Here is a 55,480-nt window from a genome sequence, read left to right on the forward strand (position 1 = left end):
CCGGCGATGGCAAAGGCGCCGGGCTCGATGCCCAGCTCCGGGAAGGCCGCATGGAACAGATGGCCGAACACCACCCCGAACAGGGTGCCCAGCGCCAGAGTCGGGGCAAACACCCCGCCCGGCGCGCCTGAGCAGAAACAGACCAGGGTGGCCATCAGCCGGATGGAGAAGATGAGGAACAGGGTGGCCATCGCATACTCCCCGCCCATCAGATGGGGGATGAGCTCGGTACCGCCGCCGGTCACCGCCGGGGCAACCAGCGACAGCACGCCGAAGGTCCCCGCCACCAGCGTCCCGATGGCCACGAAGCGGTGGCGCTTGTTTTGATGCAGTGCCAGATAACCATCCTGACAGGCCAGCACCAGCTTGTTGAAGACGAAACCCAGCACGCCGAAAGCGGCCCCCATGAAGAGGAACAGCCAGAGCGCCCTGAGGGCCGGCGCATCGTAGTGAGGCAAGCTGATCACCGCCCCCTGCCCCTTCATGTTCTGCAGCATCAGGGTCGCCATGATGGCGGAGATGCCCACCGCCTTGATGGCCAGGAAGGAGTAGCGAAACTGCGGGCGCATCTCCTCCATCACGAACAGGATCCCTGCCAACGGCGCATTGAAGGCCGCGGCCAGACCACCGGCCGCCCCGGCTGCCAGCAGGGCGTGCCCATGCTCTTTGGGCAGCCGGAAGATATCCGCCACCATCTTGCCGAGGTTGCCGCCGATCTGTACCGACGGTCCTTCCCGCCCCAGCACCATGCCGGAGCTCAGGGTGCAGATACCGCCGAAGAACTTGACCGGCAACACCCGCCACCAGCGTACCGGGCGCAGCTCGTCCATGGCCCCCTCAATCTCGGGAATGCCGGAGCCACCCGCCTCCGGCGCAAAGGTATGGGTCAGGAAATAGCCAATGCAACCCAGCAAGGCACTGAAGCCAAAGCCGAGCAGACCGAGCTGCCACCAGGGGCGATCGGCCAGCAGGTCGACACGCTGCTGTGCCAGCCAGTGCACGCCGGACTCGAACAGTCCGCAGACCAACCCGGCCAGGGTGCCGACCAGCGCTGCCAACAGCAGCACCAGCAGGGGCATCTTGTCTTGATGAATGATCCGCCGCAGAACGGGGCCGTGGGGAGGCGAGAGCGGTTCGGAGGAGGAGAGAGCTTGTTGCGACATGAAAAAACCACATTCGTTTGCTGACGGAGGTGACGATCATCCGGCCTGCTGTCCGGCTGCCCAGCACCGGGCCTTTCTGCTATAGTCGGCCCGTTTCATTTAACACGGGGCAGTCCTTGGCCGGGGTCAAGAGCGCAAGCATACTCCAGCGCCCCCTGACTGCCGAGCCGCAATCGGCCACCTGCGCCTGTGTGACGACCAAAATCCCATTAAGGATGATCCATGTCAAAATCAGATCAGCTGTTTGAACAGGCCCGCCAGACCATTCCGGGCGGCGTCAACTCACCGGTCCGCGCCTTCAATGGGGTCGGCGGCACACCCCGCTTCATCGATCACGCCGATGGCGCCTACCTCTATGACGTGGATGGCCAGGCCTATGTGGATTACATCGGTTCCTGGGGCCCCATGCTGCTGGGTCACAACCACCCGGCCATCAAGGCCGCCGTCATCAAGGCGGTGGAGAAAGGGCTGAGCTACGGCGCCCCGACCGAGATCGAAGTGCTGATGGCCGAGAAGGTGCGCCAGATCGTCCCCTCCATGGAGCAGGTCCGGATGGTCAACTCCGGCACCGAGGCGACCATGAGCGCCATCCGGCTGGCCCGCGGTTATACCGGTCGCGACAAGATCGTCAAATTCGAAGGCTGCTACCACGGCCACGCCGACTCCCTGCTGGTCAAGGCCGGCTCCGGCGCGCTGACCCTGGGTCAGCCCAACAGCCCGGGCGTACCCGCCGATTTCGCCAAGCACACCCTGACCTGCGTGTTCAACGATCTGGACTCGGTACGCGAAGCCTTCAGCCAGTACGGTAGCGAGATCGCCTGCATCATCGTCGAGCCGGTGGCCGGCAACATGAACTGCATCCCGCCGGTACCCGGCTTCCTGGAGGGGCTGCGCACCATCTGTGACGAGTTCGGCGCCCTGCTGATCCTGGATGAGGTGATGACCGGCTTCCGCGTCTCCCTGCGCGGCGCCCAGGGCCACTACAACATCGACCCGGATCTCACCACCCTCGGCAAGATCATCGGTGCCGGCATGCCGGTCGGCGCCTTCGGCGGCAAGAAGAAAGTGATGCAGCACATCGCCCCGACCGGCCCGGTCTATCAGGCCGGCACCCTCTCCGGCAACCCGGTGGCCATGGCTGCCGGTCTGACCATGCTGGATCTGCTGCTGGAGCCGGGCCTCTATGAGCAGCTGAGCGCCAAGACCGCCCGGGTTGCCGAAGGGCTGAAAGCCGCCGCCGCCAAGCATGGCATCCCGCTCGCCATCAACTACGTGGGCGGCATGTTCGGCGTCTTCTTCACCGATGAGCCCGAGATCACCCGCTACGAGCAGGTCACTCGCTGCGACATGGAACGCTTCAAGCGCTTCTATCACCTGATGCTGGAAGAGGGCGTCTATCTGGCACCGAGCGCCTACGAGGCCGGGTTCCTGTCGCTGGCCCACGGCGACAAGGAGATTGAACACACTCTGGCCGCCGCCGAGCGCAGCTTCGCCAAGCTGGCCGGCTAAGCCGCCGCTTGTCGCAAAAGGGCCCTTCACGGGCCCTTTTTCATTGCCGCTTCGGCGCCTTTCGGCCTCCCCCGGTACGCCCGATGTTGGTGCAGCATTTGTGCAAGCGGTACGGCTCTGTCACCAAACGGTGCATATCCCGCCCCTCTATCCGTCATAAAACGGGCCCACAATTTGCACCCTGCAAGTTGAATGCAAGCCCGTTTGAGCGAGGTGTATATGGCGGAAATGAGCCCCATCGATGTGCTGCGGCGCTATCAGGAGTACGAAGCCGAACTGGCCCCCCTGCTGCTGGGACTGCTCACGGCATCACCCGATTCACTCAGCAGTTATCCCTTCATCCTGAACCAGGCACCCAGCCGGGAACCGCTCGGGATCCTGCCACCAGTGCCGGCGCCGCAAGCCCGCTTGCATCTAATCGTAAGAGGCCAGGGCCGTGAGCTGACCCTCTGCCTGAACCAGCTCATCGCCTGGCTGATGGGGGACAGGGAACGACGCCGGGCCATGCCCTGGTTCAAGGGGGTTTATATGGTGCTGAGTCTGGCGCTGTTTCTGATCGTCGCGACGCTCATCTGGCACGGGCTGGAGCAACTCTATCTGCTGCTGTGCGGGGCGCAGCAGAACCGGCTGGGGGCCTTCAGCGCCATCATCTTCCTCACCCTGGCGCTGGCGGTGTTCGACTTGGGCAAGACCATTCTGGAAGAGGAAGTGCTGCTGCATAAGGACATCTTTCGCCACAGCGCCATTCGCCGCACCATTACCCGCTTCATCGCCGCCATCTTGATCGCGGTCTCCATCGAGGGGTTGTTGTTGCTGTTCAAGGGATCATTAGGCCAGAGCGAACTGCTCTGGCCGGCGGTGGGTGTGATGGGGTGCGCCGTGGGGCTGCTGCTGGCCCTCGGACTCTATGTGTTTCTGGGGGCCAGGGCCGAAGCGGCGCTGGTGCAGGCCAGCCTGCGACCTCTGCCAGCCGGAGTTGCAGTGCCCGCCGCGCCGCCCGCCAAGAAGCGGGCATGGTCCAGGAGGTATAGATAACGCTGAAGAGCTGCAATCACGTCAATACCCCACGGCCAGCACTGACACGCGCCGTACTGGCTAACCAGTGACGCCTGCCAGCCGGGGTGGTGGCGCCCGCCGCGCCGCTCGCCAGGAGGCGTACATGGTCCAGGAGGTATAGATGACGATGAAGGCCACCAGCCATTTGAGCATCGCCATGTCCATGGATTTGACCAGCATGGCCGCCAGCACCACGCCGACAGGGCCGAAGATGGCCACCGCCAGCACCGCCTTGGCATCGAAGGCCCCCTTGCGGATGAAGGTGCCCGCCGAGAAAACGCTGAGCACGGCGGTGGAGCCCATCATGATGGGAAACGCCGCCAGCGGATTCATGCCGAGCAGATAGACCAGGGTCATGCAGGGGGCGAACAGGCCGATGCCCACGTTCATCAGCACACCGAAGATGAAGTTGCCGAGCAGCGCGATCCCGAGCTTGTAACCGGTCAGCCCCATGGCATCGCCACCGAGGGGGAACAGTCCCAACAGGCCCGCAAAGATGAGGCCGGCCACCACCAGCAGGGAGACCGCCATCACCAGCCGGATGGTCTGGCGATCGAACGAGGCAACGTGGCGCGCGCCCCAAGCAGCCCCGGCGGCCGCGGCCACCATCATGCCGATGAGGGTGAGCGGATCCACCTGCACGGCGCCGATGAAGATCAGCGACTGGGTGACCGTCGGCAACACGCACTGGCCGTTGAGGGTGCCCGGCAACAGCCGGTCGTCGATCAGCTTGAACTGCTTGTAGCAGGCGGTCTTCACCGCGAAGCTGCCGACCCCCAGGGTATCGAGAAAATTGGCGACAAAACCGATGGCCGCCACCGGCCAGAAGGGGGTCGACTCCAGCTCCCCCTGTTGCCGTTTGTGCCACCAGGCCCGTACCAGCATGAAGATGAACACCAGGGCGCAGATGATGAATATCAGGCGCAAAAGATTAATTAACATACAGAGTTCTCCAGCAACGGGCGGCGATTCTAAGGCAGCAAAAATAAAAAATCTTGGTCAGGATCAAGCATTCAACCCATGCAAACGATTATCTGGAGAAAGTCATGACGAGCACGCCCGAACGAATCTGCTAATACTTGTCTATGAGGGCCAGCAGGCCTGGGGCCACCGGTGGTAGTCATGGTCATTTCGCGACGACCACAGTCACCGGCGGGAAGTAGCCAAAAAGAAGGCCGGTATGCACCGACCTTCTTTTTTTATTGCTGACTCGCCGGCGTTTTGCCCGCCAGCCACTGCCAGCCCGGCAGGCGTGGCAGTCGCTGGGCGATCCAGCCGATCAGCACGTTCGACAGCCCGGTCAACAACAGCAGCGGCAGGCAGAGCAGGGTCAGCGACAGGGCCCCCACATAGACATCCGTCAGCCAGTGGGCACCGGAGAGGATGCGGGGCGCCGAGAACAGTGGCACCATCAGCAACGCGGTCACCCCGGCCCAGCGCGGCAGATGGCGCAGGGCAAAGCCGGCGAAGATCATCAGGAACAGGGCGTGATCGCCGGGGAAGCTGTCGCTGGAGGAGTCCTTGGTCGGGATCCCGCTGAGCTGGGTTACCCGCAGCGCATCCGTCACCGTCAGGGTCGGACTGGGCCGGCTGACCGGCAGCAGATGACCGAACTGGTTGATCACCAGGGCCCCCAGCAGCATGACGATCCCCATGGCCACCAGCCGGCGGCGTCCCTGCTCGTCCGCACGCCAGAAGCAGCGTGAGAGGATCAGCCCCATGCAGGAGAGCACCGCCAGATCGAACAGCCGGTTGTTGGTCACCGCCACCAGATCGGCCCACCACTGGGCCTGGCCCAGCCAGCCATTGACCAGATGGAAGACGGCGAGATCCCACTGATCCCAGGGGCCGTGATCGGGCAGAGCAGCCCAACTGATGGCGATGAGACCACCCAACAGATAACAGGGTATAAATTTGCGCATACGGACTCTCCTCCCCGAAAAATGGGGCCGTATTTTAAAGCATAAAAAGCGTGACGTGAATCACGCAAACGAGGGGGAAGGCGCCATGCCTCCTATCCGGAAAGCCGGCGCGTCCCCTGCCGGCTTGGCCTGTTGCAGCCTTGCGGCTAGTATGGAGTCCCTCTATTTCGCGAGATGACGAGTGCTATGCGCAGCTACCTTCGGATGATGCTGTTTGCCCTGGGCCTGCTGGCCGGCGTGCAGATCCCGGGTCTGATCGACCTCTACTACCAGCGGCTGGATGCTCGCCTGCAGCAGGCCAGCCTCAGCCTGGCCCCTTTTCAGGAGACGGCGGACCAGCATTTCAACGGCGATCTGACGGCCCTGGTCAACCACTATCGCACCAACCCGGATCCGGTATTCGCCAAGGATGCCGCCAGCCTGCAGCTGTTGGTCAGCCAGCGCCAGACCCTGCAGCAGGAGAGCGTCTACAAGCACCATCCCTGGTACCGGCAACTCTCCCATTTGCTGCTGCGCGCCGAGCCCCAGCTCTGGCAGGATACCCTGCAAAACTACAGCTACGTGGTGCCGCTCAAGCAGGCTGCCATCGTCTGCGGCATGGCGGCAGGCCTGCTCGCAGCCCTGCTTGGCGATCTGCTGCTCAGCCTGGTGTTGTTGCCGTTTCGCCGGCAGCAGCCCCGCACACGCTACGCGCCGCGCTGACGAAACCGACGCGGTGGCTCAGGCAGACGGAAACAACAAAGGGGCCAATGGCCCCTTTGTTGTTTCCGTCCAGATTCACAGCTCGTATGGCAGCCGCGACTGGCTCACCAAACGCTGGAGCGCCTGCACCACCTGGGGATCGAACTGACTGCCGGAGCGTGACAGGATATATTCCATGGTCTGCGCCAGCGACCAGGGCTCCTTGTAGGGACGCTTGCTGAGCAGGGCATCGAACACGTCGACCACGGCCACGATGCGAGCCGACAGCGGGATCTGCTGGCCGGCCAGCTGCTCCGGGTAACCCTTGCCATCGAAGTGTTCATGATGGCCGCGAGCAATCTCGGCCCCCAGCGACAGATAGCTGGTACCCTCCACCATCTCCCCCGCCTTGTGCAAGATGCTGGCGCCGATGTCCGCGTGCTGCTCCATGATGAGCCGTTCATCCGGTTCGAACCGGCCCGGCTTGTGCAGGATGTGGTCCGGCGTGCCCACCTTGCCCACGTCGTGCAGTATGCTGGCCATGCCGATCATGTCGACGAAACCCGGTGTCAGTTCGTCGGGATAGGCCCCCGCCTGCTGCAGCTCGGCCACGATGGCATCGGAGAGCTTCTGCACCCGCAGCACGTGATCACCGGTATCCGAATCGCGGAACTCCGCCAGCGCCGCCAGCGCCACCACGGTCGCCTCCTGGGCACGCAGCAACTGGTTATAGAGATAGAGGTTGTCGTACGCCGCCGAAATGCGCTGACAAAACACGTCCAGCAGATCGCACTCGAGCGGATCGAGCGGCTGGGTGGGAGTGAAATTGAGCACGAACTCGCGCCCGTTCTGGGCCGCGATATAGAGCGCATCCTGGGGATGCTCGAAGCGGTTGCAGCGGTTGGCCAGCGCACTCATCACCGAATCGTGCAGGGCCGGGAAGGCACTGAGCGGCACATCGCTCAGCAGGGATTCATAGTCGCCGGTGGCCGCCAGGATCTCCAGCTCCTGCGAGCCGGGGCGGCGTTCGGCGCAGATGGCGCCTTCGGTGCCCACGTCGAGAATGGCGCTGATCTGCTTGAGCACGCCGGAGGCAAATTCCCGCAGCGAGTGCAGATGATAGAGATCCCCCGCCCCCTCCAGTATCTTGCCGAGCCCCTGCCGGCTCTTGTCGATGGCGCAGAGGGTCTCGTAGGAGCGCAGGGAGGCGATGACGGTGGTGTAGAGCTTCTGCACCGTCAGCTCGGTCTTGGTCTTGTAGTCGTTGATGTCGTAATCGAGGATCACCCGCTGCTCCGGGGCCTGCCCCGGCTGGCCGGTGCGCAGCACGATGCGCACCAGGCTGTTGTGCATCTCGTTGCGGATCTGGTGCACCAGCCGCAGGCCGGCATCCTCGGTCTCCATCACCACGTCGAGCAGGATCAGGGCGATGCGCGGATTGGCCAGCAGCATGCGGGCCGCTTCGGCGCCGCTGTAGGCGTTGAGCAGTTCAAGCGGGCGGGATTTGTACTGAATGTTGGAAAGTGCCAGCCGGGTGGCATGATGAATGTCCGGCTCATCATCGACGATCAACACCTGCCAGGGGTTGATCGCCTTGGTCACCACGGCCTCATCGTCATCCAGCTCGATGATGTCGTCATCCAGCCAGAGCTCGTCCTTGTCTTGGGCACTGCTCATATCGTTCACGCCTCCAGGCGCTGCATGAGGGTACTGACAGTATGTACCATCAGGCAGCGATGGATCACAAGCCCCAGCACTTGCTCCCTCGTGCCCGCCCAGCGCCGGCCGGTTTATTCGAACGGTTCGAGATAGGCCTGGATTGCCTTCCTCAGCCACGCCAACACCTTGCCGTGATAGGCATTTTCCGACAGATAGACGCCGTAGTCGCGCCACTGCAGGCTGAACTTGTGCTTCAAGGTCAGCAGCTCCCCTTGTCGCAGCTGGCTCTGGATCAGCGGCGACGGCAGCACGGCCCAGCCGAGGCCGTCGAGCACCGCATCGCGCATCAGCTCGAAGCTCGACAATCCGATGTGGTGGCCGCCGATGGGCAGCAGGCTCTTGACCGAGAATTCGTCCACATAGGAGAGGGTGACCTGGGTATGACCGGTCAGATCCTGCTGCAATACCCGCTTCAGGCTGGCCAGCGGGTGGCTCGGGGCCACCACCATCAGGGTGCGGATCGGGTTGAGCACCTCGATGTTGAGGCCGCTGCGCTCCTGCTCCTCGGTGATGAGACCGAAGGCGGCGTCGACAAACCCCTCCTCCACCAGCGCGGGCAGCTCCGGCGGCGAGGCCAGCACCAGCGAGATGCTGGTGCCGGGAAACTGGTGGCGCAGCGCCCCCAGCATCTCCCGCCACACCGCCTCGGGAATGGCGTCATCCCGCGCCACCCGCAGCGCCACCTCGGCGCCGGAGGCGTAGTGCTCGCACTTGAGCTTGAGGCTGTTGGCGGCCTGCAGCAGCCGCTTGCAGTCGTCCAGCACCTGCTCGCCGATCTCGGTCAAGCGGCTCTGGTTGGCACCTCGTTCAAAAAGTTCGACGCCAAGCTCAACCTCAAGCGCCGCTATCGCCGTGCTGACTGCGCTGCGACTCTTGCCAAGTCGGCGCGCCGTATTGGCGATGGAGCCACTGCTGGCTGATTCCACAAAGAGTTGTATCTGGTAGAGCTTCATGATCTGGGTCGTGAGCAGGGTATCCGATATTCACCTTACCTTGCCCCCTTCTAGCAAGGCAAACCATCAGCGTCTGAATTGTCGACGCTCAGCGATTCTGTCGCCTGAGCAAGCTGCGGCTATCATGGCCCCGTCGCAGCAACAAAAGGACATTTTATGTTATTCAATCGCATGCTCCTGGCCCGCATCTTCCTGACGGGCGCCATTCTGACCGAGGTCGCCGGGACCTCCAGCATGGCCATGATCCCGGAGAACGAGGCCGGCTGGCTCAACTATCTGCCAATGTGGCTGCTCATCTCCTTCTCTTATCTGTTGTTGGCCAAAGCCGCCAAAACAATCTCCATTGGTATTGCCTTCGCGCTCTGGGAGGGGCTGGGGATCGCGCTGATCACCGTCGTCTCCGTGCTGTTCCTCGACTACCACCTGAATGCTCAGGAGTTGATCGGACTAGCGCTGGCCATAGTGGGTATTGTTCTGGTGACAATGGGTGAAACCCATGACGAACCGACCGCGGACACCGGCAGCATCCGCCGCCTTGGCGCAGCCCATGACAAACCGGCCGCAGGCACCGGCAGCACCCGCCGTCTTGGCGCTGCCCATGACAAACCGGCCGCAGGTACTGGCTGTACTCGCTGCCTTGGCGCTGCCAAGGAGGCCGTATGCACCCGTTGATCATCGTACTGGGGGCGGCCCTGCTGGATATCGGTGCCAACATGGCGATCAACCGCTCGGTTGGTTTTCGTCACAAAGGCTGGGGGTTTCTCGGCATCCTGCTGGTGCTGTGTGCCTTCACCCTGCTGTCGGAAGCGGTGAGCACCGGCAAGATCGATCTGGCCGTGGCCTATGCCACCTGGGGTGCCATCGGCATTCTGGGCACCGCCCTCGGTGGCTTGCTGCTGTTTGGCGAGCGGCTCAAGCCCATCGGCTGGGTCGGCATGCTGGTGATGGCCGTTGCGGTAACCCTGCTCACCACCGCCTGATCGCCCCCGTCACGCACCGCACACCATGAAAAGAAGCCGCCCGGCTAACCAGGCGGCTTCTGCTCTTTATGAGGCAATGCAGGCTCGCGACAGGTCTGCCTCAGCGGCCCGCTTCGTAGAGCTCCAGCGGCAGGCCGTCGGGGTCGGCGAAGAAGGTAAAGCGCTTGCTGGTCAGCTCATCCACCCGCACCGGCTCCACCTCGATACCATGCCCCTGCAGATGGGCGATGACCCGGTCGAGCTCAGCGACCCGAAAGGCCAGATGGCGCAAGCCGCACGCCTCCGGCCGGGAGGAGCGCGGCGGCGGCGCCGGGAAGCTGAACAACTCCAGCTGGCTGCCGTCCGGCAGCGCCAGATCCAGCTTCCACGACTGGCGCTCCTCGCGCAGCGTCTCGGCGATGATGGGCAGCCCCAGCACCTGATGGTAGAAGTGGCGCGAGCGCGCATAATCGCTGGCGATGATGGCCACGTGGTGGATGGCATCGAACAGGGGATGTGACATGAGTTCTCCGGGCAAGCGGGCAGCCTGGGCTGCCCGCCGCGGTCAGTTGAAGAAACCGTTGAACCAGTTGTCCAGCGCATTGGCCGGGCTGGACACCGGGCTGGCGCAGCCCATGGGCTCGGCCAGCCCGGCCAGCTTGGCCGGCACCTGCAGACTGCCGGGGCAGTCGCTGGTGACCCGGGTGCCGCTGGCGCGGGAGAAGCTGGCCCAGCTCACCCCTTGCGGCATGTTCATGGCCAGGCTGTTGACCCCGCGCTGGCTCATGTAGCCGCTGAACAGCTGCAGGGCACCGCTGGCACCGGTCAGGCCGGCCGGGGTGTTGTCGTCGCGACCGACCCAGATACTGACCAGCTCGTTGTTGTCGAGCCCGGTGAACCAGGAGTCGCGCAGCTCGTTGGTGGTGCCCGTCTTGGCCGCCATGGTGGCGCCGGGGAACTTGGCACCGAGCGCGCGCGCCGTGCCCTGGCTCACCGTCTTGGTCATGGCGAACAGGGTCAGCCAGCTGGCCTGCTCGTCGGTCACCCGCTTGGCCGCTTCATCATGCTGATAGAGCTTGCTGCCGTCGCTGTTGACCACCGCCCGGATCGCCGACAGCGGCTGGGTCAGCCCCTGGTTGGCGATGGGCAGATACATCTGGTTCACCTCCATCGGCGAGAGCGCCACCGCCCCCAGCACCAGCGAGGGATAGGGCTGGATCTCCTGCTCCACCCCCAGCTTGTGCAGGGTGTCCACCACCTTGTCCAGCCCCACCTGCAGCCCCAGATTGACGGTCGGCACGTTGAGGGAGCTGGCCAGCGCATCCATCAGCGGCACGCTCTGGCGGAACTTGCGGTCGTAGTTTTGCGGGGTCCAGATCTGGCCATCCTTGCCGCGAATGCGGATCGGCTGGTCCTTGAGCGGCGTGCCCAGGGTCAGGCCGTTGGAGAGACCGGTCAGGTAGACTGCCGGCTTGACCAGCGAGCCTATCTGGCGACGGGCATCCAGCGCCCGGTTGAAGCCGGCATAGCGCGGATCCCGGCCGCCCACCATGGCCACCACCTCGCCCTTGTGCCAGTCGGAGACCACCATGGCCGCCTCCAGCTTCTTCTTGCCGCGCAGCTTCTCGATCTGGGCCAGACCCGACTCCACCGCCTGCTCGGCGGCGTGCTGGGCGATGGGATCCAGACTGGTGAAAATCTTGAGGCCGGACTGCTTGAGCAGATCCGGACCGAAGCGGCTCTGGATCTCCCGCTTGAGCAGGCCCATGAAGGCCGGGGTGCGGCCATAGCTCATCTGACCGCGGGTAATGATGCCAAGCGGCTGCTTGCTGGCGAGCTCATACTCGGCCGGTTGCAGGCTGCCGTGATCCATCAGCAGCTTGAGCACCAGATCACGACGCGCCTTGGCACGCTCCGGGAAGCGCCAGGGATCGTAATAGGAGGGCCCCTTCACCATACCCACCAGCAGGGCCACCTGATCGATGTCCAGCTCGTTGACCGGAATGCCGAAGTAAAAATAGGAGGCGAGCCCGAAGCCATAGACCCCCTGGGAGAAGTTCTGCCCCAGATAGACCTCGTTGAGGTAGGCCTCCAGGATCTCGTCCTTGCTGTAGCGATAGTCGATCAGCACCGCCATGTAGGCTTCCTGCGCCTTGCGCCACAGGCTGCGCTCCCGGGTCAGGAAGAAGTTCTTGGCCAGCTGCTGGGTCAGGGTACTGCCCCCCTGCACGGTGCGACCCGCCAGCAGGTTGGCCGCCATGGCCCGCATGATGGCCACCGGCGAGACGCCGCCGTGCTGGTAGAAGTCGCGATCCTCGGTGGTGAGCAATGTGATCAGCAGGCTGTCCGGCACCTCGGCGATGCGCACCAGCAGACGGTCCTCCCGATCCTCGGTGTTGAGGCGATCGAGCAGCACCGGGTCCATCTGGGCGTAGCCGAGCTGACGCTGATTCTCCAGCGACTGGATCCCCTCCAGCCGCGCACCGTTGAAGGTGAGGCGCAGGCCGCGGGCGGCATCGGCCCCGTCATGGAATTCGAACGGCCGGCGAATAAGCTCGATGCGGTTGCCGCTCACCGCATACTCGCCCGGGGTGTGGGGCTGGCGCACCTGCTTGTAGCTCAGCATGTTGAGCTCGCGCAGCATCTGGGCCTGGGAGAGGCGCTGGCTGGGATAGAGTTCCAGCGGCCGGCTGTAGACCATCACCGGCAACTGCCACTTCTCGCCGTCGAAGCGTTCACGCACCTTGGTATCGAGGTAGATGCCAAACACCACCATGAAGGCCGCTCCCACCAGGGAGAGCTTGAAGCCCAGCCAGAACAGCGTGCGCCAGATGGTGCGTTTGGGCGCCGCCTTCTTGGGGGTGCGCTTGCGTCGTTGCGTTGCCATAAATCCTCTTTGCTTTCCTTTCTACTTGTTATGTCGCGTTCGCGAACGTCCGATCAGACTTGGCCAATCGAACCTACAACCCCATCTTCTTCTTGGTGACCCTGGTCGGCATCGCCTCCAGCGGATTGTCCGGCCAGTAGTGGCGGGGGTAACGTCCCTTCATCTCTTTTTTCACCAGCTCGTAGGAGCCGGCCCAGAAGGCGGCCAGATCGGCGGTGATCTGCAGCGGCCGCTGGGCCGGGGAGAGCAGCTCCACCACCAGTGCCACCCGACCATCGGCCACGCACGGGGTCGCGGCCTGGCCGAACATCTCCTGAATGCGCACCGGGATCACCGGCGCCTGACCCGGCTGATAGCGGATCCGCACCCGGCTGCCGGTCGGTGCGGTAAAGTGGCCGGGCAGCGCCTCGTCCAGCCGCTTGGGCAATGGCCAGGGCAGAGACTGGCGCAGGATGTCGCTCATATCGAGCTTTTTCAACTGCTCCAGCCGGGTCATGCCGCTCACCGCCGGCAGCAGCCACTGCTCCAGGTCGGCCAGCAGGCTCGCCTCGTCCATGGCTGGCCACCCTTCGTCGGGCAACCAGTCGCGGGCACAGCGCAATCGGGCCAGCAGCCCCTCGCTGGCGTCATCCCAGGGCAGCACATGCAGCCCCTTGCGCCGGATGCCCTGCAGCAGGCAGCGCCCCTTCTGTTCATCGGAGAGATCGGTCAGCGGCCGCTGGCTCAGCACCAGCTCGCCGAGCACCTGCTGGCGTTCGGCCCGCACCCGCTCCTCGCGCTCGTCCCAGTCGAACCACTGGCGCTCGTTCACCAGCTCGGGCAGCTGGCGCACCAGCTCATCCAGCTCTATCGGTTCAGCGATGAAGATACGGCTGCCGCGCTCGTTCTGGCCCATCTCGATGGCAATGAGCGCCCCCTGCCCCTGACAGGGGTGACCTTCTACCAGATCGCAGCTCACCCCGCCACTGAGCTGATAGCGGCTGCCGCTGCGCAGCTTGCCGATGCGGTCGGGCCAGGCGAGGGCGCACAGCAGCCCCAGCCATTGCCCCTGTGCATTGGCGGGGCGAGCGCCGAGCCGCTCGAACCAGCGGGCTGCACTCTGGCGCAAGGCCCCCTGGCGGCGGTGAAACAGCACGGAGAGCCGCTCCGATCCTCGCAGATCTTCTTCCAGCAGCGCCACCAGGAAAGCCGCATCGGCGACAATCCCTGTCAGACCTTCCGCCTCCAGCGCGCGCGCGCGCAGCAGCATGCGGGCAAGCCGGGGATGGGTACCGAAGGCCGCCATGGCGCGGCCGGCCGGGGTAAGTTGTTGCTCACCCTCCGGCTTCATGGCGCCGAGGCTCACCAGCAGTCGCTGGGCGCTGGCGACGGCGGCTGCCGGCGGCATGTCCAGCAGCGGCAGCTCTTCGACCTTGGCCCCCCACTGGGCGGCGTCCAGCAGCAGGCCGGTCAGCTCCTGGGTGAGGATGTCGGGCGGGCTCTGCTCGGCGAGGCGCTCCTGTACCTCGCTGCTCCAGAGCCGGTAGCAGACACCGGGGCCGAGACGACCGGCACGACCCGCCCGCTGGGTGGCGGAGGCTTTGGCGATGGGGCGGGTCTCCAGCCGGGTGACGCCGCTCTTGATGTCGAAGGAGGCGCGCCGCTCCAGCCCGCTGTCGACCACCACGGAGATCCCCTCGATGGTGAGGGAAGTCTCCGCCACATTGGTGGTGAGCACCAGCTTACGACGCCCCGCAGGTGCCGGCTCGATGGCCGCCTGCTGGGCCGCCATGTCGAGGCGACCGTAGAGGGGGGCGAGGGTCACCTCGTCCGGCAGCCGCCCTTCCAGCCACTGCGCCAGCCGCTCTATCTCTCCCTGGCCCGGCAGGAACACCAGCAGGCTGCCGGCGTGGGCAGCCAGCGCCTCCAGCACCACGGCGCCGACCTGGGGTTCCAGCCACTGCTGGCGATTGGCGGGGCGATAGTGGTGGTCGATGGGAAAACCGCGACCCTCCGAGCGAACCACCGGGGCCTCCGGCAAAAGCCGCTCCAGCGCCATGCCATCCAGGGTGGCGGACATCACCAACAGCTTGAGGTCATCGCGCAGCCCTTGCTGGCTCTCGATGGCGAAGGCCAGCGCGGTATCGGCGTGCAGGCTGCGCTCGTGGAACTCATCGAAGATGACCAAGGAGACGCCGGTGAGCTCAGGATCCTGCTGCAGCATCCGGGTCAGCACCCCTTCGGTGACGATCTCGAGCCGGGTGGCTGCGCTGGTGCGGCTCTCGCCACGCACCCGCAAGCCGATACGCTCGCCCACCTTCTCCCCGAGCTGACGCGCCAGAAAGGCAGCGATGTTGCGCGCCGCGAGACGTCTGGGCTCCAGCATGATGATGCGACCGGGCAGCCGGTGCTGGCGCACCAGCTCCAGCGGCAGCAGGGTCGATTTGCCCGCACCGGGCGGCGCCTGCAGGATCACGCTGGCATGGTTGTCGATGGCGGCAAAGAGTGCGGGCAGCACCGACACTATGGGGAGGGAAGACAAAGGGATCTGCACCTTCTTGTTGCAAGTCGTAAAACGGCGCCTATTCTGCCACAGCCTGCCCGGCCACCGTGAGCGGATGTCGGCTGGCGAGACAGGATGCAGTGGCTGCCCTAGAATGGGCCACCCTGTCTGCATGAAAGAGGCATGCTCACCCGAATGGCCAAACTCTTCTTTGCCCTGCCCGCCGAGGCGCTGGCATCCGATCTCGTCGCCTGGCGCGACCAGCTGCCCTGGCCGGGTCAACCGGTGCCCGCCGCCAATCTCCACCTGACGCTGGCCTTCCTCGGCGAAGCGGATCAGTTCACCACCACCCGCCTGATGGCCGCCGTCGAGCGCCAGCACTGCCCGCCGCTCACCATAGCGCTCAATGAAACCGGCTGGTTCGGCCGCGCCAAGGCCGCCTGGGTCGGCCCGACAGAGTGGCCCAACGAGCTCACCGTGCTGGCCAGGGCGCTGCGTCGCCACGGCGAGAAGCTGGGGCTTGGCAACGGCGAGCAGGGCTATCGCCCCCACGTCACCCTGTCACGCAAGGCGAGCGAACCGCCGGCCGCCTTGCCCGCCCCCGATTTCGTGCTGCAGGCCGACCGCTTCTGCCTCTATCAATCCCTCTCCACCCCGGACGGGGTGCGCTACGAGCCCCTCGCCTGCTGGCCGCTGCGGGCCAGAGAGAAAATGGCATCCTGACCGGCGGCCATGCCCAGACTCATCGATTAAGAGAGCCATACCATGATCTTCGATCCCCCCCTGCAATCCGGGCAGCTGATCTCCCGTTACAAGCGCTTCCTGACCGATGTGCAGCTCGACAACGGCGAGGTGATCACCATCCACTGCGCCAATACCGGCGCCATGACCGGCTGCGCCGAGCCGGGCACCCGGGTCTGGTACTCCACATCAAGCAACCCCAAGCGCAAGCTGCCCCACAGCTGGGAGATCGCCGAGAGCCCGGCCGGGCACTTCATCTGCGTCAACACGGCCCGCGCCAACCAGCTGGCCCGCGAGCTGATCGAGCAGGATGCCCTCGCCCCGCTGCGCGGCTATGCCAGGCTGCGCACCGAGGTGAAATACGGCGAAGAGAACAGTCGCATCGATCTGCTGCTGGAAGATGACCACCGGCCGGCCTGTTATATCGAGGTGAAATCGGTGACCCTGCTCGATGAGCGGGAGCAACCTGGCATGGGCTACTTCCCCGATGCGGTCACCACCCGTGGTGCCAAGCACTTGCGTGAATTAATGGCCATGAAGGCGGCAGGCCACAGAGCCGTGTTGTTATTTATGGTTTTGCACTCCGGAATCGTGAGAATGCGCCCGGCAGCGCATATAGATCCGCACTATAGTCTGCTTATTGAGCAAGCAATTACGGCAGGGGTTGAAATTTTATGCTATCGACCCCATGTTGGGGTGCAGAGCATGGTGGCCCAAGATTTTATCCCGTTTGAATCTTGTCACCTGCTACCCGAGGGCAGCGAATAAATGTTGGAGTGGGTAACATTATTGGTACGGCTTGTTTGCCTCCAAGTTACCCTTCTGCTATAGATGTCGCCCTCAATTTATGGATGGCACGGGTAGCGTGCTGAATTAGGAGACAGGGCATGCCAACAGGCGAAAACAGGAAATCTCTGGGCCCCCTGGCCATTGCGGGTGTGGCGCCTTACCAGGAAAAACCGGGTGAGGAGTACATGAATGACCAACAAAAGGCACATTTTCGCAAGATCCTGGGAGCCTGGCGCAACCAACTGATGCAGGAAGTTGACCGCACCGTTGACCATATGAAGGATGAGGCTGCCAACTTTCCGGATCCCGTGGATCGCGCCGCGCAAGAAGAAGAGTTCGCTCTTGAACTGCGTACCCGCGACCGTGAGCGCAAGCTGATCAAGAAGATCGAGAAAACCTTGCTGCTGCTCGAAGACGATGACTTCGGTTACTGCGAACACTGCGGTATCGAGATCGGTATCCGCCGTCTGGAAGCCAGACCCACCGCCGACCTCTGTGTCGACTGCAAGACCCTGGCTGAAATCAAGGAAAAACAGATGGCCGGTTGATACCGACCTCTGGCATAACAGAAAAAAGGGAGCTCGCGGGCTCCCTTTTTTATTGAGCTTTTGGCCGGGCCGTCCCAGAATGCAGCCTCAATGTCCCGTTTGCCCGAATCCGCATGCCCGTGAATACCATCCCCTCGTCCCAGACCCGCCCTTATATCGGCCGCTTTGCCCCCTCCCCCTCAGGCCCGCTTCACTTCGGCTCCCTGATCGCGGCGCTCGGCAGTTTCCTGCAGGCCAGGGCACGGCAGGGGCGCTGGCTGGTGCGCATCGAAGATATCGATCCGCCGCGGGAGATGGCGGGGGCCGCCCCGCTCATTTTGCAGACCCTGGAGGCCCATGGCCTGCAGTGGGATGGCGAGGTGATGTACCAGAGCCGGCGCCACAGCCACTATGACGAGATCATCGACCAGCTCTACCGGGCCGGCGATCTCTACTGGTGTCGCTGCACCCGGCGCGAAATCATGGCCAGCGGCGGCTTTTACAACGGTCACTGCCGCACCCTTGGGCTGACCGCAGAGGGGTGCGCCGCCCGCCTGCGCCAGCACCACCCGGTGTACGATTTCGAGGATGGGCTGCAGGGCCGCATTGCGGTGCCGGCGGCGCTGGCCGAGGAAGATTTCATCGTGCGCCGGCGCGATGGGCTCTATGCCTACAACCTGGCGGTAGTGGTGGACGACATGGACTGCGGCATCACCGAGATAGTGCGCGGTGCCGATCTGCTGGAGCCGACGGTGCGCCAGATCGCCCTCTACCAGACCCTGGACGCCCCCGTGCCCGCCTGGGTGCATCTGCCGCTGGCGGTGCAGGCCGATGGCAACAAGCTCTCCAAGCAGAATCACGCACCGGCGCTGGCACAGGATGAGGTGCGCCCGGCCCTGTGGCAGGCGCTGCACTTTCTCGGCCAGTGCCCGCCCCCCGAGCTGATGGCGAGCCGGGTGGACGAGATCGTCGACTGGGGCATCGCCCACTGGCAGTTGGCCCGGGTGCCTGCCAGCGAGAAGATCCAGCTGGCTGATTACTGAGCCGCGCAGGCAATTTTGGTTTGATTGAACGTAAATCGCCGCGGTTGGCCGTGATTTTGTCGGGATAATCCGAGTCAAACGAGATCAATTGCCAGCACGGTTTTTCATTTGGTTAAGCGTGAGCGATGGGAATAGACCGCTATTTTTCCCGGCCGCGCCCTCTCAAATGAGATCAATTGCCAGCACGGTTTTTCATTTGGTTAGGCGTGAGCTATGATAGGCCGCTATTTTTTTGGCCTCCCGTCAATTTGAAGTCATAACGAGGTGTACCATTTTTTCCCAGATCGCAAACTTTTGCCGCAAAGTGCTCGGCAAGGAAGACGGCGAGCAGTCGGCGGAGTCCCCCATTCCGGCCCGTGTCGCCGGACAACGTCGTACCTTGAGCCGTGACCAGCACCCGATTTCGCGCAAAGAGATCAGCGAGAATGCACTCAAGGTGCTCTATCGCCTGAACAAGGGCGGCTACGAAGCCTACCTGGTCGGCGGCGGAGTCCGGGATCTGCTGCTCGGGAAGACGCCCAAGGATTTCGACATCGCCACCGATGCGACGCCGGAGCAGATCAAGTCACTGTTCAGCAACTGCCGCCTGATCGGCCGCCGTTTCCGGCTGGCCCACATCGTCTTTGGTCGTGACGTGATCGAAGTGGCCACCTTCCGCGGTCACCACCATCAGGTCAATACCAGCAAACATGTGTCGGCCCAATCCGATGAAGGGATGCTGCTGCGCGACAACGTCTACGGCACCATCGAAGAGGATGCCGAGCGTCGCGACTTTACCGTCAACGCCCTCTACTACAGCGCCAAGGATTTCACCCTGCACGATTTCGAGGGCGGGCTGGAAGACTTGGCCGAGCGCAAGCTGGAGCTCATTGGCGATCCCGAGACCCGCTACCGCGAAGATCCGGTGCGGATGCTGCGCGCCGTGCGCTTCGCCGCCAAGCTGGACATGACCATCAGCCCGCGCACCGCCGCCCCCATCAAGGAACTGGCACCGCTGCTGCAGGATATTCCGGCAGCCCGTCTGTTCGAGGAGACCCTCAAGCTGTTCCTGGCTGGCGATGGCCTGGCCACCTACAAGCTGCTGCGCGAATACGGCCTGTTCCAGCAGCTGTTCCCGCAGGTGGCGGCGCTGTTTACCCCGCACGGCAACTCGCCCTACGAGCAGTTTATCGAGCAGGCATTGATCGATACCGACACCCGGGTCCGGGAAGACAAGCGCGTCACCCCCGCCTTCCTCTACGCCACCCTGCTGTGGGGCTGTGTCGAGGCCCGCGGCCGGGTGCTGGAGAACGAGAGCGGCCTGCCTTGGTATGACGCCTTCATGCTGGCGATCAACGAGGTGCTGGACAACCAGGTGCGGATCATCGCCGTCCCGCGCCGCTTCACCACCGATGTGCGCGACATCTGGGCCCTGCAGCAGCGGCTGACCCGCCGTCAGGGCCGCCACCCCGAGCGGGCCATGGAACATCCCAAGTTCCGCGCGGCGTTTGATTTCCTGTTGCTGCGCAACCGGGTCGAGCGCGGTCTGGGCGAGCTGGCCAGCTGGTGGGAACGCTACGTGGAATCCAATCCGGACGTGCGCCCGCAGCTGCAACGGGAGGCAACCCGCCGCCCGGCCAGCGGTGAGCGCGGTCAGGCCGGTGAGGCGCGCAGCAACGATGGCGAGAAGCGCAGCAGCAACAGCCGCAACCGTCGTCGCCCCCGTCGCCGCAAACCGAAAGCGGCCGAGTGACAACTGACGTGATGACCGAGGTCTTCATCGCCATTGGTTCCAACCTGTCTGACCCGCTCGGTCAGGCTCGTCGCGCCGTCGCCGCTCTGGCAAGGTTGCCGGGATCCGTGCTGGTGCAGGCCTCGTCGTTTTACAGCAGCCGCCCCATGGGCCCTGCTGACCAGCCGGACTACGTCAATGCCGTGGCCCGGCTCAACACCCGGCTGACGCCGCTGGCGCTGCTGGATCAACTACAAAGCATCGAGCTGGAACAAGGACGTGTGCGCAAGGATGAGCGATGGGGGCCAAGAACCCTGGATCTCGATCTGCTGCTGTTTGGCGATCAGATCATCAGGCATGAACGCCTCATCGTTCCCCACTACGGCATGAAGGAGCGGGAGTTCGTGCTGCTGCCCCTGGCCGAGATTGCACCCGCTCTGGTACTGCCTTGCGGCACCCCACTCGCAGAACTGGTTGCCCGCTGCCCGCACAATGATCTTGCCATCATTGCCCCCGGTGCAGACGAACAGGAGCCTCTATGAGCAAGATCACCACCACCAACCTGCTGAAGATGAAGCAGGAAGGCCAACGAATCACCGCCATCACCGCCTATGATGCCACCTTTGCCAAGCTGTTCGACGACGAGGGCGCCCACGTGCTGCTCATCGGCGACTCGCTGGGCATGGTGCTGCAGGGGGGTCAGGATACCCTGGGCGTCAGCATGGATGAGATGGTCTATCACACCCGTTGCGTGGTGCGCGGCACCACCAATGCTCTGGTGGTGACCGACATGCCGTTCATGAGCTATACCACTCCGGAGCAGACCTATCAGAACGCCGCCCGGCTGATGGCGGCCGGTGCCCGCATGGTGAAGATGGAAGGGGGCGACTGGCTGTGCGACTCCATCCGCCACCTGACCCGCAACGGCGTACCGGTGTGCGGCCACCTCGGCCTCACCCCGCAATCCGTGCACGTATTCGGCGGCTTCAAGGTGCAGGGACGCGACGAGTTCCAGGCCCAGGAGATCTACCGTCAGGCCCTCGAACTGCAGGCTGCCGGCATCCAGTTGCTGGTGCTCGAGTGCGTGCCCACTTCGCTGGCCGAGCGCATCAGCAAGGCGCTGCGCATTCCGGTGATCGGCATCGGTGCCGGCCCCGCCACCGATGGCCAGATCCTGGTGATGCACGATGCCTTCGGCATCACCTCCGGCTATGTGCCCAAGTTCACCAAGAACTTCCTGGCCGAGACCGGCGACATGCGTGCCGCCATCCGGCTCTATGTGAAGCAGGTGAGCGAGGGCACCTTCCCGGGCCCGGAACACTGCTTCAACTGATCCGATAGCGTGACGAGAGCGGGGGCCTGCGCCCCCGCTTCGCCCTCTGGTGCTGACTAGCAACTCGTCTCTTGATGATTCATCCCAAGGTGACCTGCCGATGATGCTGCCCGTTGCCACTCCTCTCTTACCCATGCGGGCCCATACCGCCCGCCTCTCTTTGATCTTTTCGAAGGTGAACTGCTGATGTTGGTCGTTAACAATCCCGCCGCTCTGCGTGAACAGATCGGCCAATGGCGCCGTGAAGGGCTCACAATCGCATTCGTGCCCACCATGGGCAACCTGCATCAGGGCCATCTGACCCTGGTGAAAGAGGCGCACCACCACGCCGATAAGGTGGTAACCAGCATCTTCGTCAACCCGATGCAGTTCGACAAGGCCGAGGATCTCGCCAACTACCCGCGCACCCTGGAGCAGGACTGCACCGCGCTGGAAGCGGCCGGGGTGGACATGGTGTTCACGCCGACGCCGGAGATCATGTATCCGCAGGGACTGGCCAGCCACACCTTCGTCGAGGTGCCGGGCCTCTCCGGTCTGCTGGAAGGGGCGCTGCGTCCGGGTCACTTCCGCGGCGTCAGCACCGTGGTCACCAAGCTGTTCAATCTGGTGCAGCCGGATGTGGCCTGCTTCGGCCAGAAGGATTTTCAGCAGCTGGCGCTGATCCGCAAGATGGTGGCCGACATGGCGATGCCCATCCAGATCGTCGGTGTGCCGACCGTGCGGGCAGAGGATGGGCTGGCGCTCTCTTCGCGCAACGGCTACCTGACCGCGGCCGAGCGGGCTCTGGCCCCTGAGCTCGCGCGCACCATGAACTGGATCGCCGAGCAGATTGAAGCGGGTGACCACCACCTGCCCTCCCTGGTGGCCCAGGCCAGCCAGCGCCTCGACAAGGCCGGTTTTCGGACCGACGCCATCGACATCGTCGATGCCGCCACCCTGGAAGCGGCCACCGACGAGAGCGAGCAGCTGGTGATCCTGATGGCGGCGTATCTCGGCAAGGCCCGCCTCATCGACAACCGGGTGGTGACGCTGGCCCGCTCCTGAGCCGCTGCGCCACTGACAACAAAGCCCGCATGTGCGGGCTTTGTTGTTTCTGAGCGCATCCGCCCTACTCGGCGGTGACCGGGTAACCCGCCCCTTTCCAGGCGAAGATGCCGCCCGGCACCCGATAGACCTGCTGATAGCCCTGGGTGACCGCCCAGGCGGCCCCGTTGTGGCTGCGGCCGCACTTGACGAAGCCGCAGTAGAACACCACAGGACGGGTCTTGTCGTCGCCCAGCAGGGCCAGCAGCTGCTCGGGCGTGCCGCTCCCCTCGACGATCTGGCTCCAGTCATCGCCGGACTTGGCCTCCTTCACGAAGGCAAAATTCTTGGCCCCCTGGATGTGCTCCTTCTTGTAGGAGTCCTCGAACGGCATGGTGTCGATGATCACCAGCGCCTCGCCTTTATCCATCCGGGTCTTCAGCTCGGCCACGGTCAACAGCTGATAGCCCCCCTGCTGGGTCTCCTGGGAGAGCTGTACCGCCGCCTGCTCCAGCTTGGTCTCCTGCTCGAACTGGTTGTCGCCACAGCCACCGAGGGCAAAGCTGGCCGCAATCAGCGTGGCCATCAGGGTGCGGGATTGCAATCTCATCATGTCACTGCTCCTTTGGAACGGTAAAAACGGGGCGGGAGTGGCGCAGCAAGGCGCCCGCAAGCGTCAACAGCAGCAGATCCCGCAAGAGGGCCTGTGGCAGCGAGCTGAGATCCGCCCTGCCAAGACAGCCGCAAGAGATGTCGAGCCCGATGGCGATGCCATAGCCCAACACCGGAATAAACAGGGCGAGCAGCCCGATCACCAGCCAGAGTCCCCAGCGCTGGTTGGCGATCACCGCGAGCACGGCGCAGAGCTCCAGCCCGACAAGCCCCCAGACGGCAAGGGGAATGAACGGCGACCAGAGCAGGCCGAAGGCGCCGATCTGCTCGGCAAACAGCTCCGTCGCCGCCAGCTTGAACCCGGCGGAGGCGACGAAGAATCCTCCCAGCGCCAACCTGGCCAGCACCCGAAGATAAACGGCCACGGGATAGCTCTTTATCATCCATGCCCCCCACTGCCAACTCCCCGACCAGGCCTCACCATGCCCTAGCCGGCGGCCGGATAACGGGCCAGTTCGCAATACTCACCGTCTTCGTCACAACGAAAGACGGCGGCGGTTTCGCCGCGTTGGCACCACTGCTGCCACTCCTCGGGGGGGCAGTGCAGACGGATGGCGAGGCCGCAGCCGGCACTGAGCCGGCGCGGTACGTCGCAGACCCGAAAGGCGTGGGGCTGCTGCTCCAGCCGCTTGCGCAGCCTGACCGTGCCGAGGGTGGAGTGGAACAGGTAGAGGAACTCTGCGTTCATGATTTGCCTCCCGAGCGGGCACGCGCACCGAACAGGGCCGCCCCCAGCGCACCGGCAAACTGGGCGTCCGGGTGGGTGGCCACGTCGCAGCCCAATCCTTGCGCCAGATAGTGGCGGAAGGTGGCGCAGTGGCTGACGCCGCCAGTGAAGAGCACTGTGGGTCTGGCACCAAGGCGGCCGATGAAGTTGGCGCTGCGCCGGGCCATGGCGCGGACGATGCCGGCCAGGATCGACTCGGCCGGAATGCCCGCCGAGCGCAGGCTGATCGCCTCCGACTCGGCAAACACGGTGCACATGCTGCTGATGTCGTGGGGATCGGCTCCTTCCAGCAGCTCGTCGAGCTGTTCGACACGCGCCCCCAGGGTGCGGGTGATCACCTCGAGAAAACGGCCGGTACCGGCGGCGCACTTGTCGTTCATCAGAAAGTCGGTGAGGTTGCCCTCGCCATCGAGCTGGATCACCTTGCTGTCCTGGCCGCCGATGTCGATGACGGTGTGTACCGACGGGCAGAGCAGGCGCGCCCCCAGCCCGTGGCAGGAGATCTCGGTGACCCGGCGATCGGCGAACGACGCCAGATCGCGGCCATAGCCGGTCAGGGTCAGGTGGGGGCGCTCTGGCAAATCGGCCGAGAGCTCCTCCCAGCCTTGCTCGATGGCGGCCAGCGGACGAAAGGGGGTCGGCACCAGAAAACGGCGGACGATGCGCCCGCCATCCCGGCTGTCGAACAGGATCCCCTTGGTCGCGGTGGAGCCCGAGTCAATCCCGATGGAGAGTGACACGACGCCTCCTTATAGCATCTCTATAAAGGCGGCCAGCCGGGTGGCCAGCTGTCCCTTGTCGGCACTGGAGTAGTCGGTCTCCACCGCCATGTAGGGGATGCCGTGGCGATCGCGCACGTGGCGCTTGATGGCGAGCGACTCCACCGCATAGGTGTGACAGGCCTGCAGGATCACGTCGATCACCCCGTCCGCCTGATACTCCTCCACCATCTGGCTCAGCAGATTCATGCGCTGGTGGTTGGGGGAGATGCAGGAGCAGCCGATGGCCAGATACTTGTCAGTCAGGGCATCGAACAGGTCGCCCTCCTCGCTGACGCACTGCTCGGTCGCCTTGGCGCCGGTGCAGTTCTCGTAACCCACGACCCAGCCACCATGCTCCTCGATGAGACGCACCACCTTGTCAGCGGCGCCACCGATGGGGCAGCCGGTGATGAGGATGCGCGGGCGGGCATCGAGCCGTTTGCCGTCGGCATAGTCGGCCTTGATGCGGCGGGTCATCTCCTGCAGCTCGCTGATGAGCTGCTCCTTGTCGAAGCGGAAGGTGGCGCCATAGACCACCTTGAGGATGTCGGTGCCGCTCAGGGCCGGCGGATTGAGCTGGCCCAGCCGGTAGAAGTCGGCCAGCGCGCGACGCTCGCGGTTCTTCAGCTCGATGGCGTCGCGCAGCGCCTGCTCGCTGATGGGCTTGCCGAACTGCTGCTCCAGCAGCTCCTTGAAGCGGACGATTTCGCTGCGCCACAGGGTGCGGGAGGCCTCGTCATCGGCGCGGTTGGGCAGCTGCATCACGTGCACCGGTTTGAACTCGGCCATGTACTCGTACATCTTCTTCTTGCCGTCGCAGGTGGTTTCTCCCACCACCAGATCGGAGAAGTAGAAGTAGGGGCACTTGTCGGTCTTGCCGAAACCGTAGCTGCTTTTGATCAGCGGGCAGAGGTTGCGGGGCAGGTCTTTCTCGGCCTCCTCGATGGTCTCGTCGCTGGTGGAGCAGAGCGATACCACCACGGCGCCGGCGGCCATCGCCACCTCTTGCGGCATGAAGGTGCAGTAGGTGCCGACCAGGGGGATCTGTCGCTCCTTGAGTGCCATCACGGCCAGAAAGCCCTGACGGCGGGCATCTGAAAAACTGTCAAAAATGGCTGGCAACTCGGTGATCAGTGACATAGGCGATCCTGCCCTGGTGAGAAAAAGAAGAGACGGAGGGCCTCCATAGGGCAGACCTTCCAACCGCGGAAATTATACCTTTGGGGGTAATCTGAAAATTGCGGTGGATCACAAGGCGCCGGATAAAACCTTGATAAGAGGGTGGTTATTGACCCTGTTCGAGAAGGGGCCAGCGCAGGAGAGGGAAAAGAGGCGACAAAGAAACGGGCACCCCAGGGTGCCCGTTGCATTGCATCAGTGGCGCAGCCCGGTGCCGCGGGAGATGAGCCACCAGGCCAGACCGTAGAGGGCCACGATGAAGCCGATGATGATGAGATAGGCGGTGCCGAGCGGCACGTCGGAGATCCCGAGGAAGCCGTAACGGAACGCGTTCACCATGTAGATGATCGGGTTCACCTGGGAGACCCCCTGCCAGAAAGGCGGCAACAGGCTGATGGAGTAGAACACCCCGCCCAGGTAGGTGAGCGGCGTCAGCACGAAGGTGGGGATGATGCTGATGTCGTCGAAGGTCTTGGCAAACACCGCGTTGATGAGGCCGCCCAACGAGAAGAGGATGGCGGTCAGCAGCACGGTGAAGCAGACACTGAACAGGTGGTGGATCTGCAGCGGCACGAAGAACAGCGACACCAGGGTGACGATCAGGCCGACGCAGAGGCCGCGCGCCACGCCACCGCCCACGTAACCGGCGATGATGACATAGTTGGGTACCGGCGCCACCAGCAGCTCCTCCACGTTGCGCTGGAACTTGGCGCTGAAGAAGGAGGAGGCGACGTTGGAGTAGGAGTTGGTGATCACCGACATCATGATGAGGCCGGGCACGATGAACTCCATGTAGCTGAAGCCCCCCATGTCACCGATGCGGCCGCCGATGAGGTTGCCGAAGATGACGAAGTAGAGGCTCATGGTGATGGCGGGCGGCACCAGGGTCTGGATCCAGATCCGGGTGAAGCGGCTGATCTCCTTGGCCAGAATGCTCTTGAAGGCGATGTAGTAAGTGGTCAGGTTCATGCTTTTCTCCCCTCCTCGACCAGGGTGACGAACAGCTCTTCCAGCCGGTTGGCCTTGTTGCGCATGCTCAATACCTGCACCCGCTGGCTCGACAGCTGCTCGAACAGGCTGTTGAGGGACTGGCTCTTGTCCAGATCCACCTCCAGGGTGCGCTCGTCCTGCATGCGGCCGTTGAACTCGGGCACGTTCGGCACGGCGGAGCCCGGCGCCAGATCCAGCATGAAGGTCTCGCGGCCCAGCTTGCCCAGCAGATTCTTCATGCTGGTGTTCTCGATCAGGCGGCCCTTGTCGATGATGCCGATGTTGCGGCACAGCATCTCGGCCTCTTCCAGATAGTGGGTGGTGAGGATGATGGTGACGCCCTGCTCGTTGAGATCCTTGAGGAAACTCCACATGGAACGGCGGATCTCGATGTCCACCCCGGCGGTCGGTTCGTCGAGGATCAACAGCCTGGGTTCGTGCATCAGGGCGCGGGCGATCATCAGCCGGCGCTTCATGCCACCGGAGAGAGTGCGGGCCGGCATGTCGCGCTTGTCCCACAGGTCGAGCTGACGCAGATACTTCTCGGCACGGATCTTGGCCTCGGCCCGCGGCACGCCATAGAAGCCGGCCTGATGGGTGACTATCTGGATCACCTTCTCGAACTGGCTGAAGTTGAACTCCTGCGGCACCAGCCCGAGCTGGGCCTTGGCCTCTTCCAGGTGAGTGTCGATGTCGTAGCCGAACACCTTCACCTTGCCGGCGCTCTTGTTCACCAGCGAGCTGATGATGCCGATGGTGGTGGACTTGCCCGCCCCGTTGGGGCCGAGCAGCGCAAAGAAATCCCCCTGCTTGACGGTGAGATCGATGCCTTTAAGGGCTTCGACGCCCCCCTGATAGGTCTTTTTCAGGCCGCTGATTTCCAGTGCGTTCATTGCAACCCCTGTGATGGCGCATCCCATCTCGAGACAGAAAAGGCGGCCAAGGCCGCCTGCAGACAGAAAATGGCGCTCTGCCACCTCGCCCGTGATATTCCTGAACCTTGCTTACTCTTGCGGTACTACCTTGCCGATGAACTTCAGATTGCGGTACTTCTGGGCATAGTCGATGCCGCAGCCCACCACGAATTCATCGGGAATGGAGAAACCGATCCAGTCTACCGGCACCTGCACTTCGCGGCGGGACGGCTTGTCCAGCAGGGTGCAGATGGCCAGGGATTTCGGCTCGCGCAGAGAGAGGATCTCGCGCACCTTGTTGAGGGTGTAGCCGGTATCGATGATGTCTTCGACGATCACCACGTCCTTCCCTTTGATGTCGTCATCCAGATCTTTGAGGATGCGCACGTCACGGGTGCTGTGCATGCCGGAGCCATAGCTGGAGGCGGTCATAAAATCCAGGGTGATGGGCAGCTGGGTCTGGCGGCAGAGGTCGGCCAAGAAGATGCAGGAACCACGCAGCAGGCCGATCATGACCACTTCGTCAGAGCCCTGATAACGGGCGGTGATCTCTTCACCCAATTTGGCGATCCGGGCGGCGACTTCAGCCTCGGAGATCATCACCTCGACAGTGTGTTTCATCACTTACTCCATAATGGCCAAAGCGAATTTGGCCGTTCATTAACGTCAAAACCGAGGATTCTACCATTCAAGCCGAAGGGCGTCAGGCATACGTGATGCTTTTATCGGCTTATTTTAATTGATAGAGTTAGCAGGCCCTCGGGCATTATCGGTGACAATACTATAAACACCATAATCAATAACTATTAGATGAAAAAACTATGGAACCACGCGCAGAAATAAGACGTCGAACCCGGCTTTCGCCGGAGGCCCGACGCAATCAATTGATGGAATGTGCCATCGAGGTGTTCTCCCGTCGCGGCATTGGCCGTGCGGGTCACGCCGAAATCGCAGAACAGGCCAAGGTCTCGGTTGCTACCGTGTTCAACTATTTCAACACCCGTGAAGAGCTGGTGGATGAAGTGTTGGCCGAGATCGAACGTTTCGTGCATCAGATGCTGGAACAGGCCTACACCGGCCAGGGCCCGGTCAGCGACAGCATTCGCCGCCACGTGAAGCTGTTCGTCGACGCCGCCTACGATCAGCCTGACCACGCCAGCATCTGGCTGGAGTGGAGCTCATCGGTGCGGGAAGAGGTCTGGCCCCGTTACGCCAAGCTGCTGGACAAGGCACTGGAGCGCATTGCACCCCACCTGCAACGCGCCATGGATGCCGGCGAGATCCAGAGCGTGCTGTCCGCCCAGGACCTGGCCCGCTCTCTGACCGGTTTTGGTTACGTCATGATGCAGATGATCAATCAGCCACAACGCCCTGACCGGGAAGAAGTGACCGATTTTCTGTTCAAGTACGTGACAGCCCCGATCCAGGCAGCCTAACCCGCTCCGTCAAAATAAAGCGGCGCCGAACTGTTCAGGTCGGCGCCGCTTTTGTTTGTCCGCTATCTCTCGTCTCACCCTTTGGCGTAGCCCCAGCGGCGGGTCAGATCGTGCTCGATCCCCAGATGGTCGAGGATCCTCGCCACCATGAAGTCCACCAGATCCGCGATGCTCTTTGGCTCATGATAAAAGCCCGGCGCCGCCGGCATGATGGTCACCCCGAGCCGCGCCAGTTTCAGCATGTTCTCCAGGTGGATGGCCGAGAAGGGGCTCTCGCGGGGCACCAGAATGAGCTGGCCGCGCTCCTTGATCACCACGTCCGCCGCCCGCTCCAGCAGGTTGTCGGAGGTGCCGTTGGCAATGGCCGACACGGTACCCATGGAGCAGGGGCAGACCACCATCTGTCTGGGCGCCGCCGAACCGGAGGCCACCGGCGAGAACCACTCCTCCTTGCCGCAGGCCACTATCTGCCCCTCGCTGGCGCCATATTGGCGACAGAGAAAGGCAGAGAGCTCTTTGGGCGAGCCGGGCCACTCCTGCTGCTGCTCGGTCTTGAGCACCACACGAGCCGCCGAGGAGGCGAGCAGGTAGACCCGATAATCCGCCTGCACCAGGCATTCCAGCAGGCGCAGGGCATAAGGGGCGCCGGAGGCGCCGGTCAGCGCCAGGGTGATCGCTTTGTTCATAGCTGGCCGTGATAGTCCTTGAGGCGGGCGATCAGCTTGTCATGAATGCCGCCGAAGCCACCGTTGCTCATGATCAGAATATGATCGCCATCGCGACACTCGGCCACCAGCCGGTTGATCAGGGTTTCCAGATCGTTGAATACCTTGGCCGGTCGGGTCATGTGGGCGGTCACCTCGCCAAGATCCCAGCCGATGTTGGGCGGCTGGAAGAAGAACACCTCGTCGGCGCCATCGAAGCAGCCAGCCAGCTCCTCCTTGTGAACCCCCAGCTTCATGGTGTTGGAACGGGGCTCCAGCACCGCCAGGATGCGGGCCTTGCCCACCTTGGCGCGCAGTCCGCCGAGGGTGGTCTCGATGGCGGTGGGGTGATGGGCGAAGTCGTCATAGACGCTGATGCCGGCTACCTCGCCTTTGAGCTCCATCCGCCGCTTGGGCGACTTGAACTGGCAGAGGGCTGCAATGCCGTGCTCCACCATCACGCCGGCATGGCGGGCGGCGGCAATGGCCATCAGACCGTTGTTGACGTTGTGCTCGCCGATGCACTCCCAGTGCACCTCGCCCTGCTTCACCCCGTCCAGCCACACCTCGAAGGCGGAGCCGTCGTCGGCCAGCTTGACCGCCTTCCACTGGGCGTCGTCCTGACCCACCAGCTCCACTTCGCTCCAGCAGCCCATCTTGCGCACGGCGGCGAGGTTTTCGTCCCCCTTGGGGAAGAGCACCCGGCCGTTGCTCGGCACGGTGCGCATCAGGTGGTGGAACTGACGCTGGATGGCGGCGAGATCCGGGAAGATGTCCGCGTGGTCGAACTCCAGGTTGTTCATCACCAGGGTGCGCGGGTGGTAGTGGACGAACTTGGAACGCTTGTCGAAGAAGGCGCAGTCATACTCGTCTGCCTCGATGACGAAGAAGGGGGCGGAGCCGAGACGGGCGGAAACCGGGAAGTTGCCGGGCACGCCGCCGATGAGGAAACCGGGCTCCAGCTTGGCGTATTCGAGTACCCAGGCCAGCATGCTGGCGGTGGTGGTCTTGCCGTGGGTACCGGCGACGGCCAGCACCCAGCGATCCTGCAGCACGTGCTCCAGCAGCCACTGGGGGCCGGAGATGTAGGGCAGATTGCGGTCCAGCACATACTCCACACAGGGGTTGCCGCGGCTCATGGCATTGCCGACCACCACCAGATCCGGCGCCGGATCGAGCTGGGAGGGGTCATAGCCTTCGGTCAGTTCGATGCCCTGTTGCTCGAGCTGAGTACTCATGGGGGGATAGACGTTGGCATCCGAACCGGTCACCCGGTAACCAAGCTGTTTTGCCAACACCGCCAGACCACCCATGAAGGTGCCGCAGATCCCGAGGATGTGAATGTGCATACCGCTGCCTTTTCCAGTAAAGGGAGTGCGCATTCTAGCAAGGTGACGGCAATTTGGCAGACCCAAGCTGTGCGGTATCCACCAACTCTGTCGCAGTGGCCCTGAAATATGGTCATTTGACGCGACATCGCTATAATATCGGCCTGCAAACTTGACTCCAACACTCAAAGGAAACGTCATGAGCCTGAACCTGGTCCCGGCTGGCAAGAGCCTGCCCGACGACATCTACGTCATCATCGAAATCCCGCAGAATGCCGACCCGATCAAATACGAAGTCGACAAGGACAGCGGTGCCATCTTCGTTGATCGCTTCATGTCTACCCCGATGTTCTACCCGTGCAACTACGGTTACGTGAACGCCACCCTGTCTCTGGATGGTGATCCGGTCGACGTGCTGGTGCCGACTCCTTACCCGCTGCTGGCCGGCTCCGTCATTCGCTGCCGCCCGGTTGGCGTGCTGAAGATGACCGACGAATCCGGTGAAGATGCCAAGATCGTGGCCGTTCCGCACTCCAAGCTGACCAAGCAGTACGATCACATCAAGGATGTGAACGATCTGCCCGAGCTGCTGCGCGCCCAGATCCAGCACTTCTTCGAGCGCTACAAAGAGCTGGAAGCAGGCAAGTGGGTCAAGGTTGAAGGCTGGGGCGACAAGGCCGCTGCCGAAGCCGAGATCATCAGCTCTGCCGAGCGTTACGCTGCCAAGTAAGCGTATCTCTCGTGAAAAAGGCGCCTCAGGGCGCCTTTTTTATGGGCAGTTGCGGGCGCTGACCCGGCGTCACATCGACAGGATCCCCCTGGATATAGATGTCGCGCCCATCCTGCCGATAGGACCGATAGTAGTCTCCCCCGCAGCGATAGCTGCCATCCTGATCGCTCATCAGCTCGCAGTTCACCGGCAGCACCTCCAGCCACTTGATGGCCTGCTGGAAACGCAACCACTCCTGCCACTCATGCTCCCGCGCCAGCTTGTCCCGCAGGGCAAAGGTATCCGCGCTGGACATCCCCTGGTTGACGATGACCGGCCCCGCCGCGGCCGGCAAAGTGGCCAACAACAGCAACAACGGTGTGATTCGCTTCATGACGGTTTCCTGCATGACTTATTTCCAGAATTAAATTAAAAGCCCGATCAATCTGTTATCAAAATCACAAATGCCAGACTCATCCAAAATCGGCCAGCTCACCTAGTTGTTTATTATCACCCCGAGCAGGATGCATATCATGAAACTGGCACAAGGTCTGTTGTTGAGTCTAGTGTTCGCGTCCATGGCCGGGGCCAACGAGGTCACCCTGAGCTGGCAGTGGCAATCGGCCGACGGCCAGCAGAAGCATCTGCTACTAAACACGGATGAGCGGGTCATCTCCGCCAGCCGCCACGAGATGAGCCTGCTCGATGCCTCCCTCAACTATCCGCTGGAGACCCTCTACTCCTACATCAGCCCGCGGCTCTACAACAGCATCAACCTGATCAATCAGACTAGCCCCGAGACCGCCACCAAGTTTCGCAATCTGGAGCAGGCCTTCACTCTGCACGACGACAGCATGGAGTCGACCCTGTTCTGGCAGGCCTATCAGCAATATCAGGACGATGCTTTTTATCAGATGCGGGTGGTGCCCTGCGTTCATCCCGCCAATCGCAAGCTGCCCTGCGTGCGTCCCAACTATTCGCAGCTGTTCTACCAGTTCAAGAGCGACCTGCGGCCCCTGGCGAAACAGTTCCTGGCCAAGGATCTGGCCACCAGCGTCGGCCTGCTGCAGGAGTGGCTGAGCGGCATTCCCACCCCACCCGAGCAGATGGACCACTTCGCGCCCCCGCTGCAAGCCTTGCAGAGCAACAAGGCTGACAGCGACGAGAAGGCGCTGCTGATGGCCAGCCTGCTGGCCGAGCTGGCCCCCCAGTACATGCTCAGCATCATCTACCCGAACATCAGCATCGGCAGCGTCTCGCCGGCCTGGCTCGCCATTACCGCCGACAGCGGCCTGAAAGGGGATACCGTGGTGATCGGCAACCAGCGCCACGTTCTGCTGACCGGCTCGCCCCTGCTGGCCCAACAGATGACCATGGCCAAGATCCCGCTGGTGAGCGAACCGCTCTACTGAACCCTCCCCCTCACCTCCTATCTGGCTGCAGGCCGCAGCCAGACTCCTCAAACCAGTTGATAAGCAATTGATTTTTATCGACTGCGTGCCATCCTAGCCGCCTTTGCCAGCCAGGCCCCGTGCTGGCGGGCGGGCAAGCGGGCCAATCACACGTTTATTTAACACTTCTTAAACAGATCCGATCAGTTTAGGATGAGTACTGCCCCATTCCCTCAATGCAAAAATCGTTATAACATAACAAAAGGAGTGTCATCAGGATGAAACATCTCGTACTTACTCTGGCGCTGCTGCCAACCCTGGCCCTGGCTCACAACATCAAGGAGTCGGCCCAGGTGCCGCTGGTCAACATCGGCGACAAGGGTGAGCTGGTACTGAAAGAGAAAGAGATCGGCTATCAACCCTGGCAAAGCAAGGTACTGACCGGCAAGGTCTTTCTGATCCAGCACATCGCCGGTCGCTCCAGCGCCAAGGAGCTCAACGCCCCCATGATCGAAGCGATCAAGGCGGCCAAGCTGCCCCACGACAAGTACCAGACCGTCACCATCATCAACAGCAATGACGCCATCTGGGGCACCTCGGGCTTTGTGAAGAGCAGTGCCGAGGACAGCAAAAAAGAATTCCCCTGGTCCGCCATGGTGCTGGATGCCAAGGGCATGGCCCGCAACGCCTGGGATCTCGCGCCGGAAAGCTCGGCCATCATCCTGCTGGACAAAGAGGGCAAGGTGCTGTTTGCCAAAGATGGCCAGCTCGATGCCAACAATATCGCTACCGTGATGGGGCTCATCAAGTCCCATCTCTAAGTCAGAGAGAAGGGGTGCTGATGGCGCCCCTTTGATAGGGGTCTATGGGTCGTACCAAGCTGAAAATCTGGTTGTTGCTGCTGGGCTGGTTGTGGTTGCAACCGGTGCTGGCACAACACCCGCTGGAAGCCGACCTGCCCGGCCACAACCACGCCTGTGTCCTCTGCGCCCTGCATCTGGATGGCAAGCTGGCACTCACCCCAACCCTGGTCATCCCGTCTTCACAAGTGGTCATCGGCAAGCTCGTTGATGCCGCCTTGCCCAAACCTCATATCACCCCGTCAGGCCAGTGCCGCATTCGCGCGCCGCCACTGCTTCATCGCTTATCCGGCTAAATCCATTTTTCAATAAATTTTTCAAAGGATTAACGATGAAAGCAGTCACCCTGTTACTGGCGGCCGCCGCATTTGGCGTGCAGGCAAACCACGATGAACACGACAGTCACGGCCACGGCGCCCACGAGCACGGCCACGGTCACCTCAACCTGGTGCTCGATGGCAACCAGCTGATGATCGAGCTGCAGGCCCCTGCCGCCGATCTGGTGGGCTTCGAGCACGCCGCCAAGAGCGACGAGGAAAAGGCGCAATACGCCAAGGCCATAGCTCAACTCAAGCAACCCGATGCCCTGTTTCGCTTCGACCCGGCCGCCGGCTGCAAGCTGACCCAGCAGGAGCTGCAGGCCGCCAAGGAAGATCACGATCATGACCACGATCATGACCATGACCATGACCATGACCACCAGAAGTCTGACGGCAAGCATGACGAACACCAGCACGACGACGCCGGTCACGCCGACATGGGAGCCATGTACACCTACACCTGCGCTACCCCGGCCAAGCTGACCGGACTGGAGGCCACCCTGTTCAGCGTCTATCCGAGCCTGGAGAAGCTGAGCGTGCAGGGCATCCTGCCAAGCGGCCAGACTGCAGCCGAGCTGACCCCCTCCGCCAACAAACTGAGCTGGTAACGCCATGAAAAACGCCGTGGTTGAGATCCGCGATCTGGCCTTTGCCTGGCCGGGTCACGAGGTTGTACTCGATCTGCCCGCCCTCACCATCAACGAGGGGGAGCGGGTGTTCATCAAGGGACCGTCGGGCTCCGGCAAGTCGACCCTGCTCGGCCTGCTGGCCGGGATCCAGACCGCCAACCACGGCACCCTGGAGGTTCTGGGCCAGCCGCTGGCCCGGCTCTCTGGCCGTGCCCGCGACCACTTCCGGGCGGCCAATCTGGGTTACATCTTCCAGCAGTTCAACCTGCTGCCGTTTTTATCCGTGCAGGACAACGTCACCAGCGCCCTCACCTTCTCCCCCGAGAAGCGAGCCCGGCTGCAGGGCAGCCCGGCCGACGAGGCGCGTCGCCTGCTGCGGGAATTGCAACTGCCCGAGGAGGCGCTGCACAGGCCTGTCCATGCCCTCAGCATCGGCCAGCAGCAACGGGTGGCCGCCGCCCGCGCGCTCATCGGCTCACCGCCACTGGTGATCGCCGACGAGCCCACCTCAGCCCTCGATACCGACAACCGGGCCGCCTTCATCAAGCTGTTGTTCGAGGAGTGCGACAAGCAGGGCTCGACCCTGGTCTTCGTCAGCCACGACCCCTACCTCGAACCGCTCTTCCCACGGGTGGAAAACCTGCAACAACTCAACAGGAGGGCATCATGCTGAGCACCGTTCAACACTGCATCTCCCTGATGAATGCCATTCGCACCCACGCGGTACGACCACAAAACCGGAGGGCATCATGCTGAAACTTGCCCTGCAAAGCCTCTGGGCCCGCCGTCTCACCGCCGGGCTCACCCTGCTGGCCGTCGCCATCAGCGTCACCCTGCTGCTCGGGGTGGAGCGAGTGCGCAACCAGGCCCGCGAAAGCTTCGCCAATACGGTGTCGGGCACGGATCTCATCGTCGGCGCCCGCTCCGGCCAGGTGAACCTGCTGCTCTACTCGGTGTTTCGCATCGGCAATCCCACCAACAACGTGGGCTGGGATGCCTATCAGGCCATCAAGAACCAGCGCGGCATCGCCTGGACCATCCCGCTTTCCCTTGGCGACTCCCACAAGGGGTTTCGCGTGCTTGGCACCAATGGCGACTACTTCACCCACCTGAAGTACGGCCAGCAGCAGGCGCTGGAGCTGCGTGAAGGACGAGCGTTCGACACGCCGTTCGAAGCGGTGCTCGGCGCCCAGGTGGCCGAGAAGCTCGGTTATCATCTGGGGCAGTCCATCGTCATCGCCCACGGCGCCGGCAACACCTCGTTCAGCCAACACGACAACCTGCCATTCAAGGTGGTGGGGATCCTGGCACCGACCGGCACTCCCATCGATCGCACCATCCATGTGCCGCTGGCCGGCATCGAGGCGATCCATCTCGGTTGGGACACCGGCCGCCACAGCAAGAACGTGACACCGGAGCAGGCGCTGGCGCAGGATCTCACCCCGAAAACCATCACCGCCTTTATGGTGGGGCTGAGCAACCGCATTCTGGCGTTCCAGCTGCAGCGCAGCGTCAACACCTATCCCAAAGAGCCGCTGATGGCGATCCTGCCGGGGGCCGCCCTGCAGGAGCTGTGGAGCCTGATGAGCGTGGCGGAAACCGCCCTCTCGGTCATCGCCGGTTTCGTGGTGGTGGCGGGCCTGATCGGCATGCTGACTACCCTGCTGGCAGGGCTTAACGAACGACGCCGGGAGCTCGCCATCTTGCGATCCCTCGGCGCGGGCCCTGCCCACCTGTTCCTGCTGCTGGCGCTGGAGGCGATGGCGCTGACCACGGTCGGCATCGCTCTCGGCGTCGCCGTGCTCTATCTGGGACAGGGGCTTGCCTCGCCCTGGCTGCTCAGCCACTATGGCCTGCAACTGAGTCTGGGGCTGCCGAGCACCTACGAGTGGCAGTTGCTGGGGGTAGTCTGGCTGGCAGGCATGATGATCGGCCTGCTCCCTGCTGCCCGCGCTTACCGCTACAGCCTGAGCGATGGTATGAGCATTCGCGTCTAGCGAGACGCCCTAAATAGAAACAGAAGGACAGATGATGAAGTGGAAAATTGTGGCGCTGCTCGCCAGCCTGCTGGTGCTGCCCGCCCTGGCCGCCGATTACAAGACCATCGACTGGGATGTGCTCATCCCGGAAGGGGAGAAACTGCTGCCACCACCCCAGGTCAATCACGAAGATCCCATGTCGGTGCCACAACCGGTGGGCGGGGTAAACAAGAAGCTGGACAACCAGGATGTGCGCATTCCGGGCTTCGTGGTGCCGCTGGAAGGGGATGCCAAGAAGATCACCGCCTTCCTGCTGGTGCCCTACTTCGGCGCCTGCATCCATGTGCCGCCGCCCCCCACCAATCAGGTGATCTATGTGAGCTACCCCAAGGGTGCGCCGGTGGATGACCTGTGGGATGCCATCTGGGTGAAAGGCAAGATGCGCACGGTCAGCTCCAGCCACGAGATGGCCACCGCCTCCTATTCGATGGAAGCGGTCGAGGTGAGCGTCTACGAGGAGTAATCCTCCCGTTGCAAAAAAAGCGGTCTCCACGGAGGCCGCTTTGTTATCTTGGTATCCCGGTTGGAGTAACATTCAGCTCCAGAACCTGTGCGAATGGAGTCAGCATGGCAGACCTCCCCCCCCCGAAAAAAGAGAGTTCGATCCTGAGCAGCCAGGAGCAGACCCTGCGTCTGGCCCGCAGTCGCGGTATCGACGGCATGCTCACCCGCAACACCGACAGCACCTTCGAACAGCGCGCCACCTTTCGCCATCTGGCGGATCAGGCCGCCCGCCAGCGCAATCTGGAAGCCATCATGGTGATGGCCTCCCGCCACTGCGAAGAGACCGCGGCTGGCGGCGAGATGGACAGCGACTGGCTGACCCGCTTCCTGCAACTGGCGGAAGATATCAGCATGGTACCGATGCAGCAGCTGTGGGGGCGGATCTTCGCGCTGGAAGTCGCCACCCCGGGCCGCTTCTCCATCCGGGCGCTCGCCACCCTCAAAGAGATGACCCAGCGCGAGGCCCAGCTGTTCCAGCGCATCTGTTCACTGACCTGCCACTACACCGGCAGCGACGAGCAGCGACTGCTGCTGGGGCTGCACAAGGGGGCCACCCTGCTGAGTCGCGCCAAGGCGACGCGCCTTGGCCTTGGCAAATATCGCCTCCCCTACAACGCCCTGCTGCAACTGTTTGAGCTCGGGCTGCTGCATCGCGCGGAGCTGGAGTCCGGCCCGCTGCCCGCCGATGGGGTCGAGCTGGAGTTCGGCAACCAGCGCTGGCGGCTGCAGTGCAAGCAGAACAACATCACCCTGCTCTACTACCGGCTTACCCCGGTGGGCAACGAGCTTGCCCAGCTGCTGCAAGAGTCGCCGCTGGAGGAGTACCTGCAGGATCTGAAAACCGTGCTGGTGCAGGGGATCCAGATTGAAGTGATGCAGCTCGTCAGCGCCCCCTCCTCACCCGCTCCCGACCCTCTCCCCTGATCTCTGGCGGGGCAGCGGATGCCCCGTCGGTTCGTGGTTCCTTCGCATCCAGCTGCTGGCTCCAAGCTTATGGGCTTGACCAGAATAGGTTGCAAATTGCAGATGCCGCAGAGGCACACCCGTCTGCTCCGTTTCATATTGCAAACAGCAACGGTCTTTTCCTGCCAAAACGGCACTAATAACATATCAATCATTAGCTTTTGCCAGCTGGCCCGCCCCTTGCAGATGTCTTGATGTAGATCAAAATCTAACCATCACAGCTCGGGAGCAAGGCCATGAGAATCAATCAACCGGTTACCCAAAGAGAACGTCTCTATCCAGACCACCAGAGCCTGATCTCCACCACGGATCTGGAGAGCCGCATCACCTACGCCAACGATGAGTTCTGCGAGATTGCAGGCTTCCAGCTCGACGAGCTGGTGGGGGAACACCACAATCTGGTGCGCCATCCTGACATGCCAAAACAGGCCTTTGCCGATCTGTGGAACCATATCCGCGAAGGCAAGAGCTGGATGGGGCCGGTGAAAAACCGCTGCAAAAGTGGCGACCACTACTGGGTCAGCGCCTTTGTCACCCCCATCAAGGATGCCAGTGGCCGGGTGGTGGAGTATCAGTCGGTACGCACCGCCCCGAGCGAGGAGATCAAACAGCGGGCCGAGAAGGTCTATGCCGACTTTCGCAACAACAAGCTGCCGCTGGCGCTCAAGTTGCCCACCTTCTCCCATACCCTGACCATCAACCTCTGTCTGCTGCTAAGCCTGCTCGCCATGTTTGCGCTGGGCTACAACCACGACATGAACTGGCAACTGGCGCTGGTCGCCCTGCCGCTGGCGATAGCGGCCATCACCCTGAATGCCCTCTCCCGCCGCCTCGGCAAGCTCAACAAGATGGCCCGCAGCCGCTTTGACAACCCGCTGATGCAGCTGCTCTACACCAACAAGGTGGACAACATCGCCGCCATCGAACTCTCGATGGTGATGAATCAGGCCGAGTTCAACGCCGTGCTGGCCCGCACCCAGCAGACTTGCAGTAAGATCCTGCAGGCCGCCGAAGGGGATCTGCGCAACGCCGAATCCATCACCGACAACCTGCAACAGCAGCAGGCCGAAACCAATCAGGTAGCGACTGCCGTGACCGAGATGTCGGAATCCATTCGCGAGGTGTCGCAAAGTTCGACAGACTCCTCCAGCCTGCTGGATGAAACGGCCGTGCTGTTCAAGAGCGGCAACAGTAGCGTGGCCGAAACCGTGGCTGCCGTGGCAGGCATGAACAGCGAGCTGACCACCTCCAAGAGCGTGATCAGTGCGCTGGTCGGCCACTGCCGCGATATCGACGGCATCCTCGATGTGATCAACAACATCGCCAACCAGACCAACCTGCTGGCCCTCAACGCTGCCATCGAAGCGGCACGGGCTGGCGAAGCGGGCCGCGGCTTCTCGGTGGTCGCCGACGAGATCCGCTCGCTCGCCATCAAGACCCAATCCTCGACCAGCGAAATCCAGAAAATGATCACCGAGCTGCAAACCAGCGCGGGGGATGCAGAACAGGCGATGGAGAAGGGCTGCCAGCTCTCCGAGAGCTGCCAGCAAAAAGCCTCGGCAACCGGCACCATACTCCAGCAGATCAACGATATGCTGCAGCAGGTCGCCTCCGGCAGCGGCCAGATTGCCCAGGCGGTGCAAGAGCAGTTCCACGTTACCGCCGAGATCAACCGCAACGTGCTCAGCATCAAGACCCTGGCCGATGACTCCAGCGTTGGCAGCCAACACGCCGTGCACGGCATCACCCAGCTGGTCAACCAGTTGAGCGATCTCGACCGGCTGGTACGCCAGTTCCAGAAAGGGGCTCCGGCCACCCAAAGCCGCTACGAAGTGGCCACCACCCGCGCAGTGCCGGTTCGCCAAGCCAGATAACCACTACACAAACCATTACCGCAGAAAAACCCTATGGGCCTTTGGGCCCATAGGGTTTTTTAATGCCCGCCAGCAAGATGGCGGCACTCTCGCTTCACTGTCCGATTTTCCTCTGCGCTGATGGGCCCAAGCGGTTGAGCGACCATATTTAAACCCATTAATGATTAATTTGTTGATCTTGCTCAGGAAACGGCCCGCTTGCGCTTTTCACCCCAGCCCCGTTCGGTAACATAGCCGCTTGGCAACCCTCTTGTCGGAGTCAGCCATGAGCCAGTGCAGAGCTATATCGCAGGTAAAAAACAGCAAACTGGAGGCTGGAATTCAGGGGCGGTAGCGTGGTTTTTGCAGGTTGGCGCAGCGCGTAGCGAAATCCAACAGACAAGCACGATTAGCTCAACCAGAGAGGGATAAACATGGATTGGGTCGATCGGTAAAAAATTTGCAGATACGTTTCGCAGTAAACGTTGGGCTTCACTTCGTTCAGCACCAACCTACGATTTTTAGCCCAACATACGAGATGGATTATGAACGAAAGACTAAAACCCAATGGGCTAGGAATTCGCCACAGAGAAGAGCTCTAACAATTAGTTCAAGTCGCTCGCTCTGGACCGCGTTCCGCGGCCCCTAACCAAACATTATGTTATTTATATCTGAGAGAGAAAATGGCAACGGAAGATATTGATAGGCTAAATGCAGAGTGGATTTCCTTAAATGCTTTCAGAGGGTTAACTAAAATCGCCTCTGGCGGAGATATGGTGAAATCTACTTATGACAACGCCTTGCAGCTTGGCGGAGAGGTCTATCCTGAATTGCTTGGAGATGAGGTCAGCTTGCTCAAAAGAGAACGAGAAAGTGATACGACGAAAGAGTACAGGCAGAAGGCTGAGTTATGCTCCATCAGGGATGGAAAGAAAGTCCTAGCTTTTGATTTGGTTTCTTCAGATATAATTGAATACGAAGGTCTTTTGTCGATAGCTGAGGGCCAGAAAAACAATCAGAAAGTTGATCAGTTGAAGAGGAAGCTTGCGCAGTTTTATAAGTCCAAGAAAGAACTTGATCCAGAAGATCATAGCGAAAACCAGCTAATATTTAGAGATGCCTATAATGTCTCAAGGGTTATACCTAGCATTGCCAGTGGTCATGGGCATAGAGATTTTGAGCTGCCAAGCGGTAGAGTGCTAAGGCTAAGAGTTCTTCACCCTGATAAGGTAGAGCATATAACTGGGGCAGATCTAATTTATGAACGACATCACCTTAAAAATGAAACGGTCTCTGTCGTGGCGGTACAGTATAAAATTTGGAAAGATCGAAAACTATATTTGTCTGATGATCGCATGCTGGATCAGATTGATAAAATGAGAAATTTCTTATGCGATAAAAGGATATGTGAAGCTGACAAGGATGATCATGGATATAGATTTCCTTGCTGCTCTGCTTTTATCAGACCAACAGACAAGTTGCAAAAAGCTGACCAAAAATTCCTCTCAACTGGAGAGCATCTTCCAATTTGTAAAATTGACGATTGTGCAACTATTGGTGATCGTGGCGGAAGAAAGCTTGAATATGATAAAATAAAAGAAATATCGCTTTCTAGTGAAATATTTGAGTTTTTATTTAACAAAGGAAAAATTGGATCTCGAGAAATGACATATTCTGAGTTGACTGCGCTTTACAGCCACTTCTTGAAGGATGCTTCGAGAGAACGAGTTATTGTCTATGCTCAGGAAGTCTAAACATGACAATCGCAGTCACAGCGACGGCTGTTTCGTTGCGGCTGCGCCTTCACTACAAAGCTACACGTGCCGCGAACGTTATGTGTAAAAATCAAACTATGAACAAACCAAATCTTTTCACATATGCAACAAGTGAATTGTCTCAAGATGCATTCATTTGTTGGCTACTATCTTGGGCTTCGCCAGAATACAAGGATTCAGATGTTGAATTATATGAATGTGCAATAAGGCTTATAAAAGTATTTTTTGAAAAGCACAAACTAAGCGCACCACAAAAAATAGAACAAATCGAAGTCAGAAAGCAAGATAATAATATTGATGTTCTGTGCATTATAAACTTTAAATACCCCATTATCATTGAAGACAAAACAAGAACAAAACATCATTCCAATCAATTAACAAGATACCTTGAGAACATCAAAGGACGTAATTATGAAGATAAAGACATAATTCCAATTTATTTCAAGACGGAAGATCAAGCCAGTTATTCAGATGTAATTAAAAATGGCTACCAACCATTTTCAAGAGCAGACTTCTTAAGTGTATTGAGTTTTTATAAAGGCAAAAACTCAATACTTATTGATTATAGAAATTATCTACAATCCATTACTGACAACATCAACAGCTATAAAATGATTGAATTATCGAAATGGGGTTGGTATTCGTGGATAGGCTTCTACCTTGAATTGCAGAAAAGGCTTGGTGACGGTTGTTGGGATTACGTAGCCAATCCAAATGGAGGGTTTCTTGGCTTCTGGTGGCACTTCCAAGGAAATAGTGAGTGTGAGCAATATTTACAGCTTGAACAAGATAAATTTTGTTTCAAAGTATGGGTAAAAAAAGAAAGCCAACGAAAACATCTTAGATCAAAATGGCACAAAATCATTAGCAACAAAGCTGGCGACACTCAACTGAATCTGGTGAGGCCAATTAGATTCGGATATGGAGAATATATGACGGTTTGTGTATTTGATGGTGAATATCGAAAGACGACTGACGGAATTATAGATATGGACGCCACCATTGCTCAGTTCAGAAAAGCTGAAGAATTGCTGAAATCTGTGCATGAAATCACATATTAATTACATGCACTCGGCACGGCTTCCACTGAGCTCCAGCCACAACGCTTTTTTGTTACGGTAATGTGAGGCGTTAGTCAGAAGGAAATCCACCTTTACGCGCCATGTAACAAGCCCCATTAAGCAATTAGCCACTACAACAAGGGGAATAGTTGGTGGGTAATAAACAAAGGGGCAATTGCCCCCTTGCTTATTTACGCTCGGTACCAACAATCGACCTTAATCGATCAATCCCCGCAGCCTTAGCGCAGTCAGCAACTCATCCACCAGCACTTCCACCGGTTTACCAGCATTAAGCAGATGGATTTCCGGCTGCTCCGGCGCCTCATAGGCGGAGTCAATACCGGTAAAATTCGTAATTTCCCCTGCCCGCGCTTTTTTATAGAGCCCCTTGGGGTCACGCTCTTCACAGATGGCGAGCGGCGCATCGACGAACACCTCGACAAACTCCCCTTCGCCCAAGAGACTGCGCACCAACGCCCGCTCGGCACGGAACGGCGAGATAAAGGCGGTGAGCACGATAAGGCCCGCATCCATCATCAGTTTTGCCACCTCGCCAACCCGGCGGATATTCTCCTGACGGGCTGCATCATCGAAACCGAGATCGCCACAGAGGCCGTGGCGCACATTGTCCCCATCCAGCAGATAGGTGTGCTTGCCTTGTGCCGCCAGCGCCTGCTCCAGCGCCCCCGCCAAGGTCGATTTGCCCGCCCCCGACAGCCCGGTAAACCAGATCACCAGCGGTTTTTGCCCTTTAAGCTCGGCCCTGCTCTGTTTGTCCACGGCATGTTTGTGCCACACGATATTACTCATCCAACACTCCTTGATTGGCGCTTACGCCTCAAAACTTAAACTGTCCGGCACCACGGGGAGCCGCCTCGGACCATCAGCCGACAACGTGCTGATGCCATGGTATTGCTCACCCAACACGCCTTGATTGGCATTTACGCCTTAAAACGGAAACAGCAGGGGCACCATCACAATCACCCCGATGCTATAGGCCAGCGAGACCGGCAGGGCCAGCTTGAGGTAGTCCGGCATCTTGTAGTTACCCGCGGCATAGACCATCAGGTTGGTCTGGTAGCCGTAGGGCAGAATAAAGCTGGAGCTCGCCCCGAACAGCACCGCCAGAATAAACGGCATGGTCGAGACATCCATGCTGAGCGCCAGCTGGTAACCCATGGGGAAGGCCAGCGCGGCGGCGGCGTTGTTGCTCATCAGCTCGGTCAGCACCAGGGTAAACAGATAGATACCGATAAAGGCGATGATGGGGCTGGCACCGTTGAACTCCCCCATCAGCCAGTCGGCGATAAGCTTGGCCAGCCCGCTCTTTTCCAGCTGATCGGCGATGGCGAGCGCCCCGCCCACCACCAGCCAGATATCCAGCGGAAAGCGGCGGCGGATCTCGTCCAGGGTCAGAATGCGGGTAAGCAGCAGCGCCACCAGCATCAGCAGCAAGCCCTTGAACAGCGGCACCAGATCGAATACCGAGAGCGCCAGCACCCCGAGAAACCCCAGCACCACGGCGGCGCTGCGCTTGCCATCGAGGCGGGTGGAGGCTTCCAGCCCGCTCACCACCACAAACTCCCGCCCCAGCGACTTGTTGCGGGCAAACTGGGGGCCGGGGGCCAGTAGCAGAGTGTCCCCTGCGTGCAGTTCAATCTGGCCGAGGCCACCGGTGAGCTGGGTTTCGCCGCGGCGCACCGCCAATACCACCGCATCGAAGTGGGTACGAAATTCCGCATCCTTGATGGTCTGACCCACCAGCCGCGAGCTGTGGCTGACGATCACCTCCACCAGATGCTGGCCGTTGAGGCGGTGCTGGCCGTAGAGATCCAGCCCCTTCATCTCCTGCAATACGCCGACACTCTCCACATCGCCACAAAACAGCAGCACGTCCCCTTCGTGCAGCTCGTGTTCCGGCTGCACCGGGCAAATCACCTGATCGCCGCGAATGATCTCCGCCAGATAGAGACTTTTCAGGCTGCGCAGGCCGTTCTCCTTGACGCTGCACCCCGCCATCGGCGAACCGGCGCCTACCTTGGCTTCGAGAAAGTAGCCGGATTCGCGGCTCATCTCGGTATCCTGCACCGGCAGGTGACGGGCAAACAGCAGCACGGCCACCAGACCGGTCAGCAGGGTGCCCGCTCCCACCATAAAGAAGTCGAACATGCCGAGCGGCGGCGCCCCCATCTTGATGAGGAAGCTGTTGACGATAAGGTTGGTGGAGGTGCCGATCAGGGTCAGCACCCCGCCAAAGGTGGCCGCGAAGCACATGGGCAGCAGCAGTCGCGACGGCGCATGGTTGGGGTTGCGTTTGACCGCTCCCAGCATGGAGGCCACCACGGCGGTGTTGTTGACGAAGGCAGACAGGAAGGCGGTGGAGAACCACACCTTCACCAGCACCTTGTTGAATGAACCCGTGCCCACCAGATTGGCGAACCAGCTCATGATGCGGGTCTTCTCCACCGCCAGCGACACCAGCAGCAACAGCACCAGCGTCAGCAGGGCACTGTTGGTGTAACCCGCCACCACGGCATTGATATCCGCCAGCCCGCTCAGGTAGGTGATGAGCACGGCGCCCGAGAAGAGCAGCGCCGGGCGGAGTTTGCCCTGGATCAGCAGGGCCACGAGAGCAGCCAGCAGACCCAGCACCAGGAATTGTTGCCAGGTCATGGGTTTACTCCTTGCTTGTGTCGTTACCGATGGCAAGGGCTTGCCAGTGTGGGAAGTGCTTGCGCACCAGCGCGTTGAGCTCGATCTCAAACTCGCTGTAGTGCCCTTTTACCGCTTTGGCCGCCAAGCCTTCCACTATCATGCCGGCGCCGACGGTGACGTTGGTCAGCCGGTCGATGAGGATAAAGCTGCCGGTATCGCGGATCTCCTGATACGGGTCGAACGCCACCGGGTCGGTGAGGCTCAGCTCGCACAGGCCGATCTCGTTGAGCTTGAGCTCGCTTGCGGGTAGTTCGTCCAGCTTGTTGATCTCGATGCGGTGGCGGATGGCCTCCACCTGACCGCGACTCTTCTTGGTGGCCAGCTTGACGTCGTAGACCCGGCCCGGTTGCAGGGACTCCTCCCCCATCCAGACGATATGGGCCAGCAGGTTCTGGGTCACTTGCGGACGGTTGGCGGCATCCACCAGCAGGTCGCCGCGGCTGATGTCGATTTCATCGGCGAAGGTGACGGTGATGGCCTGACCCGGCAGGGCGTACTCCAGATCCCCGTCGAAGGTGACGATGCGGGTCACTGTGCTCTCCTTGCCCGACGGCAGCACCGCCAGTTTGTCGCCCACCCGCAGAATGCCGGAGGCGAGTGTGCCCGCGAAGCCGCGAAAATCGAGGTTGGGGCGGTTCACATACTGCACCGGCAGGCGCACCGGGTGGCGCTCCAGCTCGCGCTCAACTTCTGCCGACTCCAGCAGGGCAAGCAGGGTTTCACCTTCGTACCAGGCCAGCTTGTCGCTTGGATTGACCACGTTGTCGCCGTCCAGCGCCGAGACCGGTACGATATGGATGGTGTCGACGCTGAGTTTCTTGGCAAACTCGCGATACTCCAAGCTGATGCGCTCGAACACCTCCTGGCTGAACTCCACCAGATCCATCTTGTTGACCGCCACCACGAACTGCTTGATGCCAAGGAGGCTCGCGATAAAGCTGTGGCGACGGGTCTGATCCAGCACCCCCTTGCGGGCGTCGATCAGGATGATGGCCAGATCGCAGGTGGAGGCGCCGGTGGCCATGTTGCGGGTGTACTGCTCGTGGCCCGGGGTATCCGAGATGATGAATTTGCGCTTGGCAGTGGAGAAATAGCGGTAGGCCACGTCGATGGTGATGCCCTGCTCGCGCTCCGCCTGCAGGCCGTCCACCAGCAGCGCCAGATCCAGCTTCTCGCCAGTGGTGCCGAGTTTCTGGCTGTCGGACTCCAGCGCTTTGAGCTGATCTTCATAGATCTGCTGGGAGTCGTGCAGCAGGCGGCCGATGAGGGTGCTCTTGCCGTCGTCCACGCTGCCGCAGGTGAGAAAGCGCAGCAGGCTCTTGTGTTGCTGGGCGTGCAGGTAGGCTTCAATGCCCTGTTCGCTGATGGCGGTCTGAATGTGGTTGTTCATGTTGCGATTCCTTAGAACATTTTTTTAGAAATAGCCCTGACGCTTCTTCTGCTCCATGGAGCCGGCCTGATCGTGGTCTATGAGCCGCCCTTGCCGCTCGCTCGAGGTGGTGAGCAGCATCTCTTCGATGATCTCCGGCAGGGTAGTGGCAGCGGATTCGATGGCACCGGTCAGCGGGTAGCAGCCGAGGGTGCGGAAGCGCACCAGCTCCTGCTTCACCTCATCTTCAGGGCCGATGGGCATGCGCTCGTCATCCACCATGATCTTGATGCCGTTGCGCTCCACCACCGGGCGATGGGCCGCAAAGTAGAGCGGCACTATGTCGATGTTCTCGAGGTAGATGTATTGCCAGATGTCGAGCTCGGTCCAGTTGGAGAGCGGGAACACCCGGATGCTCTCCCCCTTGTTGACCTGGCTGTTATAGACGCGCCACAGCTCCGGGCGCTGGTTCTTGGGATCCCAGCGGTGGGACTTGTCGCGGAAGGAGTAGACCCGCTCCTTGGCGCGGGACTTCTCCTCGTCGCGGCGGGCACCACCGAAGGCGGCGTCGAAGCCGTATTTGTTGAGCGCCTGCTTGAGCCCCTCGGTCTTCATGATGTCGGTGTGCTTGCCGCTGCCGTGCACGAAGGGGTTGATGCCCATGGCGAGGCCGTCCGGGTTCTTGTGGACGATGAGATCCAGCCCGTACTTTCTGGCGGTCTCATCGCGAAACTTGATCATCTCCTTGAACTTCCAGTCGGTATCGACGTGCAGCAAGGGGAACGGGATCTTGCCCGGATAGAAGGCCTTGCGGGCCAGATGCAGCATGACGGAGGAGTCCTTGCCGATGGAGTACATCATCACCGGGTTCTCAAATTCGGCAGCCACCTCGCGGATGATATGGATGCTCTCGGCTTCCAGCTGCTGCAAGTGGGTCAGTCTTTCACGGTCCATGTCTGGGTCCTCGGTTCATTGCTAACGCGCCTGGTCAGGGCGCGGTGTTGGTTCAGGTCGGTGCCGCCATGGCCGCACCGTCAAATCGATGGCTGTCGCCGCCGGCGCTCAGGCCAGGCTCACCAGCTTGAGGTCGCAGGCGCCCTGCTGTTGCCCCTCGCCAAACCAGGCGAGCCGCTCGCGCAGGGCCACCACTTCGCCGATGACGATGAGCGACGGGCTCACTGCCTGCTGGGCCAGTTCGGCCAGATCCGCCAAGGTGCCGGTCAGCACCCGCTGGCGGGCGGTGGTGCCGCGCTCGATGATGGCGATGGGAGTAGCCGGGCTGCGGCCATGGCTCACCAGCTGCTGCTGGATATGCTCGGAGCGCATCAGCCCCATGTAGATGACCAGGGTCTGGCTGGTGGCGGCCAGCTGCTGCCAGTCGGGCTCCTTGCCCTCTTTCTGGCAGTGGCCGGTAATGAAGACGGCGCTCTGGGCATGGTTACGGTGGGTGAGCGGAATGCCGGCATAGGCGGTGGCACCGGCGGCGGCCGTGATGCCGGGCACCACCGAGAAGGGGATGCCCTCGTCGGCCAGCACTTCCAGCTCTTCGCCGCCACGGCCGAACATGAAGGGGTCGCCCCCCTTGAGCCGCACCACCCGGTTGCCCGCCTTGGCGTATTCCACCAGCAGGCGATTGGTCTCCTCCTGCGGCACGCTGTGGGCGCCCGCCTTCTTGCCGACCGACACCAGGGTGGCATCGCGGCGTACCAGATCGAGGATCTCGGGGGAGACCAGCTGGTCGTAGAGCACCACTTCGGCCTGCTGAATTTGTTGCAGCGCCTTGAGGGTCAGCAGGCCCGGATCGCCGGGGCCCGCCCCTACCAGCACCACTTCCCCCACTTCGCTCTTCGCCTGGTCGAGGCCATCGTTCAGCCACTGCTCGGCCCCCTGCCAATCTTCTTTCTCAATCAGACCGGCCAGGGTGTTGGAGGCAAAGGCGCGCTCCCAGAAGCGGCGACGGTCGGAGATCGAGGAGAGCACCCGCTTGGCCTGGTCGCGCACCCGGCCGGAGAGCTCGGCCAGAGCGCCGAGATGGCGCGGCAGCAGGCTCTCCAGCCGCTCGCGCAGCAGGCGCACCAGCACCGGCGCCTTGCCGCCGCTGGAGACAGCCACCATGATGGGGCTGCGATCGATGATGGAAGGAAAGATGAAGCTGGAGCGCTTGGGGTCGTCCACCACGTTGACGAACAGACCGAGCTGGTTGGCGCTCTGATAGACCAGGGCGTTCACCTCGAGATCGTCGGTGGCGGCTACCACCAGGATCTGGCCGGTCAGGTGGGCCGGGGTAAAACGCTCCGCCAGATGGGTGAAGCGACTGGCAAATTGATGGAAGTCGGGTTCAAGCTCGGGGGAGACCAGGGTCAGCCTGGCACCGGCCGCCAGCAGCAGGCGCGCCTTGCGCAGGGCCACTTCGCCCCCTCCCACCAGCAGCACCGGGCGACCGTCCAATTTGGCAAACATCGGCAAATAATCCATTTCGGCCCATCCCTCGGAACACGACTAATATGGGGCGACTATAGGCAGGGCTGCTTATCCCTCAAAATAATAAAAAATGCTTTTTAATGCGTTTTAGTAATTAACAAAGCCGTATGATGACAAAGGCGAAGCAAGGCGCTTGTGGTGCCAGGCGCAAGGCCATAGGCTAGTGAAAGTGTTTCATAAGGAGCTTAATAATGAATGAGTCATTGATTGTGCTGGGGATCTTCGTGTTTCTGGTGCTCGCGACCCTGAGCGCCGGCATCAAGATAGTGCCGCAGGGCTACAACTGGACAGTGGAGCGCTTTGGCCGCTACACCCGCACCCTGGTGCCGGGCCTCAACCTGCTGATCCCTTATGTGGACAGGGTCGGCCACAAGATCATCATGATGGAGCAGGTGCTGGACATCCCGGCGCAGGAGGTGATCTCCCGCGACAACGCCAACGTCACCATCGACGCCATCAGCTTCGTGCAGGTGGTGGATGCCCGCAAAGCCGGCTATGAGGTCAACGATCTCACCAGCGCCATCCGCAATCTCACCATGACCAACATGCGGACCGTGCTCGGCGCCATGGAGCTGGACGAGATGCTCTCCCAGCGCGACACCATCAACGAGAAGCTGCTGCGCACCATGGATGCCGCCACCGCCCCCTGGGGCATCAAGGTGACCCGGATCGAGATCAAGGATGTACGTCCGCCGCTGGCACTGGTCGAAGCCATGAACGCCCAGATGAAGGCCGAGCGCCAGAAACGGGCCGAGGTGCTGGAAGCCGAAGGGGTGCGCCAATCCAAGATCCTGAAAGCGGAAGGGGAAAAGCAGTCCCAGATCCTCAAGGCCGAGGGTGAGCGTCAGGCCGCCTTCCTCGCCGCCGAGGCGCGGGAGAGGGCCGCCGAGGCGGAAGCCAAGGCGACCCACATGGTCTCCAAGGCCATCGCCGAAGGGGATCTGCAGGCCATCAACTACTTCGTGGCCCAGAAATACACCGAGGCGCTGGCCCGCATCGGCGAAGGCCCCAACAGCAAGGTGGTGATGATGCCGCTGGAGGCGGGCAGCCTGATCGGCGCCGTCGCCGGCATGGCTGAACTGTTCAAGGATGGCAAGGGCGGCAAGTCATGACAGCCCTGTTCGAGGGGCTGACCCACTGGCACTGGCTGGGGCTCGGCTTCGCGCTGCTGGCCATCGAGGTGCTGGGTTCGGTGGGCTTTCTGCTCTGGACCGGCATCGCCGCGCTGGAAGTGGGCCTGCTGCTGCTGGTCTGGCCCTTCGGCTGGCAGGCGCAGCTACTGCTGTTCGGCCTGCAATCCCTGCTCACCACCTGGGCCTGGTGGCGCTGGCAACATCGCCGGGATCGCTCCAGCCGGGATGCCGCCGCCCCCATCAACGAGCGGATGCAGGGCTATCTGGGCCGTGAGCTGGTGCTGCTGGATGACGTGACTCAGGGGATGAGCCGGGTACACCTGGACGACACCGCCTGGACGGTGCGCTGCAACCAGCCGCTGAGCGCCGGCAGCAAGGTGCGGGTGACGGGGCATGACTCCCATATCCTGCTGGTGGAGCCGCTGCCCTGACACAGGGCTGGCGCCTGCGACCAACAACAAAGGGCTCCGCGGAGCCCTTTTTCATTCTCATGCAAGCCGTGCCGGCAGGTTAGAAGGCGTCGCTGTCGAGGGCGGCGCGCAGCAGATCCTTCCAGCTGATGATACCGACCAGGGCGCCATTTTCCAGCACCGGCAGGCAGGAGACGTTCTTCTCCAGCATCATCTTGACCCCGTCCCGCACCGTCAGCTGGGGGGCGATGGTGATGGGGTGGCGGCTCATGATCTGGTGGGCGCGCCGGTTGAGGGTCTCGGTGTCGCGGCTCATCTCGGCCTCGGAGTCCAGATAGGGGCTGATGGCGCGGAACAGATCCCGATCCGAAATGACCCCCACCAGCTCCTCCTCTTCCAGCACCAGCAGGTGGCGAAAGTGAGCCTGCTCGAAGATCTCCTTGATGACATTGAGCCGGTCATCCATGGAAACGGTGGCGACCCGGGTCGTCATGATGTCCCTGATAAGCATGCTAACCTCCCCAACCCTGACTGATTGCTCTGTTATGGCATGTTTTTGCCCCCCCAGCCAGTGGTTGCTCCCCGCCTCAAGTGCAAATCTGCGCCGTTTCACGTAAGATCCGCGCCAGTTTTTCTCCTCCATTTGAGCCAAGCAGACCAATCCATGATAGTTGCCAGTCAAATCGAACTGATCCGCGGCGGCCGCAAGCTGCTGGACAACGCATCCGCCACCATTCATCCCGGCCACAAGGTGGGTCTGGTGGGCAAGAACGGCTGTGGCAAGTCCACCTTTTTTGCACTGGTACGGGGCGAGCTGGCCATCGACAGCGGCACCTTCAGCCTGCCCGCCGGCTGGCAGATTGCCGGCGTGGCGCAGGAGACCCCGGCGCTGGACTGCTCCGCCCTCGACTACGTGATCGACGGCGACAAGGAGTTCCGCGCACTGGAGGCCCAGTTGGCCCAGGCCGAGCAGGATGACAACGGCCTGCTGGTGGCCGAGCTGCACGGCAAGCTCGACACTATCGGCGCCTACAGCATTCGTGCCCGCGCCGCCGAACTGCTGCACGGCCTCGGTTTCAGCGACGAGCAGCTGAGTTCACCGGTACGCAGCTTCTCCGGTGGCTGGCGCATGCGCCTGAACCTGGCCCAGGCGCTGCTCTGTCGCTCCGATCTGCTGCTGCTGGATGAACCAACCAACCACCTGGATCTCGACGCCGTCATCTGGCTGGAGAAGTGGCTCAAGGCCTATCAGGGTACGCTGGTGCTGATCTCCCACGACCGCGACTTCCTCGATTCGGTCATCAGCCGCATCATCCATATCGAGAACGGCAAGCTCAACGAATACACCGGCGGCTACTCCGACTTCGAACTGCAGCGCGCCGAACACCTGGCCCAGCAGCAATCCATGTACGAGAAGCAGCAGCGCGAGATGTCCCACATGCAGGCGTATGTGGATCGCTTCCGCTACAAGGCCTCCAAGGCCCGTCAGGCCCAGAGCCGCCTCAAAGCGATGGAGCGGATGGAGAAGATCCTGCCCGCCCACGCCGACTCCGAGTTCAGCTTCGAGTTTCGCGAGCCGTCGGCCCTGCCGACCCCGTTGATTGCCATGGAGAACCTCAGCGCCGGTTACGGCGACAAGGTGATCCTGGAGAAGATCAAACTCAACCTGGTACCGGGTTCGCGCATCGGCCTGCTCGGTCGCAACGGCGCCGGCAAATCCACCTTCATCAAGATGCTGTCAGGCTCCAACCCGCCGCTCTCCGGCAAGCTGGAAGTGAGCGCCGGGGTGAGCATCGGCTACTTCGCCCAGCATCAGCTGGAGACCCTGCGCCTGGACGACTCACCCCTCGATCATCTGGTACGCCTCGCGCCGGACAAAACCGAGCAGGAGCTGCGCAACTATCTGGGCAGCTTTGGCTTTCACGGTGACAAGGCGCTCGACAAGGTGGCCCCCTTCTCCGGTGGCGAGAAGGCGCGGCTGGTGCTGGCCCTCATCACCTGGCAAAAGCCCAACCTGCTGCTGCTGGATGAACCAACCAACCACCTGGATCTGGAGATGCGCCACGCCCTGACCATGGCGCTGCAAGGGTTCGAGGGCGCCATGGTGGTGGTCTCTCACGACCGTCACCTGCTGCGTACCACCACAGATGACTTCTATCTGGTGCACGGTGGCCGGGTCGAGGCCTTCGACGGCGATCTGGACGACTACCACAAGTGGCTCGGCGAGCAGGAGAAAGAGGCCAACGCCAAACAGGACGACGGCGTCGTCTCCGCCAACTCGGCGGTGGCGCGCAAGGATCAGAAGCGGCGCGAGGCGGAGTTCCGGCAACAGACCCGGCCGCTGCGCCAGAAGCTGGAGAAGCTCGAAACCAGCATGGAGAAGCTGCAGGCCAAGCTGGCCGCGGTGGAAGAGCAGCTGGCCGACCCCGCCATCTATGAAGAGAGCGCCAAGCAGAAGCTCTCCGAACTGCTCAAGTCCCAGGGCCCCATCAAGGAGGAGCTGGAAGGGGTGGAGCTTGAGTGGATGAGCCTCTCCGAGGAGCTGGAAACCATGGAGCAGGCCTTCCTTGCGTGACGAACAGCTGATGACGAGCGAGCGGATCGCCGCCCACGAACTGCCGGGCCCGCTCGACTTCTGGCAGTGGAGCGGCGAGGTTTACGGTGCGCGCAGTCAGGACTGGCTCAGCGTCCAGGCGCAGGGGGGCAACGTCAACCTGGCCCTGTTGCTGCACCGACTGGATCAGAGCAGCATCCCGGTGGATCTGACCGACCTGCAACCGGCGCTGGTGCAGACCGAGGCGGTGCTAGGCCCCTGGCGCACCCTGCGAGCGAGCGCCAAGGCGCGGCTCGGCGAGCAGGAGTATCAGGCCATGCTGGCCCACGAGCTGGAGCTGGAGCGCCTGCAACAAGGGGTGCTGCTGCAGACCCTGCGCAGCCTCACCCTGTTTCGCGGCGACAGCCGCAACCTGTTGAACTATCTATCGTTACTGGGGGCCCAGCAGGGCCCCCTCAGAGACTTAATATGCTGAGTTATCGCCACGCCTTTCACGCCGGCAACCACGCCGACGTGCTGAAACACGCCGTTCAGGCCCTGATCATCGAGTCCCTCAAGAAGAAGGAGAAACCCTTCATCGTGCTGGACACCCATGCCGGCGGCGGTCTCTACGACCTGCGCGGCGACTGGTCGCAGAAGAAGGCGGAGTATGCCGACGGCATCGGCCGGCTGTGGGACGAGCGGGCCCAGTGGTCCACCATGGCCCCCTATCTCGGCGTTATCGAGGAGATGAACAGCGATGGTCAGTTGCGCTACTACCCCGGCTCGCCGGAGCTGTCGCGCCGCCTCGCCCGCGAGCAGGACAAGCTGGCGCTGATGGAGCTGCACAACAACGAGGTGGACGATCTGCGCGCCAACATGGGCTACGACCCCCGCGTCGCCGTCCACCATAGGGACGGCTTCGAGGGGCTGGTGGCCCTGCTGCCGCCCACCCCGCGCCGCGGCCTGGTGCTGATCGACCCGCCCTATGAGCTCAAGGAAGATTACTTCGCGGTAGTCGATACCCTTAAAAAAGCGCAAAAACGCTGGGCCACCGGCATCTACGCCCTCTGGTATCCCATTCTGGGGGAAGAGGCGGACAAGTCCCGCGACATGCTGCGCGCCATCAAGCGCGAGAACTTCGGTAACGTGCTGGTGGCCGAGCTGGAAGTGGCCGGCCAGACCACCGATTGGGGCATGAACGGCTCAGGCATGCTGATAGTGAGCCCCCCCTGGCTGCTGGACGAGCAGATCGAAGCCTTCCTCAAACCCCTCTGTGCCAAGCTGGCGCAGGGCGCCGGCGCCCAGTACAAGGTCGAGTGGCTCAACAAGGTTGAAGCGTAACGCCTTGCATCACTCGCACACCGCCAAGGGCCTGCCACTGCAGGCCCTTTTTATTGACCATGACTGCCCGCCCCTGCCACGCTGGCAAGCTGCTCCGGCAGCCGGCTCGCCAGCCAGTCGATGGCCATTCTGGTCTTGAGCGGCAGGTGCGGGCTGTGGGGCCAGAGAGCATTGATGGGATA

General features: G+C 61.7%; 56 protein-coding genes and 1 pseudogene (2 of these 57 cut by a window edge). 31 read left to right on the forward strand and 26 right to left on the reverse strand.

Annotated elements, in window-relative coordinates; genetic code table 11:
- A protein-coding gene (gene clcA, locus R2E40_RS18465) for a H(+)/Cl(-) exchange transporter ClcA (protein WP_318164090.1) crosses the window boundary here: on the reverse strand, window positions 1-1,163 show its 5' portion. 232 nt of this gene lie to the left of the window's left edge; only the first 1,163 of its 1,395 coding nucleotides appear in the window; the start codon lies at window positions 1,161-1,163; the stop codon falls past the left edge of the window.
- 222 nt (window positions 1,164-1,385) lie between these two features.
- Here clcA and hemL point away from each other — a divergent pair, with 222 nt between their 5' ends.
- A complete protein-coding gene (gene hemL / locus R2E40_RS18470; RefSeq protein WP_318164091.1) occupies window positions 1,386-2,672 on the forward strand; it encodes a glutamate-1-semialdehyde 2,1-aminomutase in 1,287 nt (428 codons plus the stop codon).
- A 219-nt stretch (window positions 2,673-2,891) separates the two neighbouring features.
- Window positions 2,892-3,707 (forward strand): hypothetical protein, encoded by an 816-nt coding sequence (locus R2E40_RS18475; protein ID WP_318164092.1) that lies wholly within the window; start codon window positions 2,892-2,894, stop codon window positions 3,705-3,707.
- 60 nt (window positions 3,708-3,767) lie between these two features.
- Here R2E40_RS18475 and R2E40_RS18480 read toward each other — a convergent pair whose 3' ends face one another.
- Together R2E40_RS18480 and R2E40_RS18485 are read right to left on the reverse strand one after the other, a co-directional pair.
- On the reverse strand, window positions 3,768-4,670 hold the full coding sequence (locus R2E40_RS18480) for a sulfite exporter TauE/SafE family protein (protein ID WP_011707266.1): 903 nt from the start codon (window positions 4,668-4,670) through the stop codon (window positions 3,768-3,770).
- A gap of 257 nt (window positions 4,671-4,927) precedes the next feature.
- Complete coding sequence (locus R2E40_RS18485; RefSeq protein WP_318164093.1) at window positions 4,928-5,650, reverse strand: phosphatase PAP2 family protein; 723 nt, start codon at window positions 5,648-5,650, stop codon at window positions 4,928-4,930.
- A 174-nt stretch (window positions 5,651-5,824) separates the two neighbouring features.
- Between R2E40_RS18485 and R2E40_RS18490 the strand changes: the two genes are divergently transcribed.
- Window positions 5,825-6,352, forward strand: coding sequence for a DUF2937 family protein (locus R2E40_RS18490; protein ID WP_045526141.1), 528 nt, complete (start codon window positions 5,825-5,827; stop codon window positions 6,350-6,352).
- A gap of 75 nt (window positions 6,353-6,427) precedes the next feature.
- Here the strand turns inward: R2E40_RS18490 and R2E40_RS18495 are convergent, their stop codons facing one another.
- A complete protein-coding gene (locus R2E40_RS18495) occupies window positions 6,428-8,008 on the reverse strand; it encodes a response regulator (RefSeq protein WP_045789066.1) in 1,581 nt (526 codons plus the stop codon).
- Between the two features lie 113 nt (window positions 8,009-8,121).
- A complete protein-coding gene (locus R2E40_RS18500) occupies window positions 8,122-9,003 on the reverse strand; it encodes a LysR family transcriptional regulator (RefSeq protein WP_011707270.1) in 882 nt (293 codons plus the stop codon).
- Between the two features lie 156 nt (window positions 9,004-9,159).
- Here R2E40_RS18500 and R2E40_RS18505 point away from each other — a divergent pair.
- Window positions 9,160-9,522, forward strand: a pseudogene (locus tag R2E40_RS18505) (SMR family transporter); the annotation flags it as partial.
- Between the two features lie 140 nt (window positions 9,523-9,662).
- On the forward strand, window positions 9,663-9,983 hold the full coding sequence (locus R2E40_RS18510; RefSeq protein WP_011707272.1) for an SMR family transporter: 321 nt from the start codon (window positions 9,663-9,665) through the stop codon (window positions 9,981-9,983).
- A 100-nt stretch (window positions 9,984-10,083) separates the two neighbouring features.
- Here R2E40_RS18510 and R2E40_RS18515 read toward each other — a convergent pair whose 3' ends face one another.
- The 3 genes from R2E40_RS18515 to hrpB form a co-directional block, all read right to left on the reverse strand.
- Window positions 10,084-10,485 (reverse strand): VOC family protein, encoded by a 402-nt coding sequence (locus R2E40_RS18515; protein ID WP_270798038.1) that lies wholly within the window; start codon window positions 10,483-10,485, stop codon window positions 10,084-10,086.
- 42 nt (window positions 10,486-10,527) lie between these two features.
- Window positions 10,528-12,849, reverse strand: a complete 2,322-nt coding sequence (gene mrcB / locus R2E40_RS18520) for a penicillin-binding protein 1B (protein WP_016351880.1) — start codon at window positions 12,847-12,849, stop codon at window positions 10,528-10,530.
- A 73-nt stretch (window positions 12,850-12,922) separates the two neighbouring features.
- The gene (gene hrpB, locus R2E40_RS18525; RefSeq protein WP_318164094.1) at window positions 12,923-15,370 is read right to left on the reverse strand and encodes an ATP-dependent helicase HrpB; all 2,448 of its coding nucleotides are present in this window, start codon (window positions 15,368-15,370) and stop codon (window positions 12,923-12,925) included.
- Window positions 15,371-15,526: 156 nt separating this feature from the next.
- Here hrpB and thpR point away from each other — a divergent pair, with 156 nt between their 5' ends.
- From thpR to panC, 8 genes are all read left to right on the forward strand, one after another.
- Complete coding sequence (gene thpR / locus R2E40_RS18530) at window positions 15,527-16,054, forward strand: RNA 2',3'-cyclic phosphodiesterase (protein ID WP_318165575.1); 528 nt, start codon at window positions 15,527-15,529, stop codon at window positions 16,052-16,054.
- Between the two features lie 42 nt (window positions 16,055-16,096).
- Window positions 16,097-16,840 (forward strand): DNA/RNA nuclease SfsA, encoded by a 744-nt coding sequence (gene sfsA / locus R2E40_RS18535; RefSeq protein ID WP_077096945.1) that lies wholly within the window; start codon window positions 16,097-16,099, stop codon window positions 16,838-16,840.
- Between the two features lie 119 nt (window positions 16,841-16,959).
- Window positions 16,960-17,409: an RNA polymerase-binding protein DksA gene (gene dksA / locus R2E40_RS18540; protein WP_005304459.1), complete on the forward strand. Its 450-nt coding sequence runs from the start codon at window positions 16,960-16,962 to the stop codon at window positions 17,407-17,409.
- A gap of 113 nt (window positions 17,410-17,522) precedes the next feature.
- Window positions 17,523-18,431 (forward strand): tRNA glutamyl-Q(34) synthetase GluQRS, encoded by a 909-nt coding sequence (gene gluQRS / locus R2E40_RS18545; RefSeq protein ID WP_318164095.1) that lies wholly within the window; start codon window positions 17,523-17,525, stop codon window positions 18,429-18,431.
- 232 nt (window positions 18,432-18,663) lie between these two features.
- On the forward strand, window positions 18,664-20,163 hold the full coding sequence (pcnB, locus tag R2E40_RS18550; protein ID WP_017411017.1) for a polynucleotide adenylyltransferase PcnB: 1,500 nt from the start codon (window positions 18,664-18,666) through the stop codon (window positions 20,161-20,163).
- Between the two features lie 11 nt (window positions 20,164-20,174).
- Window positions 20,175-20,684 carry a 2-amino-4-hydroxy-6-hydroxymethyldihydropteridine diphosphokinase gene (folK, locus tag R2E40_RS18555; RefSeq protein WP_011707280.1) on the forward strand — a complete coding sequence of 170 codons (510 nt, stop codon included), beginning with the start codon at window positions 20,175-20,177 and terminating at the stop codon, window positions 20,682-20,684.
- A complete protein-coding gene (panB, locus tag R2E40_RS18560; RefSeq protein WP_318164096.1) occupies window positions 20,681-21,475 on the forward strand; it encodes a 3-methyl-2-oxobutanoate hydroxymethyltransferase in 795 nt (264 codons plus the stop codon). The genes folK and panB overlap by 4 nt, the downstream gene beginning before the upstream one ends.
- A 186-nt stretch (window positions 21,476-21,661) precedes the next feature.
- Window positions 21,662-22,519, forward strand: coding sequence for a pantoate--beta-alanine ligase (gene panC / locus R2E40_RS18565; protein WP_318164097.1), 858 nt, complete (start codon window positions 21,662-21,664; stop codon window positions 22,517-22,519).
- Window positions 22,520-22,583: 64 nt separating this feature from the next.
- Here panC and R2E40_RS18570 read toward each other — a convergent pair whose 3' ends face one another.
- From R2E40_RS18570 to hpt, 8 genes are all read right to left on the reverse strand, one after another.
- Window positions 22,584-23,111 carry a rhodanese-like domain-containing protein gene (locus R2E40_RS18570; protein WP_017411020.1) on the reverse strand — a complete coding sequence of 176 codons (528 nt, stop codon included), beginning with the start codon at window positions 23,109-23,111 and terminating at the stop codon, window positions 22,584-22,586.
- A 1-nt stretch (window position 23,112) separates the two neighbouring features.
- Entirely contained in the window at window positions 23,113-23,553 is a 441-nt protein-coding gene (locus tag R2E40_RS18575; RefSeq protein WP_318164098.1) for a MauE/DoxX family redox-associated membrane protein, read from the reverse strand.
- 44 nt (window positions 23,554-23,597) lie between these two features.
- Window positions 23,598-23,858 carry a DUF3343 domain-containing protein gene (locus tag R2E40_RS18580; RefSeq protein ID WP_045789056.1) on the reverse strand — a complete coding sequence of 87 codons (261 nt, stop codon included), beginning with the start codon at window positions 23,856-23,858 and terminating at the stop codon, window positions 23,598-23,600.
- Window positions 23,855-24,637 (reverse strand): acyl-CoA dehydratase activase, encoded by a 783-nt coding sequence (locus tag R2E40_RS18585; RefSeq protein ID WP_318164099.1) that lies wholly within the window; start codon window positions 24,635-24,637, stop codon window positions 23,855-23,857. The genes R2E40_RS18580 and R2E40_RS18585 overlap by 4 nt, the downstream gene beginning before the upstream one ends.
- A 9-nt stretch (window positions 24,638-24,646) precedes the next feature.
- Window positions 24,647-25,798 carry a double-cubane-cluster-containing anaerobic reductase gene (locus R2E40_RS18590; protein ID WP_318164100.1) on the reverse strand — a complete coding sequence of 384 codons (1,152 nt, stop codon included), beginning with the start codon at window positions 25,796-25,798 and terminating at the stop codon, window positions 24,647-24,649.
- Window positions 25,799-26,032: 234 nt separating this feature from the next.
- Window positions 26,033-26,806 (reverse strand): ABC transporter permease, encoded by a 774-nt coding sequence (locus R2E40_RS18595; RefSeq protein WP_005304632.1) that lies wholly within the window; start codon window positions 26,804-26,806, stop codon window positions 26,033-26,035.
- Window positions 26,803-27,720, reverse strand: coding sequence for an ABC transporter ATP-binding protein (locus R2E40_RS18600; protein WP_318164101.1), 918 nt, complete (start codon window positions 27,718-27,720; stop codon window positions 26,803-26,805). Before R2E40_RS18600 ends, R2E40_RS18595 begins: the two co-directional genes overlap by 4 nt.
- Window positions 27,721-27,831: 111 nt before the next feature.
- Window positions 27,832-28,362, reverse strand: coding sequence for a hypoxanthine phosphoribosyltransferase (gene hpt / locus R2E40_RS18605; protein WP_011707288.1), 531 nt, complete (start codon window positions 28,360-28,362; stop codon window positions 27,832-27,834).
- Between the two features lie 200 nt (window positions 28,363-28,562).
- Here hpt and R2E40_RS18610 point away from each other — a divergent pair, with 200 nt between their 5' ends.
- A complete protein-coding gene (locus R2E40_RS18610) occupies window positions 28,563-29,177 on the forward strand; it encodes a TetR/AcrR family transcriptional regulator (RefSeq protein ID WP_011707289.1) in 615 nt (204 codons plus the stop codon).
- Window positions 29,178-29,251: 74 nt separating this feature from the next.
- On the opposite strand, the gene R2E40_RS18615 is transcribed toward R2E40_RS18610, so the two are convergent.
- Window positions 29,252-29,863, reverse strand: coding sequence for a flavin prenyltransferase UbiX (locus R2E40_RS18615; RefSeq protein ID WP_101617005.1), 612 nt, complete (start codon window positions 29,861-29,863; stop codon window positions 29,252-29,254).
- On the reverse strand, window positions 29,860-31,230 hold the full coding sequence (mpl, locus tag R2E40_RS18620) for a UDP-N-acetylmuramate:L-alanyl-gamma-D-glutamyl-meso-diaminopimelate ligase (protein ID WP_011707291.1): 1,371 nt from the start codon (window positions 31,228-31,230) through the stop codon (window positions 29,860-29,862). Before mpl ends, R2E40_RS18615 begins: the two co-directional genes overlap by 4 nt.
- A 178-nt stretch (window positions 31,231-31,408) precedes the next feature.
- On the opposite strand from mpl, the gene ppa reads away from it, so the two are divergent.
- Entirely contained in the window at window positions 31,409-31,939 is a 531-nt protein-coding gene (ppa, locus tag R2E40_RS18625; protein WP_011707292.1) for an inorganic diphosphatase, read from the forward strand.
- Between the two features lie 25 nt (window positions 31,940-31,964).
- Here the strand turns inward: ppa and R2E40_RS18630 are convergent, their stop codons facing one another.
- Window positions 31,965-32,327: a hypothetical protein gene (locus R2E40_RS18630; protein ID WP_318164102.1), complete on the reverse strand. Its 363-nt coding sequence runs from the start codon at window positions 32,325-32,327 to the stop codon at window positions 31,965-31,967.
- Between the two features lie 124 nt (window positions 32,328-32,451).
- On the opposite strand from R2E40_RS18630, the gene R2E40_RS18635 reads away from it, so the two are divergent.
- The 11 genes from R2E40_RS18635 (at window position 32,452) to R2E40_RS18685 (ending at window position 43,313) form a co-directional block, all read left to right on the forward strand.
- Window positions 32,452-33,330: a hypothetical protein gene (locus tag R2E40_RS18635; RefSeq protein WP_318164103.1), complete on the forward strand. Its 879-nt coding sequence runs from the start codon at window positions 32,452-32,454 to the stop codon at window positions 33,328-33,330.
- A 257-nt stretch (window positions 33,331-33,587) separates the two neighbouring features.
- Complete coding sequence (locus R2E40_RS18640) at window positions 33,588-34,130, forward strand: YtfJ family protein (protein ID WP_318164104.1); 543 nt, start codon at window positions 33,588-33,590, stop codon at window positions 34,128-34,130.
- Between the two features lie 44 nt (window positions 34,131-34,174).
- Entirely contained in the window at window positions 34,175-34,465 is a 291-nt protein-coding gene (locus R2E40_RS18645; protein ID WP_257685953.1) for a hypothetical protein, read from the forward strand.
- A 35-nt stretch (window positions 34,466-34,500) separates the two neighbouring features.
- The gene (locus R2E40_RS18650) at window positions 34,501-35,097 is read left to right on the forward strand and encodes a DUF2796 domain-containing protein (RefSeq protein WP_318164105.1); all 597 of its coding nucleotides are present in this window, start codon (window positions 34,501-34,503) and stop codon (window positions 35,095-35,097) included.
- Between the two features lie 4 nt (window positions 35,098-35,101).
- Window positions 35,102-35,791, forward strand: a complete 690-nt coding sequence (locus R2E40_RS18655; protein ID WP_257685951.1) for an ABC transporter ATP-binding protein — start codon at window positions 35,102-35,104, stop codon at window positions 35,789-35,791.
- Window positions 35,792-35,867: 76 nt separating this feature from the next.
- Window positions 35,868-37,115, forward strand: a complete 1,248-nt coding sequence (locus tag R2E40_RS18660) for an ABC transporter permease (RefSeq protein ID WP_318164106.1) — start codon at window positions 35,868-35,870, stop codon at window positions 37,113-37,115.
- Window positions 37,116-37,146: 31 nt separating this feature from the next.
- The gene (locus R2E40_RS18665) at window positions 37,147-37,620 is read left to right on the forward strand and encodes a DUF3299 domain-containing protein (protein WP_026034852.1); all 474 of its coding nucleotides are present in this window, start codon (window positions 37,147-37,149) and stop codon (window positions 37,618-37,620) included.
- A 104-nt stretch (window positions 37,621-37,724) separates the two neighbouring features.
- Entirely contained in the window at window positions 37,725-38,585 is an 861-nt protein-coding gene (locus R2E40_RS18670; RefSeq protein WP_047439578.1) for a TIGR03899 family protein, read from the forward strand.
- A gap of 275 nt (window positions 38,586-38,860) precedes the next feature.
- On the forward strand, window positions 38,861-40,498 hold the full coding sequence (locus R2E40_RS18675; RefSeq protein WP_318164107.1) for a PAS domain-containing methyl-accepting chemotaxis protein: 1,638 nt from the start codon (window positions 38,861-38,863) through the stop codon (window positions 40,496-40,498).
- A gap of 662 nt (window positions 40,499-41,160) precedes the next feature.
- Window positions 41,161-42,231 carry a hypothetical protein gene (locus R2E40_RS18680; RefSeq protein ID WP_181269216.1) on the forward strand — a complete coding sequence of 357 codons (1,071 nt, stop codon included), beginning with the start codon at window positions 41,161-41,163 and terminating at the stop codon, window positions 42,229-42,231.
- Between the two features lie 2 nt (window positions 42,232-42,233).
- The gene (locus R2E40_RS18685) at window positions 42,234-43,313 is read left to right on the forward strand and encodes a PD-(D/E)XK nuclease family protein (protein WP_181269217.1); all 1,080 of its coding nucleotides are present in this window, start codon (window positions 42,234-42,236) and stop codon (window positions 43,311-43,313) included.
- 216 nt (window positions 43,314-43,529) lie between these two features.
- Here the strand turns inward: R2E40_RS18685 and cysC are convergent, their stop codons facing one another.
- The 5 genes from cysC to cysG form a co-directional block, all read right to left on the reverse strand.
- A complete protein-coding gene (gene cysC / locus R2E40_RS18690; RefSeq protein ID WP_318164108.1) occupies window positions 43,530-44,123 on the reverse strand; it encodes an adenylyl-sulfate kinase in 594 nt (197 codons plus the stop codon).
- Between the two features lie 138 nt (window positions 44,124-44,261).
- A complete protein-coding gene (locus R2E40_RS18695) occupies window positions 44,262-45,986 on the reverse strand; it encodes an SLC13 family permease (RefSeq protein ID WP_318164109.1) in 1,725 nt (574 codons plus the stop codon).
- Between the two features lie 4 nt (window positions 45,987-45,990).
- The gene (cysN, locus tag R2E40_RS18700; protein ID WP_318164110.1) at window positions 45,991-47,418 is read right to left on the reverse strand and encodes a sulfate adenylyltransferase subunit CysN; all 1,428 of its coding nucleotides are present in this window, start codon (window positions 47,416-47,418) and stop codon (window positions 45,991-45,993) included.
- 24 nt (window positions 47,419-47,442) lie between these two features.
- Entirely contained in the window at window positions 47,443-48,351 is a 909-nt protein-coding gene (cysD, locus tag R2E40_RS18705) for a sulfate adenylyltransferase subunit CysD (RefSeq protein WP_016351912.1), read from the reverse strand.
- A gap of 108 nt (window positions 48,352-48,459) precedes the next feature.
- Window positions 48,460-49,872: a siroheme synthase CysG gene (gene cysG, locus R2E40_RS18710; protein ID WP_318164111.1), complete on the reverse strand. Its 1,413-nt coding sequence runs from the start codon at window positions 49,870-49,872 to the stop codon at window positions 48,460-48,462.
- Window positions 49,873-50,069: 197 nt separating this feature from the next.
- Between cysG and R2E40_RS18715 the strand changes: the two genes are divergently transcribed.
- Both R2E40_RS18715 and R2E40_RS18720 read left to right on the forward strand, forming a co-directional pair.
- On the forward strand, window positions 50,070-50,990 hold the full coding sequence (locus R2E40_RS18715; RefSeq protein WP_011707311.1) for an SPFH domain-containing protein: 921 nt from the start codon (window positions 50,070-50,072) through the stop codon (window positions 50,988-50,990).
- The gene (locus tag R2E40_RS18720; RefSeq protein ID WP_011707312.1) at window positions 50,987-51,442 is read left to right on the forward strand and encodes an NfeD family protein; all 456 of its coding nucleotides are present in this window, start codon (window positions 50,987-50,989) and stop codon (window positions 51,440-51,442) included. Before R2E40_RS18715 ends, R2E40_RS18720 begins: the two co-directional genes overlap by 4 nt.
- Window positions 51,443-51,521: 79 nt before the next feature.
- Here R2E40_RS18720 and R2E40_RS18725 read toward each other — a convergent pair whose 3' ends face one another.
- Window positions 51,522-51,932, reverse strand: a complete 411-nt coding sequence (locus R2E40_RS18725) for a CBS domain-containing protein (protein ID WP_011707313.1) — start codon at window positions 51,930-51,932, stop codon at window positions 51,522-51,524.
- Between the two features lie 153 nt (window positions 51,933-52,085).
- On the opposite strand from R2E40_RS18725, the gene R2E40_RS18730 reads away from it, so the two are divergent.
- Genes R2E40_RS18730 through R2E40_RS18740 form a run of 3 tightly spaced genes read left to right on the forward strand, consistent with a single transcriptional unit; the run spans window position 52,086 to window position 55,298 of the window.
- Window positions 52,086-53,996 (forward strand): ABC transporter ATP-binding protein, encoded by a 1,911-nt coding sequence (locus R2E40_RS18730; RefSeq protein ID WP_318164112.1) that lies wholly within the window; start codon window positions 52,086-52,088, stop codon window positions 53,994-53,996.
- Window positions 53,989-54,450, forward strand: coding sequence for a DUF2390 domain-containing protein (locus R2E40_RS18735; protein WP_318164113.1), 462 nt, complete (start codon window positions 53,989-53,991; stop codon window positions 54,448-54,450). Before R2E40_RS18730 ends, R2E40_RS18735 begins: the two co-directional genes overlap by 8 nt.
- Window positions 54,444-55,298: a 23S rRNA (adenine(2030)-N(6))-methyltransferase RlmJ gene (locus R2E40_RS18740; protein WP_318164114.1), complete on the forward strand. Its 855-nt coding sequence runs from the start codon at window positions 54,444-54,446 to the stop codon at window positions 55,296-55,298. Before R2E40_RS18735 ends, R2E40_RS18740 begins: the two co-directional genes overlap by 7 nt.
- A 50-nt stretch (window positions 55,299-55,348) precedes the next feature.
- Here the strand turns inward: R2E40_RS18740 and R2E40_RS18745 are convergent, their stop codons facing one another.
- Window positions 55,349-55,480: the end of a LysR family transcriptional regulator gene (locus tag R2E40_RS18745; protein ID WP_318164115.1), read on the reverse strand. It continues 798 nt past the right edge of the window; 132 of the gene's 930 nt are visible here — the last part of the coding sequence; its start codon lies beyond the right edge, outside the window — the gene reads right to left on this strand; the stop codon is at window positions 55,349-55,351.

Source organism: Aeromonas sp. CD (genome assembly GCF_033349375.1).
In the GTDB taxonomy this organism is placed as follows: Bacteria; Pseudomonadota; Gammaproteobacteria; order Enterobacterales; family Aeromonadaceae; genus Aeromonas; species Aeromonas hydrophila.

Bases quoted from the DNA above. Each gene is read 5' to 3' on its own strand.
- hemL (WP_318164091.1), top strand. From the start codon at position 1,386: ATGTCAAAATCAGATCAGCTGTTTGAACAGGCCCGCCAGACCATTCCG.
- R2E40_RS18475 (WP_318164092.1), top strand. From the start codon at position 2,892: ATGGCGGAAATGAGCCCCATCGATGTGCTGCGGCGCTATCAGGAGTAC.
- R2E40_RS18480 (WP_011707266.1), bottom strand. From the start codon at position 4,670: ATGTTAATTAATCTTTTGCGCCTGATATTCATCATCTGCGCCCTGGTG.
- R2E40_RS18485 (WP_318164093.1), bottom strand. From the start codon at position 5,650: ATGCGCAAATTTATACCCTGTTATCTGTTGGGTGGTCTCATCGCCATC.
- R2E40_RS18490 (WP_045526141.1), top strand. From the start codon at position 5,825: ATGACGAGTGCTATGCGCAGCTACCTTCGGATGATGCTGTTTGCCCTG.
- R2E40_RS18495 (WP_045789066.1), bottom strand. From the start codon at position 8,008: ATGAGCAGTGCCCAAGACAAGGACGAGCTCTGGCTGGATGACGACATC.
- R2E40_RS18500 (WP_011707270.1), bottom strand. From the start codon at position 9,003: ATGAAGCTCTACCAGATACAACTCTTTGTGGAATCAGCCAGCAGTGGC.
- R2E40_RS18510 (WP_011707272.1), top strand. From the start codon at position 9,663: ATGCACCCGTTGATCATCGTACTGGGGGCGGCCCTGCTGGATATCGGT.
- R2E40_RS18515 (WP_270798038.1), bottom strand. From the start codon at position 10,485: ATGTCACATCCCCTGTTCGATGCCATCCACCACGTGGCCATCATCGCC.
- mrcB (WP_016351880.1), bottom strand. From the start codon at position 12,849: ATGGCAACGCAACGACGCAAGCGCACCCCCAAGAAGGCGGCGCCCAAA.
- thpR (WP_318165575.1), top strand. From the start codon at position 15,527: ATGGCCAAACTCTTCTTTGCCCTGCCCGCCGAGGCGCTGGCATCCGAT.
- sfsA (WP_077096945.1), top strand. From the start codon at position 16,097: ATGATCTTCGATCCCCCCCTGCAATCCGGGCAGCTGATCTCCCGTTAC.
- dksA (WP_005304459.1), top strand. From the start codon at position 16,960: ATGCCAACAGGCGAAAACAGGAAATCTCTGGGCCCCCTGGCCATTGCG.
- gluQRS (WP_318164095.1), top strand. From the start codon at position 17,523: ATGCCCGTGAATACCATCCCCTCGTCCCAGACCCGCCCTTATATCGGC.
- folK (WP_011707280.1), top strand. From the start codon at position 20,175: ATGACCGAGGTCTTCATCGCCATTGGTTCCAACCTGTCTGACCCGCTC.
- panB (WP_318164096.1), top strand. From the start codon at position 20,681: ATGAGCAAGATCACCACCACCAACCTGCTGAAGATGAAGCAGGAAGGC.
- panC (WP_318164097.1), top strand. From the start codon at position 21,662: ATGTTGGTCGTTAACAATCCCGCCGCTCTGCGTGAACAGATCGGCCAA.
- R2E40_RS18570 (WP_017411020.1), bottom strand. From the start codon at position 23,111: ATGATGAGATTGCAATCCCGCACCCTGATGGCCACGCTGATTGCGGCC.
- R2E40_RS18575 (WP_318164098.1), bottom strand. From the start codon at position 23,553: ATGATAAAGAGCTATCCCGTGGCCGTTTATCTTCGGGTGCTGGCCAGG.
- R2E40_RS18580 (WP_045789056.1), bottom strand. From the start codon at position 23,858: ATGAACGCAGAGTTCCTCTACCTGTTCCACTCCACCCTCGGCACGGTC.
- R2E40_RS18590 (WP_318164100.1), bottom strand. From the start codon at position 25,798: ATGTCACTGATCACCGAGTTGCCAGCCATTTTTGACAGTTTTTCAGAT.
- R2E40_RS18595 (WP_005304632.1), bottom strand. From the start codon at position 26,806: ATGAACCTGACCACTTACTACATCGCCTTCAAGAGCATTCTGGCCAAG.
- R2E40_RS18600 (WP_318164101.1), bottom strand. From the start codon at position 27,720: ATGAACGCACTGGAAATCAGCGGCCTGAAAAAGACCTATCAGGGGGGC.
- hpt (WP_011707288.1), bottom strand. From the start codon at position 28,362: ATGAAACACACTGTCGAGGTGATGATCTCCGAGGCTGAAGTCGCCGCC.
- R2E40_RS18610 (WP_011707289.1), top strand. From the start codon at position 28,563: ATGGAACCACGCGCAGAAATAAGACGTCGAACCCGGCTTTCGCCGGAG.
- R2E40_RS18615 (WP_101617005.1), bottom strand. From the start codon at position 29,863: ATGAACAAAGCGATCACCCTGGCGCTGACCGGCGCCTCCGGCGCCCCT.
- mpl (WP_011707291.1), bottom strand. From the start codon at position 31,230: ATGCACATTCACATCCTCGGGATCTGCGGCACCTTCATGGGTGGTCTG.
- ppa (WP_011707292.1), top strand. From the start codon at position 31,409: ATGAGCCTGAACCTGGTCCCGGCTGGCAAGAGCCTGCCCGACGACATC.
- R2E40_RS18630 (WP_318164102.1), bottom strand. From the start codon at position 32,327: ATGCAGGAAACCGTCATGAAGCGAATCACACCGTTGTTGCTGTTGTTG.
- R2E40_RS18635 (WP_318164103.1), top strand. From the start codon at position 32,452: ATGAAACTGGCACAAGGTCTGTTGTTGAGTCTAGTGTTCGCGTCCATG.
- R2E40_RS18640 (WP_318164104.1), top strand. From the start codon at position 33,588: ATGAAACATCTCGTACTTACTCTGGCGCTGCTGCCAACCCTGGCCCTG.
- R2E40_RS18645 (WP_257685953.1), top strand. From the start codon at position 34,175: ATGGGTCGTACCAAGCTGAAAATCTGGTTGTTGCTGCTGGGCTGGTTG.
- R2E40_RS18650 (WP_318164105.1), top strand. From the start codon at position 34,501: ATGAAAGCAGTCACCCTGTTACTGGCGGCCGCCGCATTTGGCGTGCAG.
- R2E40_RS18655 (WP_257685951.1), top strand. From the start codon at position 35,102: ATGAAAAACGCCGTGGTTGAGATCCGCGATCTGGCCTTTGCCTGGCCG.
- R2E40_RS18660 (WP_318164106.1), top strand. From the start codon at position 35,868: ATGCTGAAACTTGCCCTGCAAAGCCTCTGGGCCCGCCGTCTCACCGCC.
- R2E40_RS18665 (WP_026034852.1), top strand. From the start codon at position 37,147: ATGATGAAGTGGAAAATTGTGGCGCTGCTCGCCAGCCTGCTGGTGCTG.
- R2E40_RS18670 (WP_047439578.1), top strand. From the start codon at position 37,725: ATGGCAGACCTCCCCCCCCCGAAAAAAGAGAGTTCGATCCTGAGCAGC.
- R2E40_RS18675 (WP_318164107.1), top strand. From the start codon at position 38,861: ATGAGAATCAATCAACCGGTTACCCAAAGAGAACGTCTCTATCCAGAC.
- R2E40_RS18680 (WP_181269216.1), top strand. From the start codon at position 41,161: ATGGCAACGGAAGATATTGATAGGCTAAATGCAGAGTGGATTTCCTTA.
- R2E40_RS18685 (WP_181269217.1), top strand. From the start codon at position 42,234: ATGACAATCGCAGTCACAGCGACGGCTGTTTCGTTGCGGCTGCGCCTT.
- cysC (WP_318164108.1), bottom strand. From the start codon at position 44,123: ATGAGTAATATCGTGTGGCACAAACATGCCGTGGACAAACAGAGCAGG.
- R2E40_RS18695 (WP_318164109.1), bottom strand. From the start codon at position 45,986: ATGACCTGGCAACAATTCCTGGTGCTGGGTCTGCTGGCTGCTCTCGTG.
- cysN (WP_318164110.1), bottom strand. From the start codon at position 47,418: ATGAACAACCACATTCAGACCGCCATCAGCGAACAGGGCATTGAAGCC.
- cysD (WP_016351912.1), bottom strand. From the start codon at position 48,351: ATGGACCGTGAAAGACTGACCCACTTGCAGCAGCTGGAAGCCGAGAGC.
- cysG (WP_318164111.1), bottom strand. From the start codon at position 49,872: ATGGATTATTTGCCGATGTTTGCCAAATTGGACGGTCGCCCGGTGCTG.
- R2E40_RS18715 (WP_011707311.1), top strand. From the start codon at position 50,070: ATGAATGAGTCATTGATTGTGCTGGGGATCTTCGTGTTTCTGGTGCTC.
- R2E40_RS18720 (WP_011707312.1), top strand. From the start codon at position 50,987: ATGACAGCCCTGTTCGAGGGGCTGACCCACTGGCACTGGCTGGGGCTC.
- R2E40_RS18725 (WP_011707313.1), bottom strand. From the start codon at position 51,932: ATGCTTATCAGGGACATCATGACGACCCGGGTCGCCACCGTTTCCATG.
- R2E40_RS18730 (WP_318164112.1), top strand. From the start codon at position 52,086: ATGATAGTTGCCAGTCAAATCGAACTGATCCGCGGCGGCCGCAAGCTG.
- R2E40_RS18740 (WP_318164114.1), top strand. From the start codon at position 54,444: ATGCTGAGTTATCGCCACGCCTTTCACGCCGGCAACCACGCCGACGTG.